The following is a 55154-nucleotide window of genomic DNA, read 5'->3' on the forward strand; positions in this document are numbered from 1 at the left end:
GTGCTGCGCGGCCTGCCGATCAGCTTTCCAAGCACCACCGGCACGCCAAAACCGATGCGCGGCGGAAAGCTCGCGGGCTAGTTTGTTTTGCGCAATTCCGGACGGAAGGCTACGGCGAAGACGCCGAGCCTAACCACTCACACTTTTCCTGGCATTGCTCTAAGGCAGCTTCTTCTGCAGGAAGACGCGGCGGCGGCCGACCGGGAAATCCGGGAGCTCCCCGAACGGCTCATAGCCCTGACGCCGATAGACCTTCTCGGCGGTCGGATTGAAGGTGTCGATCCAGGCGCCGTGGCAGCCGCGCGCGATAGCCTCCCGTTCGGCGGCGTCGAGCATGCCCGCGGCAAGGCTTTGGCCGCGCAGCTTTTCGGCGACCCACAGCCACTGCACATAAAGCCAGCCCCAGGCGGTGTAGCCGGAAATGCCTGCGACGATGGCGCCATGCTCATCGCGCACGAGAACGGCCAGCGGCTTTCGACCTGACGCGCCGACATCGGCGTCGTTGAAAGCGGCGAGATTCCCGCTCAGGAAAGCGAGGTCCTGCGGCAAGGGCTCGGCGGTGATCTCGAGGCTCGTCTTCATCGGCTGCGACTCCGGTTCGCAAGCCAGCCTTAGAGCAATTGCAAGGAAACTGCGAAACGGTTTTCCGTCCGTAAGCGAGGAGGGAGGCAGACCTGTTACCGAGGACCGACTGATCGCCATGCCGCGGCCGATGCCGCCACCAGCATCAATCCCGCGGCGATCAGTGCGCAGTTGGCGAAACCGAGGCTCGTGTAGAGCGGACCGAAACCCGCGGTGCCGACGGTGACGGCGAGATAGGTGACGGCGCTGTTCAGGCCCATGATGGTGCCGCGCCGCGACGGATCGAGGGCGGTAAGGCGCATGACCAGCACGTTCAGACCGAAATGGTTGGCAAGGCCCCAGACGGCAATCGTGGCCAAGAGCAGGCCGAAACTTCCACTCGCCAGCGCGATCGCGACATAGACAGCGGCGACCAGCAGATAGGCGAAGGGCATGACACGGCGCGCGCCGAGGCGATCGATGACGCCATCAAGCAAGACGGCTGCGCCGAAGCCGAGGCCGTAGGCGACTGCCGCCAGGCCGTTGGCGCTGACCGGCTCGCCAAGGGCTTCGTGGAGATGGTCGCCGAGATAGCCGTAGACGCCGTAGAAGGCGGTCATGAAGGCGCCGCAGCCAATGAGCAGCGGCAAGATGCCGGGAACCGTGAGCGCGCCGAGCGGCGACGGCGCCGGGCCGCTTTTCCTGGCATCGTGCAGCGAGCTCGTCGCCAGGCCGGCAACGGCCGCTCCTGCGAGAAGCGCAACGGCGGCGAAGACGGCGCGCCAGTGGATGAGATCGGCGATCACCGCCGACAGCGAGACGCCGGCGACCATGGAGAGCGTCCAGCCGGTCAGCACGACGCCGATGGTGCCGCTCTCGCGGCCGGGCGGCGCGATCACGGCCGAACTGGCATAGATCGCCGGCATGGCGATACCGGCGGCAATGCCGGCGACGAGCTGGGCCGTCACGAGCAACGCGACGGTCGGTGCGAGCGCGCTGGCGACCAGCGCCAAAGCCAGCAACAGCAACGCACCCTGCAGCATGCGGCGCGCGCCGATGCGGTCGATGTAGCGGGCAAGGAAGAGCGCGCTGGCCGAGGTGCCGAGGCCGAAGGCGGCAGCCGCCGTCATCACCGCCGGCACGCTGGCGCCGAAGGAAGCCGCGACGGCGGGCGCGATCGGTCCCAGAACCAGCGAATTGGAGCCGATGACGGCAATGCAGCCGGTCAGCAGATAGGCGGCGGCCGGGATCGGCGCGCGGGGCGCCTCAGTCATAATTACTGATTGATTGCCGTTCGACATATCATCATAATGGCCGAATTAAATTCCGCATCAATGGAGAATTTCCATATGGACGCAGAAACAGATGACATTCAGCGGAACAAGCAACCGGCCCGTGAGATCGACCCGATCGACCGAAAAATATTAGGCGTTCTCGTCGAGGACGCGACCATCAGCTATGCCGATCTGGGCGAGCGCGTCGGCCTGTCGCCGCCGGCGGCGCATGAGCGGGTCAAGCGGCTGAAGCGCAGCGGCGCCATCCGCGCCACATCAGCGATCATCGATCCGAGGGCGGTGAAGAAGCCGCTGCTCGCCTTCGTGCATATCGACACTAGGGGTTGGGGCAAGACGCCGGAGCTGATGGCGGTGTCGAAATATCCGGAGGTCGAGGAGATCCATACGGTCGCCGGCGACACCTGCATGCTGCTCAAGGTGCGCACCGAGGACACGCGGGCGCTCGAAGGCTTGCTGGCTCGTCTCTACGACACGCCCGGCGTCTCCTCGACGCGCAGCTATGTGGTGCTGTCGACCTATCTCGAGCGTCCGGTGCAGCCTGAGATCACGAGCGAATGGCCGGCGCCCAAGCACATGGCAAATCCTATGTATTAGGCCGTTGCCGGCTGATGGCGCCTCGAACGCGCCAGCAGATAGAAGGCCGCCACATGGGTGATCATCAGCAGCGGCACGTAGATGACCGGAATCGCGTAGGTCGCGCCCAACTGGCCGGCATGGCCGGGAAGGTCGAGCATGACGCCGTGATAGTAGTCGCCGACAAGGTCGACCACGCCCACGACATTGAAGGCGACGACGAGCGGCCAGAAGATCGCGGGCCGCCTCACGCCAAGCAGCGCCAGCATGGCAAGCAGGCCGGTGGCGAAGTCGCCATAGGCGGCGAAGCTCGCGAAGCCGGGAGCAAGATCAGGGCCGACCACGCCCGGGACGAGGAAGACGAGACCGAAGAAGCGGAAGCTGTGCAGCATTGCGATGGCGCGTTGCGCCTCGATCGGCTCCATCGACCTCAGTCTCGGCCAGATATAGGCGGCAAAGCAAAGCAGCCATGGCACGTAGCCAAGCCCAAGTTGGATGTTCAGGATCATCGTCGGTGACATCCGCGCCTCCTATCAATGTTAGTTTTCGCAATTCCGGACGGAAACCGCCGAACACTTTCCTGGAATTGCTCAGCTGACAGGAACGGCTTCGAACACCGCGGTCAGGATGCCCAGCCTGCCCTGCATGAGATTGCGTCCGAGATTGGTGGTGAGTTCCGCGAAACCCTGCCCCATGACGACACCGAGATTGAGCGGCGGCGGACCGGAGGTGCGGAGTTCGGCGAACCAGGCTTTTGCGATGGCCGTGTCGTCGCGGCGCACGACGGTGTCGAAGCCGGCCGCCTCGATCGCCTCGCAGGTCGCTTCGGCGGTCAACAGGAAGCTTTCGCCCGGCGTCTTCGCCCATGGCACCGGATAGAGTGGATCGCCACCATTCAGCACGACGTCGAAGGTGGCGAATTTTCCGCCCGGCTTCAGCACGCGCCTGATCTCGCGGTAGAGCAGCGGCCGGTCGGTGATGTTCATCGCCACATGCTGCAATAGCGCGGCGTCGAAGCGGCCGTCCTCGAAGGGCAGCGCCAGCGCGCTGCCGGTTTCGAACGACACCTTGCCGTCCTGTCCGGTTCGCGCGGTCAGATAGCGCGCGGCCTCGACGAAGGGTTCGCTGAGATCGACGCCCGTCACCTGGCAGCCATAGGTCTCCTCCAGGAAGCGGGCCGGCCCGCCGACGCCCGATCCGACGTCGAGCACCGACATGTCGGCGTTGATGGCGGCAAGATTGGCAAGCTCCGCGGTCCGGCCAGGCCGCGGGTATGGAACTGGTCGAGCGTCGCCAGTTGCCCGGGCTTCAGCCGTTGTTCCTCAGGCCCAAATACCGCCAGCGCGGTCTTCAATCGATCGGTGAGGCCGGTCGCGCGGTAGTGATCGCGCACGCGATCGAGTTCGTCGGTCATTGCACTTCCCTTCAGGCTTCCAAGTCACGCAAGAGATACGGCCGCTTTCGGCCAGCGACTATCCGCGATAATGTCGATGGGTCATGAAGCAGAACTTCACAGTCAGGCACGGCGCGCTCGACGGCGTCGAGGCCTTCCTGAGCGTCGCAAGGCATCGCAATTTCCGCAAGGCCGCGGCAGAGCTCGCCGTCACACCGTCGGCGATCAGCCAGGCGATACGCACGTTGGAGGCGCGCATAGGTGCTGCGCTCTTCATCCGCACGACGCGCAGCGTCGGCCTCACCGAAGCCGGTGAGCGCTTTCTCGCGCGCGCCCGGCCGGCCTTCGAGGAGTTGATCGCCGCGAGCGAGATCGCCCGCGGGATGGGCCAGCGGCCGGCGGGGCTGTTGCGCCTTTCAGTGCCGCCGGCCGTGGTGCCGGTGCTGCTGGAGCCGATGATCGCCTCCTTCTGCCAGGCCTATCCCGAGATCGAGCTGGAGATCGTCGCCAGTGGCGAGCTGGCCGATCTCGCCGCCGAAGGATTCGATGCCGGCATCCGCATGGGCGATCTGATCGCGCCCGACATGGTCGCTGTGCGGCTGACGCCGTCCTTCCCGATGGTGGTCGTCGGCAGTCCCGATTATCTACGCCGGCGCGCGGCACCCGAGCGCATCGAGGATCTGCGCGACCATGCCTGCCTGCGCCTGCGCCGCTCCAACGGTTCGGTCGCGCCCTGGTCCTTTGCCGACGGCAACAAGGCCATCGAAGCGATCGTCTCGGGGCCGCTGATCGCGCATGACTATCCATCGCTACTCGGCGCGGCGATCCAAGGTGTCGGATTGGCCCAGGTGCCGAGCCCGATCGCCGAAGCGCCGATCGCCGATGGGCGCATGCAGGCGCTGCTCGGCCGGTTCGCGGTGACCACGCCCGGCGTTTTCCTCTATTATCCGGAACGGCACCAGGTGCTGCCGAAGCTACGCGCTTTCATCGACCACATCAGGCAGCCGGGCGGCGCCGATGCTTCCGGCAAACAATCCCCGGGCGGCGGGTCTGGCGCATCGGCGTGACCGAAGAAACCTGAGTTCTATGCCCTGGCGTGCCAGGCAAGAAAATGGCGGACTTCCTCCCGCTTGTCGTCCGACAGACCCGAAAGCTGGCTCTCGTTCAGATATCCTTCCTGGATGAGAGCGCCGAAAACGACGATAAGCTGCGAATAGCGATAGTCAAACAGCTGGTCGATCTTTCGCCGCTGCTGCCGCAGATAATCTTCGATCTCCCACATGTCGGAAGGCGATGTCATGGCGCCGGTCTTGCTCTTGAGCTCGGCCATCGTCTTGCCGAGCGCCACCTCCAGCGCTGCATCGAAGGCGCGGCGTGCGATCTTCTTTTCGGATGACGACCACCGGGATTCATTGGAGTTCACGTGTCTCTCCCTCAAAGAGTGCTGCAGAGAACATTCCAGTTCGCTAGCACAAGACTACCTTCGAATGCTGCTGCAGCACGGAAAACCGAACGCTGGCGGACAGGGATATGAAGCGCGGCACCTCACTCTGCAGCGCGAGATGCAATCAGCGATCGGATACGTTCCGCATCCGCCTGCGTCACGGGATTGTAGACGATCATGCCGAGCTCGGGCCGGCCGTCAACCGCAAAGACCGAGAACTCCAGCTCGATCAGTCCAATGTCTGGATGCCGCAGGCGCTTCACGCCTTCGCCATATGCCGGAACGACGTCATTGTCGCGCCAGAGCGCGGCGAATTCCGGGCTGATCCGGCAAAGCTCTTCGACGAGCTGGGTGATTTCCGCGCCCGCTCCGGCCCTCGTGGCATCCGCCCTGAAAGACCCGACCACGAAGCGGGCGACACTCTGCCAGTCGTCCTGCTTGTCCCGCACGCGCGGGTTGCCGAACATCAGGCGCAGGATGTTGCGCTGCCCGCGCGGCAGCTTGGAATAGTCGGTGAGCATCGCCGCGGCGGCACGGTTCCAGGCCACCACATCCCATGTCGCGGTCTTGATGATCGCCGGGCTGGGGTCCAAGGCGTCGAGGACGCGCTGCAGGCGCGGCGTGACGCTGTCGACATTCCTGTAGCGGACTTCCGGCGGCCGGCCGAGACCCAGCATGAACAGATGCTCGCGTTCGGGCTCGGTCAGCATCAGGCCGGTCGCGATGCGGTTCAGCACATCGGCGGACGGCGCGCCGCCTCGCCCCTGCTCCAGCCAAGTGTACCAGGTCGGGCTGATGTTGGCGCGTTGCGCCACCTCTTCGCGGCGCAGCCCCTGGGTGCGCCGGCGCCCCGTGGCGAATCCGAAGGTGGCCGGATCGAGGCGCATGCGGCGATCGCGAAGAAAGGTGCCCAGCTTGTTGGTCGTCTCTTTGTTGGCGGTCCCATGGGGCATTGCCGTCCTGTTGATTATTATACCATGATAGAGTCACTACTTTAACAGAATGAGTTCTAGCGCAAATAAGGCCTCCGAACAACCACAGGAGACCTCCCATGCGTGTATTCCTTACCGGCGCGACCGGTTTCATCGGTTCCAGGATCGTGCCCGAACTTCTCGCCGCGGGCCATCAGGTGCTCGGCCTTACCCGCTCCGATGCAGGCGCGCGATCGCTCGTGGCTGCCGGCGCCGAGCCGCATCGCGGCGACCTCGAAGACCTCGACAGCCTGCGCGACGGTGCGGCGAAATCGGATGCGGTGATCCACACCGCCTTCGACCACGATTTCTCGAACTTCGTCGCCAATTGCGAGAAGGACAAGCGCGTCATCGAAGCACTGGGCGGCGCGCTCGCCGGCTCCGACCGGCTGCTTATCATCACGTCGGGCGTGGGCATGGGCTCCGCCGAGCACGGACAGCCGGCGAGAGAAGACATCTTCAACACCGAACACCGCAATCCGCGCATCCTGTCGGAACTCACCGGCGCGGCGATGGCCGAGAAGGGCGTCAAAGTCGCGGTGGTGCGGCTGCCGCAGGTGCATGACACGGTGAAGCAGGGCCTGATCACACCGCTGATCGGGCAGACGCGCGCCAAGGGCGTGTCGGCCTATCTAGGCGAGGGCCGCAACCGGTGGTCGGCGGCGCATGTGCTCGATGTCGCCAAGCTCTACCGTCTGGCGCTGGACAAGCAGGAAGCCGGCGTGCGCTACAACGCCGTCGCCGAGGAAGGCATCCCGGTGCGCGAGATCGCGGAAGTGATCGGCGCCGGCCTCGACGTGCCGGTGGTCTCGCTGTCGCAGGAAGAGGCAGCGGACCATTTCGGATGGCTTGCCATGTTCGCCGGCCTCGACATGCCGGCGTCGAGCGAATGGACGCGTCTGCATCTCGGCTGGCAGCCGACCGGACCCCGGCTGATCGCCGATCTTGAACGGATGGATTATTCGCAGGCGGCCGCGGCCTAGCCAGTCCGCCGGCGGTTCAGCGACCCGGCTGGACCGCCGTCTGCAACAGATCGGCAAGGCTGTCGGATTTTTCCACCTTGTCGGTGAGGTCGAGACCGGAGAGCAGGTCGACCAGATGGCTGTTCATCAGGGCGGCGGCGTCGGCGCTGTCGCCGGCCTCGATGGCGTCGACCAGCGCGTGATGGGCGTGCTTCTCGCAGGTCGCGTCGCGGCGCTTCCAGTAAAGCGCGATGATCAGCGAGGAGTGCGAGACGAGGTCGCGCACGAAGTTGGTGAACACCGAATGTGCCGCGATCTCGGCGATGCCGACATGAAAGCGCGCCGATAGCATGATGGCGTCGCTGTCGCGGCCGTCATGCAGAGCCTCATGCTCCTTTTCGAGATGGTGGCGCAATTGCACGATGTCCGACGGCACCGCGGCCCTGGCGGCAAGCGCCGCCACCTTCGGCTCGATCAGCGCCCTCGCCTCGAACACTTCCCGCGCCTCGATCTTCGATGGCTGCGCGACGAAAGCGCCGCGATTGGGCTCCAGCCGTGCAAGCCGGTCGTGCGCCAACGCCTGCAGGGCGGCGCGAACGACGGTGCGGCTCACCGAATAGATCGAGGCAAGCTCGTCTTCCGGTAGCTTCGTGCCCGGCGCGAGGCGATGGCTGACGATGGCGTCCCTCAGCCCATAATAGATCGGCGACCAGCGTGCCGCCGGCTTGTCTTCTCGATCGTCTTCCCTGAGTACCGTCAACATGCTCTTCAACGCGCAGGCGTAGCACGCCTGATTTGCCTCCATTGGTAGAGGTCGGTTCAATCTAATATGGCTTGCGCGGTGGTCAATCCCGGGCAGCCGGCCTTACACGACCTGTCTCAGTCGGCCGGCGACAGCGAGGCGAACATACCGGCAAACTGCTTGCCGCGCGGCGCCGCATAGCCGCCGATCTTCGATGTTTTCAGGCCGACCCTGAACAGGCTCTCGGCCAGCGTGACAGCGCAGACCACACCGTCGAGAACCGGGACGCCGTGCTCCTCGGACAGGCTGTGCGCAAGATCGGCCATGCCGGCACAACCGAGCACGATCGCCTCGGCCCTGTCCTCGCTGATGGCGCGCGCAATCTCCTGCGAGATCCGGTGTCTTGCATTCGATCCCGGACGTTCGAGCTCGAGCACGGCGACGTCCGACGAGCGCACCTTGGCGCAGCGAGAGGCGAGGCCGTATTTGGCCAGATTGTGCTCGATCGCCGGCACCGAGCGGGCAAGCGTCGTGACGACGCTGAATTTGCCAGCGACGAGGCTCGCCATATGGAACGCCGCCTCGCCGATGCCGATGACGGGAGCCTCGGTGGCGCAACGGGCGGCATCGAGGCCGGTGTCGTCGAAGCAGGCGATGACATAGGCATCAGCTGGCGCCTTGCCCATCTCGGCGATGATACCCGGAATGGCGAAGACCTCGTCGAAATAACCCTCGATGCTCGGCGGGCCGTCGGCCGGATTGACGGCGAAGATCTCTGTGGCATCGGACGCGACGCTTGCCGCCGCCCCGCCGATCTTGGCGGTCATCGACGCTGTCGTGTTGGGGTTGATGACGAGAATGCGCATTCCAATCAGCCTCAGATCTCGCCGCCGAGATAAAGACGCTTGACCCGGTCGTCGGTCAGCAGTTCGGCGGAATTGCCGCTCAGCGCGACACTGCCGGTGGTCAGCGCATAGGCGCGTTGCGAGATGCGCAGCGCCATGCGCGAATTCTGCTCGACCAGAAGCACGCTGACCTTCTCGTCGCGGTTGATGGCGACGATCGAGCGGGCGATGTCCTGGACAAGTTTTGGCGCAACGCCCAGCGACGGCTCGTCGAGCAGCAGCAGCTTCGGCTTCGCCATCAGCGCGCGGCCGATGACCAGCATCTGCTGCTCGCCGCCGCTCATCGTGCCGGCGGCCTGCGAGAAGCGCTCCTTGAGCCGGGGAAAGCGCCCCAGCACCATCTCCATCGAGGCGGCGATCTCGGATTTGCTGGTGCGCGTGAAGGCGCCCATCAGGAGATTGTCCCTGACCGACATGTAAGGAAAGACGCGGCGGCCTTCCGGCACCATGGCGATGCCCATCTTGACGATCTCGTCCGGGGCGGCGCCGTCGATGCGCTTGCCGCCATAATGGATCTCGCCGGACCTGATCTTGCGCAGGCCGGTGATGGCGCGAAGGATCGACGATTTGCCTGCACCGTTGGCGCCGATCAGCGCGACGGTCTCGCCTTCATTGACTTCCAGCGAGACGCCTTTCAGCGCGTAGACATGGTCGTAGTAGAGCTCGACATTGCCGAAGTTGAGGATCCGGTTCATAGGCCGATCGCCTCGTCTTCGCTGCCGAGATAGGCTTCGATCACCTTGTCGTTGGCCTGGATTTCCGACGGTGTTCCCTCGGCGATCTTCTGCCCGAAATTGAGCACGACGAGCCTGTCCGAAATCTTCATCACGGCCGGCATGTCGTGCTCGACCAGAAGGATGGTCAGGCCGCGCTCGCGCAGGCGCCGCACCATCTCCACCATGCGCATGGTCTCGTCATGGTTCATGCCGGCGAAGGGCTCGTCGAGCAGCAGGATGGAAGGATTGGTGGCGAGACCGATGGCGATGCCCAGCGCCCGCAAATGGCCATGCGGCAGATTGCGGGCGATCTCATGGGCGAGCGACGACAGGCCGAGCAGCGCCAGGATCTCGTCGGCGGATTGGCCGAAGGCCGCTTCGTCGGCTTTGGCCGTACCCGTACCGAGGAAGAAACCGAAAAGGCTCGCCTTCGAGCGCAGATGGTGCGCGATGATGACGTTGTCGCGCACGCTCATATTCTTGAAGATGGTGGTTTCCTGGAAGGTGCGCACCACGCCCCTGCGGGCCGCGATGTGCGGAGCGAGACCTGAGATGCGTTCGCCCTTCAGCCGCACCTCGCCCGTTGTCGGCCGCAGGAACGACGAGATCAGCTTGAACAAAGTCGACTTGCCGGCGCCGTTCGGCCCGATCACCGACAGGATCTCCTTCTCGCGCACCGAGAAGGAGACGTTGTTGACTGCGACGAGGCCGCCGAAGCGCTTGGTGATGCCGGAGACTTCGAGCATTTCGGCCATGGCTCAACCCTTCTTCCGGGTCGTTTCGGCAAGGCTGAGCAGGCCGTTGGGCAGCACCAGCATCAGGACGATCATCAGGCCGGAATAGATGAGCAGCTGGAACCGGCCGGTCTGGAACAGGAGGTCCCAGCCGAAATAGAGCACCAGCGTGCCGAGCATCGGACCGAAGACATAGCCGAGGCCGCCGAGGAAGCAGTTCAGCATGAAGTTGACGGAATCGGTGACGGTAAAGCTCGACGGGTAGATCGACTGCGAGATGGCGGCGAAGATGGCGCCGGAAACGCCGCCGAAGAAGGACGAGACGGCATAGGCGATGACGCGCAGATAGGCGATGTTGACGCCGATCGAGGAGGCGAGCTCCTCGTTCTGCTGCAGCGACTGGCACAGCTTGCCGATACGCGAGTTGACCAGCCGGTACATGATGGCGAAGCACACCACCATCAACGTGACGGCCAGCAGATAGAAGGCGAGCCGCGAATTCTGCAGCGTGGCGAAATCGGGGATCAGCGTGATGCCGAAGACCGACAGCGCGCCGGGCAGCGGGATGCTGACGATGCCCTTGGCGCCGTTGGTGATCGGAAGCGCCAGCGCGAGGAGCCGCGCCACCTCGGTCAGCACCAGCGTGACCATGGCGAAATAGACGCCGCGCAGGCGCAGGATCGGCAGGCCGATCAGCACGCTGGCGGCGGCGCAGAACAGGCCGGCGGCCGGCAGTGTCAGCCAGAACGACCAGCCATGGTTCATCACCAATATGGCCGAGACATAGCCGCCCGTCAGCGCATAGGCGCCCTGGCCGATGTTGATGCGGCCGATGTAGAAGGTGAGCCATACACCGGCGCTGGCGATGCTTAGCAGCGCCACCGAGGTCAGCGTGTAATAGAGGTCGAAGCGGCCGCTCAACGAGATCACGGCCGGCACGGCGATAAAGACGATCGCCAGGAAAGCGACGACCGCGGCGATCCTGGTGTTGCGATTGAGGGTCATGGCGCGATCAACCCCACGGCTTGCCCATCAGCCCGTTGGGGCGGACCGACAGGAACACCATCAGGGCGGCGAAGATGACGAGGTAGGTCACGTCGCCATATTCGCGCAGCACGGTGAGGCCGACCGACTCCATCATGCCGAGGATGAAGCCGCCGGCGATCGCGCCGCCGACGACGCCGGCGCCGCCGATCATCACCATCAGGAAAGCCTTGATCGAGATCGGCCCGCCGATGCCGGAATTGACGCCGGTGATGGTGACCAGCAGCCCACCGACGACACCCGCGAGCATGGCGCCCATGGCGAAGCCGATCATCGAATAGCGGTCGACGCGGACGCCCATCAGCTGGGCGGCGACGCGGTCCTGGGCGAGCGCGCGCATAGCGCGGCCGACGCGGCTGTACTGCATGTAAAGGACGAAGGCGGCGATGAAGACGATCGCCAGCGCGCCGACGACGATGCGGTCGTATGGCATGATGATGCCGGCGTCGTTGAAGACGCCCTTGACGATCTTGGGAACGCCGCGCTGCTTCTCGCCGAAGAGAAGCAGGATGACGGCATCGAAGAAGAAGGCGGTCGCGGCGGCGAGCAGCATGGTGCTTTCCTCGCGGTGGCTGCGCCGGATGACGGTGCGGAAGAGGAATTTCTCCATCAGCGCGCCGATGACAGCGAGCGTCAAGCCCGAGGCGAGCAGCGCCACCACGAATGGCAGGCCAAGCTGGCCGTAGACGGTGTAGGTGATGAACCCGCCCAGCACATACATCTGGCCGTGGGCGAAGTTGAGCACGTTCATCAGGGCGAAGATCAGGGTGAGGCCCAGCGCGATCAGCGCGTATTGGGCACCGAGATACAATCCGTTGGCGATGACCTGTTCCATGGATACCTTCGATCTTCCGCGGGGTCCGGCCTATCGACCGGACCCCGTGGCAAGCTTGAGGAGGTGACGCTCGAAGGTAAACTAGTCAACGGAGCCGACGAACAGGGTCTGGAATGCGCCGTCCTTGTATTCGTTGACAACCATCGGCACCGAGAGCTGGCGCTTCTGGCCGAAGGACGTCGCGCCGACATAGCTGAGCTTCGCGTCGCCCTTCAGGAAGGGATTGGGCGCCGAGAAGCTGTCCATGGTCTTCTTGAATTCCGCGACGTCGTTGATGGCCGCCGGATTGGCCTTCAGCGTGTCGAGGATGTATTCCAGCGCATAGACCTTGGTGTTGGACTCGTCGTTGTATTCGCCGAACATCTTGGTGTAGCGGGCAACGAATTCCTTCATCTCGTCCGAAGCGATCTCCGGCGTCGAGGCGCCGCCGACGGAGATGAAGCCGTTGGCATATTCGCCGGCGCCCTCTTCCAGGACCTTGGCGTCCTGCGCGGTTTCGGTCGAGATCAGGCCTTCATAGCCGAGCTCGCGGGCGGCGCGGATGAGCAGCGGCGCGTTGGCTGGCGCGACGCCAGACAGGACGAGCAGATCGGGCTTCAAGGCGACGATCGGCGTCAGCACCGGGGTGAAGTCGCGGGTGTCGTTCTGGTAAGTGTCGTTCTGGGCGACGACTTCCAGGCCGAGAGCCTTTGCCGCCTCCACACCGCTGTCGCGCTGGCTAAGCGGATCGGATTCGTTGGCCGCGACAAAGGCGATCTTCTTCACACCCTTGTTTTCCTTGAGATATTTATAGATCGCCGGACCAGACTGGTAGTTGGCGATCATGCCGAGCACGGCATTGGAAGCCGGCTTCTGGTAGAGCGCCTTGGGGAAGGCGTAGGGGAAATAGATGATGCCGTTGGCCTCGGCGACCGGGCGCACCGCGGCGGCGCCGTCATCGACATTCGGGCCGACGACATAGTGGATGCCTTCCTGCGCCATTTTCTCCATGCCGGCGATGGCGCGCTTGGGATCCTTCTGGTCGTCAAAGGTGACAATGTTGATGTTGTAGGTGTCGTTGCCGATCTTGACGCCGCCGGTCTCATTGAGCCAGGCGGCGCGCGTCTGCATCGAGCGCACGTTTGAGGTGCCCCAGGCGGCGGCCGGGCCGCTGGTGACGCCGACAAAGCCGATCTTTAGTTCCTTGTTTTCAGCCTGCGCATGCGAAATGCCGACAGCGGCAATGGCCAGGGCCGAGACGGCGCCGAGCGCCATGGATTTCAGAGTCGAGCGACGGTTGATCATATTGGCAGTTCCCCTTGGTTATCGCGCTTTGTGTTTTGCTCATAGGCTGCGCGGATGGCGTTAAGGGAAACCGGCTGCGGAAGATTGTCAACATCTTTCTTATGTTTTGTATACAATGCGTCGAGGGAATGTGTTCGAACGTCCCCGACGCCAGCAGCGACCAGCGGAAGCCCTTGCTGACGGCATCAGTCGTCCGCGAACGCAACGAAATGGTCGAAGGCTATCTATCGCAGGCCAAGGCGTGGCGGACGACGGCTACTTCCCGCAATGGTGGTCGTTGATCTTGTTTATCGCATTCGCGTCCGGTCCGACGCGGTCGTAGGAACAAGAGCCTGCCGCGGCGGTGAACAGCTGCTGGTCGTAATAGCGCGGACCGCCGAACAGCTGGTAGAGGATATCGTCACTGGCCGGAACGTAGCGCTCATGCTCGACCTGCGGCTGATGACGATGGTAGCGATGATGATGCCATTCGCCCGCGACCGCCGAGGCGGACATGCTGGCGGCCGTGGCCAGCACGAGAGCAGAGAGGGCGAGGTACTTCATCATCGACGGCAACCTTCCGGCAGTTGGATTCGCAGCATATCCAAAATCACCAGCGACGCAAAAGTTCCCGTATGGGGCATTTCTCGCGCCGTACAGCCAGCTGAAGAAAGATAACGGCAATCGCGACGGCGGATTTTCGACAATGGCCGGCTCCGATACCGGATATCCTGCATTCGTTCGGCCACCATTCCCGGAGGCCCAAGGAATAGCCCGATGACAGCCAGAGTGATCGTCCTCGACGCCAAGCCGCTCAGCACGGAAGATGTCGCCGAGATCGCGCGGCGCAATGCCCGGCTCGTGCTCGGCGAGGAAGCCATGCGCCGCATCCGCGCAAGCCGCGCCCTGATCGAGCATCTTACCCAGCTCGGCAAGCCGCTCTACGGCGTCACCACCGGGCTTGGCGCCTGTGTCGACACGCCGCTCGCCGAGGCGGACCTTATCGCCTTCCAGCACAGCGTGCCGCTCAGCCACTCGATGGGCGCCGGCCCGTCGCTGCCGACCGAGGCGGTGCGGGCGCTGATGGTGGCACGCATCTGTGGCATGGCGGCGGGCGGCACCGGCACTTCGGAAGGCGTGGTGCTCGGCCTGCTCGGCGCGCTCAACGCCGGCGTCCATCCCGTCATTCCGAGCTGGGGATCGGTGGGCGCCGCCGACCTTGCGCCTCTCGGCCATCTGGCGCGGGCGCTGCGCGGCGACGGCGAGACGGACTATCAAGGCAGGATCATGCCGTCGGCCGAGGCGCTGAAGCTCGCCGGGCTCGAACCGCTCGACCTGCGCGAGAAGGACGGCCACGCCATCATCGTCGCCAACAGCCTATCGACCGGAACGGCATGCCTGGCGCTCGAAGAGGTCGCGTGCCTGATCGACTGGTCGCTGGCGGCGGTGGCGCTGAACTACGAGGCGTTCCGCGCTTCGCTCAAGGCGATCGACGCGGACGCGCTGGCGGCGCGGCCGGCCTTCGGCCAAGTCGAGATCGGCGCGCGGCTGCGGGCTGAGCTTTCAGGCAGCGGGCTGTGGCAGGACAACGCCGCGCGGCGCCTGCAGGATCCGCTCAGCTTCCGCTGCGTGCCGCAGGTGTGGGGTGGCCTGCTCCATGCCTACGAGCAGGCGAAGCTGGCGACGGAGATCGAGCTTGGCCACTCCGGCGACAATCCGGTCATCCTGCCTGAGGCCGAACGGGTCGTCTCCAACGGCAATTTCGACCTGACCGCCTTCACGCTGACCTGGGAAAATCTCGGCCAGGCGCTGGCGCATTGCGCGGTCGGCACCGCCAACCGCTCGATGAAGCTGATGTCGCCGACGGTCGCGGAGCTGCCGCGCTTCCTGTCGGCCAGGGGCGGCAGCCGCCAGGGATACGCGGAACTGCAGAAACCGGTCGCGGCGCTCGAAGCCGAGATCCGTCACCTCGCCAATCCGATGTCGCTCAGCCCGCTCGCGATCTCGGACGGCGTCGAGGACCAGTCGTCGATGGCGCCGCGCGTGGTGGCCAAGACTGCAGGGATCATCGAGCGCCTGCGCTATCTGGTGGCGATGGAGCTGATCTTCGCCGCCACCGGCGTGGAGCTGCGCGGCGTGCTGGACTCGATGGGCGAAGGCCCGCGGCACAGCTATGAAGCCGTGCGGGCGCTCGTCGCCCCCCTCGACGACGACCGCGAGATGAGTGCCGACATGGCGCGGGTCGCGCGCATGGTGGCGGGACCACGCCTGTAGGGTGCTCGCGAGGGCCCGTTACGAGCGTCAGTGGTAGTAGAAGCCGCCGTCGACGTTGAGCGCCTGGCCGGAGCTGGAGGTTTTCAGCTCCATGGCGCGAGCAGTTCCGCCTACCCTCTAACGCGCTCGTCCTGATTTATCCTTTTGCCGCTTTGCGCATCGAACAGGTGAACCTTCGAAACCAGTACCTCCAATCCAACTTCCTGATCCGGCTTGAACGGCGGCTGATCCCGAACTTCGCTCACGAGCTCGATCCCGCTTGTCCTCAATGTCAGTTCCTGAGCCTCCCCGGTCGGCTCCACGACCTGGACGCTTGCCCGCGCATGATCGCCGCCGACGATGATGTGCTGGGGACGGATCCCGTAAATCACCTCTTGTGCGACGTGGAACTGCAACCCTTTGGGCAGAGGCAGGCGAAGGCCTGAACCGGCTTCGAACGCACCGTTGTCGACGCGACCTTCGATGAGATTCATTTCCGGCGAGCCGATAAAGCCCGCGACGAACAGATTGGCCGGCTTCTCGTAGAGTTCGGAGGGGGCGCCGATCTGCTCGATACGGCCTTTGTTCAGGACCACGATGCGGTCGGCCAGCGTCATCGCCTCGGTCTGGTCATGCGTGACATAGATGCTGGTGCGACCGAGCCGTTGGTGCAGCTTCTTGATCTCGGCACGCATCTTCACGCGCAGCTTGGCGTCGAGATTGCTGAGCGGCTCGTCGAACAGGAAGGCCGAGGGGGCGCGCACGATCGCGCGGCCCATGGCGACACGCTGGCGCTGGCCGCCGGACAGCTGACGCGGCATGCGGCCGAGCAGGTCCTGCAGACCGAGGATTTCGGCAGCCGCCTTCACCCTGGAGACGATCTCCTCCCTGGGAACCTTGGCCAGCCGAAGCGCGAAGCTCATATTGTCGGCCACGCTCATATGCGGATAGAGCGCGTAGCTCTGGAACACCATGGCTATGTCGCGCGACTTGGCCGGCATCTCGTCGACGACGCGCCCGCCGATGCGGATTTCGCCAGTTGTATGCTCTTCGAGCCCCGCGATGATGCGCAGCAGCGTTGACTTGCCGCAGCCCGATGGGCCGACCAGGACCACGAACTCGCCGCTGGCGATCTCGATGTTGACGTCGCGCAGGACTTCCACCGCGCCGAAGCTCTTGCCGAGCTGTTCTATCTCGATTGCGGACACCTATTCTTCTCCCGTACCGGCGCGGCTCATTTTCCCTGGGCCTGCCGCCATGCGCGGTATTCGGCTTCGCCCTCGGAGCTCAACGGGTAGTATTTCCTCAGGTCTCCTCCTTGCGCGAGCCGCGAGCGAGAAAACTCCTCCCACTCGATATGCGCGCCGGCGAGCTCGACCAATCTGGGGGCAAGAGCGACCGGCACGACGACCACGCCATCGTCGTCGGCGACGATGATGTCGCCGGGGATGACCAGCACGTTCGAGCACGCGATCGGAACGTTGACGGCGAAGGGAACGATGTTGGTCTGGGCATGGAAATTCGGCGTGACGCCCCTCACCCAGATGCCGATGTCGAGCGCCGCCGCCTGAGCGGAATCGCGAATGCAGCCGTCGATAACGACGCCAGCGCCGCCCCGCCCGGCGAAATAGGTCAGCATCATCTCGCCGAAGATGCCGCTGCCCAGATCGCCGCGGGCATCGACCACCACCATGTCGCCAGGCTGGGTGGGATAAAGCACGTGCCGATGCAGTTGCCGCTCCGGCTCCTCATACTCCGTCTCATTGTACAGATCCTCGCGCTTCGGCATGCATTGGAGCGTGAGGGCCGGTCCCGCCGCCATGCTGCCAAGCCGCAATGGACGCGGCCCACGGATCTGCGGATCGCGAATCCCCATCTTGTGATAGAGCTCGCTGGCCAGCGTCGCCGAACCGATCGCCGCCAGCGCGTCGACCAGGTCTCGTGGCGGCCGGGAAATATCCGATATCGCCGGTATCTGGTCAGCTTGCATTCCGTTCCTCCAATCTACGCTGAGGTGCCAGCCTCATCGATCGTCAGTCAGTTAAGTTCAACCGTCGTCGAAGCCGTTCAGCCGCGAACCGCACCGGTCGTAAGGCCTTTGACCAGCAACCCCTGGGCAAACCAGACGAACACCAAAGTCGGGATGACCATGAGCACGCCCGCGGCCGACATGGCGCCCCAGTCGATGCCGAACTGCGAGACGAAATTGGTGAGCCCGACCGGCAGCGTCTGCGCGGCCTTGCTCGAGGTCAGGGTCAAGGCGAGCAGAAGGTCGTTCCAGGTGAAGAGGAAGGTGATGACGGCGCTGGCGCCAATGCCGGGCGCAATCAGCGGCGCGACGATCTGGACCAGCGTGCGCACGGTGCCGGCGCCATCCGACTGGGCAGCCTCTTCGATCTCTTTCGGCACATCCTGGATGAAGCCCAGAAGCAGCCAGATGGCGACCGGCAGCTTGGCCGCGGTATGGCTGAGGATCAGCGCCCAGACGGTGTCGAGCAGGCCCAGGGCGGCGAACACGGCGAAGAGCGGGATGGCCAGCGCGATGACCGGGATCATGCGCATGATCAAAAGCAGCCCGAAGATCAGCATGGCGCCCGGCATCCTGAAGCGCGACAGCGCATAGGCGCAGGGGATGGCCAGCAAGTGGACAAGGATGACCGTCGCCACCGAGACGATGACGGTGTTCCAGACATAGCCCATCGTGTCGTACTGGGCGAAGACCGCGACGTACTGCGTCAGCGTCGCGGTCTCGGGGATGATGTGCACCGGAACCGAGAAGATGTCGGCCGAGCTGCGGATCGAGGTCAGGAACAGCCACACCAGCGGAAAGACGGTGAGCGCGACGGTCACGACCAGCGCCAAATACTGACCGGCGATCCCCGCCGTGAACCGGCGGCGCCGGCGCTTTGGCATGGAGCGTGCGCCGACGATGACGGCTTCGGTCATATCGCCCTCCGTTTCGCAATCAACCACGGCACCCCGTAAAGCAGGCCGAGCACGAACAGCGACATGCCCAGCGCGATGTATGAGACCGCCGCCGCGTGTCCGAAATCCACCGCCTGAAACGCCAGCAGGTAGGAATAGACCGTGAGCAGGTTGGTGGCGCCGCCCGGGCCGCCCTGCGTCATCAGCCAGACGACGTCGAAGGTGCGGAACGTGTCGATGATGCGCAGCATCAGCGCGATCATGATGACCGGGCGCATCAGCGGCAGCACGATATGCCAGAAGCGCTGCCATGGCGTGGCGCCGTCCACGGTGGCCGCCTCGAGCGGCTCCTGCGGCAGGGATTGCAGGCCGGCAAGGAACAGGAGCACCATCAGCGGCGTGTTCTGCCAGACATCTGCGACGATCACCGAGACCAGCGCCCAGGTCGGATCGTTGAGCCACGGAATGTCGGGCAGGTTGAACATGCGCAGCAGCGCGTCGACCAGCCCGTACTGGGTGTTGAACAGCCAGCGGAAGTTCAGGCCGACGACGGCGGGTGCGATCATCGGCGGGACCAGGAGCAAAGTGCGCGCAAGGCGCATGCCGCGCAATTTGCCGTTGACGAGCACGGCGATCGCCATGCCGGCCACCACTTCGATCGTGATGGAAACGACGCTGAAAATGGTCTGGTTTCGCAGCGCCTGGTTGAACTGCCGGCCGAAGAGCTCGTCGGTGTAGTTCCCCGTTCCGATGAACGGCGCCGAGCCGCTCAGATCCCAGCGGAAGAAGCTCATGATGAAGGAATATCCGAGCGGATAGATTAGGATGGCCAGCATGACGAGAAGCGCTGGGCTCGCCAGGAGGTAGCCTCTCTGCCAGGTGTAGGGCAGCGGCGAACGTCGCCGGCGCCCCGACACCTGGTGCTGCACGACAGTCGACATTCTCAGTCGTAAGCTCCGGCCCGACGCATGATCTCTTCCGCTTCCGTCGCCGCCTGGTTGAGGGAGTCGGCGGGCGAAGCCTGGTCGGACAGGGCTTGCTCGATGGCCGAGAACATCAAGGTACAGACCTTCGAAAATCCGGCGAGCTTGGGCCATTCCTTGCCGTTCGCGATCGTCGTCTCGAGCTGCTGCAGCCATGTGGCCTGCGGGCCCTTGGCCGCGGCGATCACTTCCTTGGCCAGGCTCTGGCTGCTCGGGAAATTGGTGAACTGGTCGAACTGCAGCCGCTGAGCGTCGGTACTGACCGTGTATTTGATGAACTCGACGGCGGGTTCCTTGCGTGCGGACTGGCCGTTCAGCGCCATGGCATGCGAGATGGCGCATGAGATCGCCGCTTTGTCTCGCACATAGGGCGCCGTCGACCATTTGCCGACGACGCGCGAGGTTTCCGGATTGGACAGGGTGGCGAAGGCGCCCGGCCAGTCAAAAGTGGCATAGACCGTGCCGGACGAGAATTCGGTCGAGTTCTCGTTCCATTGATAACCAACGGCGTCGGGCGGCACGATTTGGTGCTTCTGGATCAGGTCGCGATAGAAGGTGAGCGCCTTGATGCCGGCTTCGGAATTGAAGGCCGGCTTGTTGGCCTGGTCGACCCAGTCGCCGCCTGCCTGCCAGAGCAGGTCGCTGAAGGTGCGCTGGGCGGGGTCGCCCTGCCCCGGCACGACAAGGCCATAGTGGCCATTGCCTGTGAGTTTCAGGCCGACATCGATCAGTTCTTCCCAGGTTTCGGCCGGCTTCAGGCCTTTTTCCTGGTAGATATCGCTGCGGTAATACTGAACGCGCGCATCCATGTTGCGCGGAATCGCCGCCAGATTTCCGGTCTTGGGATCGCGCAGGTATTTGACCGCGACGGGATAGAAGTCCGCCAATTCGGAGTCGCTGAAATAGCTGTTCAGCGGCGCGAAATGGTTGAAGTAGGAATCGATCTGCGCCGTGTGGGTGCTGTAGACGTCGTACTGGCTCGATCGCGCCGCGCTCAACGTGACCACCTTCGCCGTCAAGGGCGTGAATTCCAGGAGGTCGTAGCGAACCTTGATGCCGGTCTTGGCGGTGAAGTCCTGAACGATCTTCTCCCAGTATTTGGGATAGAGCGGACCGCCCGTGATCAGCAATGCGGTGATCTCTTTGGCGTCTGCCCTGGCAACCCACGGCGCGGCAAGCGAGCCGGCTGTCACTGCCGCGCTCGCGGCAAGGAATTTACGTCTCGATAAGGTTCCGGACATCACAATCTCCTCCTGGTTTGACTGGTCGGTCCATCCAGGGACGGCCGACGACTTTCAGCCTCGGCAGCCAGCGGCGTGCTCCTCCCGCCGCGAGACTGCCTGGATTGGTTCCCGGACGCTTGCGAGCCTCCGGGCGATCGGGCACTTGCGCTCCAACACGCCTCGCTCGGTTGCGAAGGCGTATCGATCGTGATCTCGGACGGCGGCAACGGGGCACGGCGGCTGGACACCGCTCGATCCTCCCTTCCCGCAGGCCGTGTTATAGGCTAGTGAGCGTTTTTATGAGATAAGTTGACTGCATATCTAGCTATCAGCCTATAAGCTTATCAGACAAGTGGATGTTAGTGATGGATACGGTTGAGGTCAAGCTTCAAACTTTGCCCAAGCAGGTGGCTGGTGTGCTGGCGCGTCGCATCGCCGGCAGCGGTGTCGCGGGCGCCCAGGGGCCGTCGGAACAGCAGATCCTCCAGGAATTCGGGGTCTCGCGCGCTGTCGCGCGAGAGGCGCTGAAGATCCTGGCGTCGCTGGATATGATCGAGATCGCTCAAGGGCGGCGCGTGGTGCTGCGCCCGGCCGAAGAGTGGGACTATCTCAGCCCATTGCTCATCGACTGGCTGCCGCATGAACAGATGCGCGAGATCCTGGCCGAAGCGCATGCGACGCGGATCATCATCGAACCGGCCATCGCCGCCATCGCGGCCAAGCACATGACCAAGGAAAAGCTCGAGCGTCTTGGCACTTTGCTGGCGGCGATGTCGGCCAGCGAGGACAATCCGGACGCCTATCTGAAGCTCGACCTCGATTTCCACATGGAGATTTGCCGGGCGGCGCAGAACAGGATCCTCGACCGCTTCATGTATTCGTCCCGGTGGTGGCAGATGGCGAGCAGGCGCATCAGCAACCAGATGCCTCATGCGCTGCCCTCCGCAACCGAAATGCACCGGGCGATCTACGAGGCGCTCGTGGCGCGCGACGAAAAGCGGGCCGAGGAAGCGATGCGCCGGCATCTCAAGAAAACCACCGCGGTCGGCCTGCCTCGGTGAAGGAGCGGCGCAGCCAGCATTCGCGCTGGCCGCGCCGCAGCGTGCCGGGAGGACACGGCTTGAGCTAGGCTCTTTTCGCTTGTTGTTCCTGGCGCTGGCGCGCGCGGAAACCGAACATGTCGCCCTTGTCCTTGATTTCCGCCCAGATCGGCGCGGTGATCCTGTCGATGGCGGCGATGTCCGCGTCCGAAATCATCCAGCCGGCGCTTTCGACGTTTTCCTCCAGCTCCTTGACGGTGCGGGCGCCGACCAGCGGCGAGCTGACGCCCGGCCTGCTGGTGAGCCACTGTATCGCAAGCTGCGGTACCGTCTTGCCGTAGCGCGCCGCGATCGGCTTGAGGCGGTCGACGGCGTTCACCGCCCGCTCATAGGTGCCCGGCTGGAACAGCACCGTCGTGCGACGCTCATCGCCCTCGACGAATTTGGTGTCCAATGACAGCGTGCCGGTGAGCAGTCCTTGAGCCAGGCCGCTGTAAGGCATGACGCCGATATTGTGCTTGCGGCAGTAGGGCAGCGTCTCGGCCTCAACCTCGCGCCACAGCATGTTGTAGGGCGGCTGCAGCACGTCGATGACGCCATGCCGGCGGGCGCTGTCCATGTCGGCGATGCTGAAATTCGAGACGCCAACCGCCTTGATGCGCCCTGACGCGCGCAGCCGCTCCATCATCTCCATGGTCGGGCCGATCGGAAAATCAGAGTTCGGCCAGTGGATGAAATAGACGTCGACGTGGTCGGTCTGCATGCGCTTCAGCGAACCGTCGAGCGCCGCCTCTATCGCGGCTGGTTCGAGATGATTGGGCGCGACCTTGGTCGCGATCACGGCCTTGTCGCGGCGGCCGGCCAGCGCCTGACCGACGACCTCCTCGGCATGGCCGTGTCCATAGGCCTCGGCGGTGTCGATCAGCGTGATGCCGAGCTCGAGCGCGCGTCTGATCACCCGGATCGACTCCTCGTCGTCGGCCGCGCCCCAAAACGCGCCCGACATGCCCCAAGTCCCGAGGCCGATTTCCGATACCTTGACCGGCGACGATCCGAGCTGTCGCTGTTGCATCCTGTTCCTCCCGATTGGCGGCACGCATGAGCCATAGGTCAGGCGTTCAGCCAATTTATACGCTTATATACTCGTCTAACAAGTGTGTAATTTGGGATTAGGGAGGGCTTGATCGATAACTCCAGATTTCTCAAATAATTCAACAGGCGGTGACACCTTGTATGCCCGCCGCAACGCAAAATTGCTCGAAAGGGGTTTACGTCTCATTGATCAATCTTGTATGCTTATTAGACAAGTTGTGCGGTTGTAAGTGTCGCGCCATCAGGGGGAGAAGGATCCGATGAAGATCGTGGACATCAAGACGGCGGTCGTCGCCTATCATGGCAAGGCGACCCTGATCCGGATCGATACGGACGCTGGCATCTCCGGCTATGGCGAAGCCAACCCCGATGCGGGCGCGGCCGCGATCGTCGGACTGATCTCAGAGCTGAAATCGGAATTGATCGGCCAGGATCCGCGCAACGTCGAATATTGCTGGGACAAGATCCGCCGTGATCATGTGTTTTCCGGCGCGCAGGCCGGCATCTTTCTCATCGCCCTCACCGGGCTCGAAATGGCGCTGTGGGACGTGGCGGCAAAAGCCGCCGGCCAGCCGCTCTACCGCATGTTCGGCGGCAAGTTCCGCGACCGGATAAGGCTCTATGCCGATTGCGGCGACGGCGATGACGAATCGGGATCGCCGCAGGGATGTGCGGCCCGCGCGCGCCGCATGGTCGCGGAGGGCTTCACCGCCCTGAAGTTCGACATCGACAATCTGCACCATCCAACCAAATTCGACCGGATGAACCACACCATCAACGGCGCCGAGTTGCGCTCCATGGTCGAGCGCGTTACGGCGGTGCGCGAAGCGGTTGGTCCCGACATCGATCTCTGCATCGACCTGCATGCGCGCTATGATGTGCTCAGCGCCAGCCGCATCGCCGCCGAGATGGAACGCTTCAATCTTCTCTGGCTCGAAGAGCCGATCCCGGCGGAAAACGTCGAGGCCCTGAAGCAGATCCGCATGCGGACCAAGACGCCGATCTGTGTTGGTGAAAATCTCTATCTGCGATGGGGTTTTCGGGAGCTGTTCCAGAATTACGGCGCCGACGTCATCATGCCCGACGTGCCGAAATGCGGCGGCCTTGCCGAGAGCCGCAAGATCGCGAACCTCGCCGAGATGTATTATGTGCCCTTCGCGCCGCATCTGGTGTCGACGCCGCTGGGCACAATGGCGACATGTCATGTCTGCGCCAGCGTTCCGAACTTCCTGGTGCTGGAATGGCACGCGCTTGAGGAACGGGAAGCCTGGGACAGCTATGTCCGCTTGCCGAACGGCGCCAGGTCCATCGTCGAAGACGGCCACATCGCGGTGTCCGATGTGCCCGGCATCGGCGTCGAGCTCAACATGGACGGTGTTCACAAACACGCCGTTCCCGGCTTCGGCATATTTGAATAGCGGACGACCGGCGGGTTCGCCGCTGGATCAGATAAATTCGCTCGGAGGAAGCCATGGGCAAGCGGATCGTCTTCACCGGCGGCAGCGGCAAGATCGGCCGGCACGTCATACCTTACCTGCTCAAGCGCGGGCATCAGGTTCTCAACCTCGACCTGACACCGTTGGATGTGCCCGGCGTCGACACTGTCATCACCAACCTTGCGGATGCCGGCGAGGCCTACAATGCGCTGACGCTGCATTTCGGCTTCAGCGAGTATTTCGGCGGCAAGGGCCGCGCCCCCGTCGACGCTGTCGTCCATTTCGCGGCGCTCCCGCGGATATTCCTGCGGCCGGACAACGCCATGTTCGCCGCCAATGTGCAGTCGACCTACAATGTGATCGAGGCCGCCACCAAGCTCGGCATCCGCAAGATCGTCACGGCCTCAAGCGAAACGGTCTACGGCATCTGCTTTGCCGAAGGCGAACGCGATTTCCCATCGTTCCCGGTGGATGAGGATCACGACGCCGATCCGACCGACAGCTATGGTCTTTCCAAGCTGCTGGGCGAGAAGATCGCGCGGTCTTTCGCCTCCCGCACGGGAGCCGACATCTATGCGCTGCGGATCGGCGGCGTCGTCGAGCCAAAGGACTATGCCCGCTTTCCGGAATTCCTGGCCGATCCCTCGAAGCGGCGGCGGGACGCCTGGACCTATATGGACGCGCGCGATCTTGGGCAGATCGTCGACCTGTGCGTCGAGAAGGACGGCTTGGGCTTCCAGATATTCAACGCCGTCAACGACAACATCGTGTCCGAATTGCCGACGGCGGAGTTCCTCAGGAAGCATGCGCCCGACATACCGGTCACCCGCGCCATGGACACATTCGAGGGACCGATCTCAAACCGGAAGCTGCGCGACGTCCTTGGATTCCGCCAAGAGCATGACTGGCGGACCCAGTGAGCTGATCCTTACGGGTCAGCTCAACGCCTATCGCTCAAAGGCGAGCGGCGACAAAGCTCAGTCGAAGAAGCCGGCATCCTCTTCCTTGACATATTTTCTCGCCGCCTTGGCGTCGATATCGAGGCCGAGCCCAGGCGCTTCCAGCAAGTCCACCATGCTGTCCTTCACGATCTGTTTCGGCAGGCCGATCACGAGGTCCCCCCACCACGGATCGGAGGCGCTCGGATATTCGAAGGCGATGTAGTTCGCGGGCAAGGTGGCGCAGACATTGATCAGCGCGCCGAGGCCGAGCAGGCCGTTCGCGGTGCCGTGCGGCGCCATCAGGATCGAGTGCATGTAGGCGTGCTCGGCGACCCATTTGAGCTCGGCGATGCCGCCGATATCGGCCGGATCGGGACCGATGACCCGCACCGCCTGCGTCTCGATCAGCTCCTTGAAATTGTGGCGCAGATAGATCTGCTCGCCGGTATGGATCGGCGTCGAGGTGGAGGTCGTCAGCTCCCGATAGGCCTGCGGATTGACCCAGGGCACATAGTCGCCAGTGAGCATGTCCTCCAGCCACATCAGATTGTGCTTCTCGACCGCGCGCGCGAATTTGATCGCATCGGGCAACATCCAGCCCGGGCCGCAGTCGAGCGCCAGGCTGACCTTGTCGCCCAGCACCTCCTTCATCGCCGCCACACAGTCGAGCATGTGATTGAAACCGCGCTCGCTGATCACGCCCTGGTCCATGGCGCCGTGATAGCCGGCCTTCTTCTGCGTCACGCCGTAGTGAAAACCCTCCACGCTGTCCTTCATGTTGGAGTGGAACGAGATGCCCTGCTTGACCATGAAGAAGTTCTGCGGCTGCTCCATCATCCACTTGACGTCGGCGGCGTAATCCTCCGGCCGATCGCCCGTGCGCTTGCGGCGGATCGAGCCGTTGTAGACGCGCACCTTGTCACGCACCTTGCCGCCGAGCAGCTTGTAGACCGGCACCCCCGCGGCCTTGCCGGCGATGTCCCACAGCGCGTGCTCGATGGCGCTCACCGCCGCGCCATAGGGCTTGAACGAACCGCGCTGGCGGATCTTCAGCATCACCCGCTCGACATCGGTCGGGTCCTCGCCGACCAGCGCCTCGCGAAAATGCAGCACGAAGGGTTTCAGGTAGGTCTTTGTGTATTCGACTTCGGCCAGGCCATAGAGGCCCTCGTCGGTGACGACGCGGACGATGGGGTGCTTGCCGATAACGGCGCAGCGCAGGTCGGTGATCTTCATGGCGCAGTCCTATTTCACAGACGAAAAAGTTGTCGGCGTGAGCAACTGGCTGCTGATATTGGCAACGAGCTGCCCGTCGCGCTCAGACTCGTCCCGGGCCCTGTGCCATGCCGGATCGGTGACGAAAGCCGTCCATTTCGCCTCACGCTCGGCCAGCGATTCCCAGGCGAGGAAATAGGTGAGCCGATTGTTGTTTTCGCCGATCATCGTAGTGAAGAACCCAGCCTGGCGGATGCCGTGCCTCTCCCAGATGGCCAGCGTTTGCTCGGAAAAGCGTTTGAGCAAAGCCGGCAGCCTGCCCGGCAGGCAGTCATAGATACGCAGTTCGTAGATCATGGTTTCCGTTTCTCTCTCTTCGCCTCTCTCTTGGGAGAGGTCGACACGAATGGTCGGTCGGTTGGGGGAATGAGGGCAAAGGGGCTGGCTAACTCCAGGTCCGGTCCCAGCTATATTCATTGTCCCAATGCTCGGTCGATTGCCATATCCCCGTGACACCGGGCTGCAGATGCTGGCTGATCACCTCGTCGACCACATCGTCGATACCCAGCCCCGGCTTGTCGGGCACGGTGATGAAGCCATCCTTGACGAGCGGCTTGGGAAGTCCTGTGACGATGTCGTCCCACCATTCGACATCGGCGGAGTGGTATTCGAGCGCCATGAAGTTTTCGGTCGCGGTCGCGACATGCGCCGCGGCCATCGCGGCGATCGGGCTTTCGGCCATGTGGATCGCCATGGCAACGCCGTGGTCCTGCGCCATGTCGCCGATCTTCTTGGTCTCGAGGATGCCGCCGCTGGTGAGCAGGTCCGGATGGATAATGGAGAGACCGCCGTTCTTCAGCAGAGGCTCGAACCCCTCCTTGAGATAGATGTCCTCGCCGGTGCAGATCGGCACCGAGGTCGCCTGTTGCAGTTGCCGGTACTGCTCGGTGTACTGCCAGGGGATCACGTCCTCGAGCCAAGCCGGCACGTATTTCTCGATACGGCGCGACAGGCGGATGCCGTCCTGCAGCGAGATGTGGCCGACATGGTCGATGGCTAAGGGAATCTCGTAGCCGATGACCTCGCGGACCTCGTGGATATATTGCTCAAGCAGGTCTATGCCCTTTTCGGTGAAATGCAGACCCGTGAACGGATGCTGCACATTCTGCGCATCGTAGGCGAGATTGCGGGCCTTGCGCTCCTCGATCGTGCCGCCGCGGCCGCGCGGATTGGCGTGAAACCCTTCGAGCGCGCCGGCGGGCGCAGTCACGGCGCCCGGAATGTGGGCGATCTGCATCAGGCCGAGATCCATCTTGAGGAAAGTGAACCCGCGCTCCATGCGCGCCTTGAGGCGCTTGCCGGTCTCCGTGCCGCTCGGCTTCTCGGCGTCGGTATCGCAATAGACGCGCACCTGGTCGCGAAACCTGCCGCCCAGCATCTGGTAGATCGGCACGCCATAGGCCTTGCCGGCAAGATCCCAGAGCGCGATCTCGACCGCCGACACACCGCCGCCCTGCCGGCCATGGCCGCCGAACTGCTTGATGCGGCGGAACAGCCGGTCGACGTCGCAGGGGTTCTCGCCGAGCAGCCGGCTCTTCAGCATCAGCGCAAAGGTGGCGCTGGCGCCGTCGCGCACCTCGCCAAGCCCGACGATGCCCTGGTTGGTGTAGATCTTGAGCAGCGCCGAGGTGAACGGCGCGCCGACGATCTCGGCCACCCGCATGTCGGTGATGCGCAGGTCGGATGGCCTGGAATTCGTGTTGATACGATTGAGAGCCTCGTCGGCTCCATCCGTCTTTGGCATGATTTGTCCTCGTTCCGCTGGGAGTGGCCTCGCGCGCCGGGCCTGCTTTAAGCAGCGCTAGCCCAGTTCGATCTCGTGGGTCTGCAGGTAGTCGCGGTTCATCTCGACACCGAGGCCGGGCTTCGACGTCAGCTTGAGGTTGCCGTTCGAGACATCGAGCGGTCTGTCGATGAGGTGATCGTATTTGGAGAGGTCCCACTCCGAGGTTTCGAGCTTGTAGAAGTTGGGAACCGTCATCATCACCTGCGCTCCCGCGACCACGTTGATCGGTCCGGCGGCGTCATGCGGCGAGACCGGGACGTAATAGGCTTCGCACAAGGCAGAGATTTTCTTGAGCTCGGTGATGCCGCCGGTCCAGGTGACGTCGGGCATGATGTAGTCGGCGAGCTTGTTCTCGAGCACCGGCACGAAATCCCATTTCGTGTGGCCGCGCTCGCCCCAGGAGATGGGGGCGCTGACCTTGTCGCGCACCTGCTTGAGGGCGTTGAGGCTCTCGGGCGGACAGGGCTCCTCGAACCAGTCGATCTGGCCGGCCTCCTCGAGGCTCCGGCAAAGGCGGATGGCGGTAGGAACATCGAAGCGTCCATGCGCGTCGATGAGGATGTCGACATCAGGCCCCGCCGTCTCACGGATCAGCGCCGTCAGTTCGGCAGCTTCACGCTCGTCCTTGCGGGTCATGCCGCCGTCGAGATAGCCGTCCCGCCTTTCGCGGGCCACGCCATCGACGCTCGGACCCTGGTGCGGGAACGGATCGAATTTGAGCCCGGTGTGGCCGGACTCCACGATGTCGCGAATTTCGCGGACCACGGCTTCCTTGCTGGTGAATTTGGCCTGGTTGGGATGGGTGTAAAGCGCGATTTCATCGCGCACCGGTCCGCCCAGCAATTCGTAGATCGGCTTGCCGAGAACTTTGCCGCGGATGTCCCAAAGCGCGATGTCGATGGCGCTCACGCATTCGACGGCGGCGCCGCGGCTGCCCATATAGGTGAAGCTGCGGAAAATCTTGTGCCACAGATGCTCGATGCGCGCCGGGTCCTCGCCTGCCACGGCGGCGCCGATCTGGCGCAGGATCGTGCACAGCGCGCGGTTGGCGAGCTTCGTCGTGGTGGTGATCTCGCCCCAGCCGCTGACCCCTTCGTCCGTCGTCACTTCGACGAACAGGTACTCTCCCCAGTAGGAAGCGTCGGACTTGATCAGCCACGGCCGAATGCTCGTGATTTTCATCTGGACTATCCTCCCTGAAATGGCCAGGCTGACGATGTTGCGGATCCGCTACCCTGCCCGGGCGGCGCTGCGCGCGCGCATGTGTTCGAGGACATGCCGGCCGGAGCCCTCGACATGGCGAGCAATGAGTTCGGCCGCCTTGTCGGCCTCTCCCGCTTTCACGAGCGCGATGAGCTCGCGATGCTCGCGGATGATCGCGGCGCGCCGGGCAAGCGTGAAATTGAACCGCCGGCTGACCGCTCGCAGCACCTCGCGGTGCTTCCACCAGAGCTCGGCGGCGTGGCGGTTGTAGTGCCGCTGGTACATCACGGTATGGAACGCGGTATCCAGCTCGCTGTGCCTGAACGTGTCGGCGAAGTTGTTCTCTTCGATCAGGCCCTGGAGACGTTCGAGCTCGGCGATGTCCTCCTCAGTCGCCATTCCCACGAACCAGCGCGTCAGGGCGGGCTCGATGAGAACGCCGATCTCGTAGATATCGCGCACGAAATCCTGATCTATGGGCCGGACGCGCGCGCCCCGGTTGGGAACGAAGGTGACGAAGCCCTCGCCGCGCAACAATTGCAGCGCCTCGCGCACGGGATTGGTCGAGGTGCCGTGACGGCGGGCGAGATCGGTGACCACGAGCCGCTCGTTGGCGGCCAGCCGCCCCTCGATGATGTCTTCCCTTATCTGCTCGTAAAGCGAGGCGCCCTCGCTTGATGCCCCGAGAGCGTCAATCCCGTCGGGTGGTTCTGCTTTGAAATCGCTCGTTTCCGCCAAGGCCATCCCCCTAGTCCAATACACGATCCGACCGATATCACGCACATCTTCGACAAACAATGTACGATTTGTTGCGTTGACAGCTATTCTGCGATCTGAAAACGTATAAAGTGATCGAAGGGATACATTAGGGCGGAGAAATATCCCGGCGATCGAAACGAGCAAGGACCGCTTGCCTAGGCGCAGAGCGGCACAGGAGAACCTGGGAGGAGACCTATGAGGAGGATCACAGTCGGCGGTGCCGTTCTGCGCGGCGCTGTTTCCACTGCTTTGACGATATCGCTGATGTCCGCTTCGGCGCTAGCCGCGCCGCCGGTCGACCTGAGCAAGTGGTCGCCGGAATATGTGCGCTCGATTGCCGGCACGCAGGATTTTGACACGGCTGGCGATTGCGCCAAGGTCACCCCGCTCGATTACAAGGGGCGACTGACTTTCTGGTACCAGGGCGTGTTCGAGGGCGACCCCGATCTCCTGCGCCAGTACTACAAGGATTTCTTCGCGACCTTCCGCAAGACCTATCCGAACATCCAGCTCGAGGAACAGGCCCTCACCTATAACGACCTTCTCGACAAGTTCCGCACGGCGCTCCTTGGCAATGCCGCGCCGATGGCGGTCCGCCTGCAGATCCTAGGTGGCACCGAGTTCGCCTCGAAGGGCTATCTGCAGCCGCTGAAACCCGAGGACGTCGGCTACTCGACCGAGGATTTCTGGCCCGGCGCCATGAAGGCGGTGACCTGGGACGGCGTGACCTACGGCATTCCGACCAACAATGAGACGATGGCCTTCATCTGGAATGCCGACATCTTCAAGCGCGCGGGCCTCGATCCGAACAAGCCCCCGGCAACCTGGGACGATGTCGTCAAATATTCCAAGCAGATCCACGACAAGCTCGGCATTGCCGGCTACGGCCTCGTGGCGCGCAAGAACGCCGGCAACACGCCCTACCGCTTCATGCCGCAGCTATGGGCCTATGGCGGCGGCGTTTTCGACGAAGCCACTGCGAACCCGACCTACAAGGACATCGAGCTCAACAGCGCGCAGAGCAAGGCGGCGCTGCAGGCATCCTACGACATGTATGTGCGCGACAAATCGGTTCCGGTCTCGGCGCTCACCAACCAGCAGGCCGACAACCAGCCGCTGTTCCTCGCCGGCCAGCTCGGCATGATGATCTCGCATCCGTCCGACTACAACGTCATGCTCGACCTGCAGAAGAAGGCGACGGGCACCGACAAGGACAAGGCCCAGACCGTCATCGACAACATGCGCTACGGCCTCATTCCGACCGGTCCCGACGGCAAGCGCGCCGTCGTCTTCGGCGGCTCGAACATTCACATCCTGAAGCCCGAATATGTCGAGGGCGGCAAGGTGGACGAGCCGGCGGCAAAGGCCATCATCTGCATGTGGACGAGCCCCGAATGGTCGCTAAAGATGGCCTATGCCGGCTCGAACCCCGGCAACCTCAACGGCTTCAAGACCAAATGGATGAAGGAGCGTCTGGACAGCATCAAGTTCCTCGATGTCACGACGTCGATGCTGCCATACGGCATCCCGTTCCCGGCGCTGCCGCAGTCGCCCGAGATCATGAACATCATCGTCCCGGACATGCTGCAGAATGCCCTGACCGGAGCGATGACCGTCGACCAGGCGGCGGACGACGCGGCCAAGAAGGTGAAGGACCTGATGGGCGGCGGACTCTAGTCCAGGCCTGAGCTGCGATCCGACCGGCTGCGCGTCGAGCGCAGCCGGTTCGTTCCGATGAACAAGGGCACGCCAAAGTGACGATCGTGAGCGGCAAGGCCGAGGCTCGCCGAACATTGCAATCCGCCAGGTCCGATGTGCTTCGCAAGATGTGGGAGCATCGCGCCGACTATGCCTATGTGCTTCCGGCGATCGCCGTGATGCTCATCGTCATCGCCTATCCGATCTACTACACGATCGAATTGTCGTTCTTCAACACGCCGCCCGGCCTGCAGCTCCGCGACAAAATCTTCGTCGGTCTCAACAACTACACCGCCATCCTGACCAGCGGCGTGTTCTGGCAGGTCACCTTCAACACCCTGATCTGGACAGTCGCATCCACTTTCTTCTCCTTCGTCCTGGGGTTTGCCGCCGCGCTGGCGCTCCATCGCGACTTCATCGGCCGCGGCGTCCTGCGCGCCATCCTCATCATTCCCTGGGTCATCAGCGCCGTCGCCGCCTCATACATCTGGAAGTGGATCTACCATTCGGATTTCGGCATCATCGGCGCGGTGCTGGTCGAGCTCGGATGGGCCGAGCGGCCGCCGAATTTCATCGACAGCGTCTCAACGGTGCTGCCCTCGCTGATCGTCGTCAACATCTGGCGCGAGTTCCCTTTCGCCATGATCATGATGACGGCCGGCCTGCAGACCGTCCCCGAGCCGTTGCTGCGCGCCGCCAAGGTCGATGGCGCCAACGCATGGCAACGCTTCTGGCACGTCACCTTCCCGCATTTGCGCAATGTCTCGACGGTGACGATCCTGCTGCTCGCGGTCGCGAACTTCAACTCCTTCATCATCCCCTGGATCATGACCGGCGGTGGGCCATCCAATGCTTCGCATATCTGGATCACCCACATCTATGAGCTCGCCTTCGGCCGCCAGAGGTGGGGTGTGGCATCGGCCTATTCGGTGCTTCTGTTCATCATCCTGATGACGCTCGGCTACTTCTACGTCCGCGCGCTGAGCGGCAACGAGCGGAAGGATGGCGGCGCATGAGCACGGTTTCCGAGACAATCTCACGGGGCCGGTCCGCCCGCCGCGTGCGCATCGATGGATGGCGGTGGGGCGGACGCGCCTTCCTGGTGTTCATGCTGCTCTATACAGCGCTGCCGATGATCTGGATGCTGCTCACCTCGATCAAGTCCGGCTTCGCGGCGATGCAGTTTCCGCCGCAATGGTGGCCCGACCAGCCTACCCTTGACAGCTACCAGAAGCTGCTCGATCCGCAGAACAGCGTCGGCCAGGATTTCCTGCGCTTCTTCTGGAACAGTCTCATCGTCTCCACCGCCACGACCATCCTTTCGGTGATCGTGGCGGTCCCCGCTGCCTATGCGTTCTCGCGCTTCACCTTTCCGGGCCGGAACTTCCTGTTCTTCGCCGTCCTGCTGCGCAACATGTTCCCGGCGGTGATCTTCCTCGTGCCGCTCTTCATCCTGATGCGCGCGATCGGACTGGTGAACACGCACGGGTCGCTTGTCCTCACCTACCTCACCTTCGGCCTGCCGCTGGCGATCTGGCTGTTGAAGGGGTTTTACGACAACATCCCAGTGCAGCTCGAGCAGGCGGCGCGCATCGACGGCGCAACGCGGTTCCAGGCCTTCGTCCTGATCGTGATGCCGCTCTCGGCGCCGGGCATCATCGCCACAGCGATCTATTCCTTCATCGGCGCGTGGAACGAGTACATCTATGCCTACACTTTCCTCTCCAAGAACGAACAGCTGACGCTGCCGGTCGGCATCCAGCGCTTCTTCTCGGAGAACACGACGGACTTTCCTGGCCTGATGGCGGCCAGCTTCATGATGAGCGTGCCCGTCGTGGTGCTGTTCCTCCTCCTGCAACGATACTTCGTACGCGCCCTCACCGAGGGCGCGGTCAAGCACTAGGGAGCTGCCTGCATGGCCCATGTGGTCCTCAAAGATCTCGTCAAGACCTATGGCAGCTTCAAAGCCGTCAACGACGTTTCGCTGACGGTCAATGACGGCGAGTTCGTCGCGCTGGTCGGCCCGTCCGGCTGCGGCAAGACGACCACGCTCAATCTCGTCGCGGGCCTGATCTCGGTCACGTCGGGCGACATTGTCATCGGCGACCGGGTCGTCAACGATCTCGACCCCAAGGATCGTGACATCGCCATGGTGTTCCAGAACTACGCGCTCTATCCGCAGAAGTCGGTCTATATGAACCTCGCCTTCCCGCTGCAGATGCGCAAGCTGCCCAAGGACGAGATCGACAGGAAGGTCAGGGAAGCGGCGCGCGTGCTGGACATGACGCAGCTGCTCGAGCGCAAGCCGCGCGAGCTTTCGGGCGGGCAACAGCAGCGCGTGGCGCTCGGCCGCGCCCTCGTTCGCGATCCGGCGGTGTTCCTGATGGACGAGCCGCTCTCCAACCTCGACGCAAAGCTGCGCGTGCAGATGCGGTCCGAGATCAAGCGATTCCACCAGGATCTCAAGGCGACGATCATCTATGTGACGCACGACCAGCTCGAAGCCGTGACCATGGCGGACAGGATGGCGGTTATGAATGGCGGCTATCTGCAGCAATATGATTCACCGGCGCAGGTTTTCGCCCACCCCGCCAACATGTTCGTCGCAAGCTTTGTCGGCAGCCCGGCGATGAGCCTCATTCCGCTGGAGGCATCGACGGCAAACGGCGGCGCCGTCCTGACGAGCGCGGAAGGCTGGAGCCTCGCGCTCTCGCCGCGCAACGCCCAGAAGGTCGCGCGAGCAACCACCAGGAAGGTCGTGCTAGGCGCCAGGCATTCGACGATCAAGCTGCACAAGAGCGCCATTGCCGACGCCATTCCGGCCAAGGCCTATACGGTCGAGCCGACCGGAGACGTCACCTTCGTGCAGGCGTTCCTCTCCGGCGCCATCGTCAACATCAGCGTGTCCCCCAACGTCGCCATCGCACCTGACGAGCAGATCTGGCTCGAGTTCGACCAGGAGCGCATCCACCTGTTCGACAGCGAAACCGAGGTGGCGCTCGAAGCCAGTTGAGACAGCGAACGCATGGGGCATGAGGGGGAATGACGACGAAGATGAAGATCACCGCGATCAAGCCCTATCCGGTGTGGGTCGGGACCCGTAACCAGATGCTTGTCAAGGTCGAGACCGACCAGGGCATCTCCGGCTGGGGCGAGAGCGGCTTGAGCGGTCGCGAGAAGGCCGTGGCTGGCGCGGTCGAGCATTATCGCGAGTTTCTCATCGGCCGCGACGCCATGCAGATCGGCCGGATCTGGCAGGAGCTCTATCGCAGCCAGTATTTCGAAGGCGGGCGGGTTCTGCAGGCGGCGATCTCCGCCATCGACATCGCCCTTCACGACATCAAGGGCAAGGCGCTGGGGGTGCCGGTCTACGAGCTGCTCGGCGGCAAGCAGCGCGACCGCATCCCGACCTTCGCCTCGACCGGAGACGAGGCCGAGGGCGACGCCGCCATAGAACGGGCGCGCGAGTTGCGTGCCGAAGGATGGCAGGCGATCCGCTTCTTCCCAACCGGGCAGAGCAGCAAGGACATTTTCGAGCCGTGCGAGTCGATCGGTCCTACCGCCACCATGCTGAACAAGGCGCGCGAGGCGCTGGGCGACGAGATCGTGCTCGGCATCGACTATCATCATCGGCTGTCAGTGGCCGAGGCGGCGAGCTTCTGCAACAAGCTCGGCCGCGGTGTGCTCGATTTCCTCGAGGAGCCGATCCGCGACGAGGCGCCGGAGGCTTATGAGAGCCTGCGCAGGATGACCGACATCCCTTTCGCCATCGGCGAGGAGTTTGCCAGCAAGTGGCAGTTCCTGCCCTACATCGAGCGCGGCATCCACCAGTTCAACCGGCTCGATGTCTGCAATGTCGGCGGGCTCACCGAGGCGATGAAAGTCGCCGGCTGGAGCGAGGCGCATTATGTGGACTTGATGCCGCACAATCCGCTCGGACCGGTCTGCACCGCCGCAACCATCCATCTCGGCGCGGCGGTCCCCAACTTCGCCTGGCTTGAAACCAGGGTGCCCGAGAAGAAGCTGGGCTTCGACAATTCCGAGTTCTTTCCCGTGCAACCGCGGCTGGACGGCACCCATTACCCGGTCGGCGACCTGCCGGGGCTCGGGGTCGAGGTCAACGAGGCGGCGATCCAGGCGCAGAGTTTTCGCTTCTGGGAAGCGCCGCATCTCAAGCGCCGCGACGGTTCCGTCACCAACTGGTAGTTCCATCTCACCCGGAGTCCGACAATGACGCATACAACCGACATCACCCGGCCGCCCAAGGACCTGATCGAAGCGCTGAAGGAGATCGGCGCCGCGACTGTTGCCGGCACGCTCGGCCATATGGGCTTCCGCAGCCCGCACATGGTCGGCCCCGTGGCGCAGAACCACGGCAAGTCGGTCGTCGGGCCGGCGCTGACGCTGCAATTCCTGCCGCAGCGGCCGGACCTCTTCAACGAAGGCGAATATGCCGATCCGGAAACGCAGTTGCACCGGCATGTGCTTTACCACGCGCAGGAGGGCGACGTGGTCGTGGTGGACGCGCGCGGCGACATGAGGTCGGGCGTCTTCGGCGATATGATGTCGACCTATTTCAAGGGCCGGGGCGGCGCGGGCATCGTCATCGACGGATGCATGCGCGACCGGCCCAATGTGGAGAAGCTCGATCTGCCGCTATGGCTGCGCGGCTGGACGCCCAACTATCACGTGCAGACCAGCATCTATCCCAATGCCGTGAACGTGCCGATCGCCTGCGGCGGTGTCACGGTGATCCCCGGCGACATCATCGTCGCCGACGATGACGGGGCCGTGGTGGTTCCAGTCTCGATGGCGCCCATGGTGATCGAGGAGGCGCAGAAGCATCATGATTGGGAAGAGTTTTCCCGAGAGAAGCTCATGCAGGGCGCGCCCTTGCAGCGCTACTATCCGCTGCACGACGATGCTCGCGGAGAGTATGAGGCGTGGCGCAAAACGAGGCGTTAAAGCAATTCCAGGAAAAGTGTAAGCGGTTTTCCGCCCGGAATTGCGTAAAAACAAGGAGATAGAGGGGTTCGCCGTTTCCGTGAAACGGTGAAACGCTCTAGCGCAGCCAAGCCAACGAAGGAACGCAGCCATCGTGACTTGGACCGGTGCACTTCAAGCCAGTCTAGACGGAACGAGATAGCGCCGCTCGGCATAGCGAGGCGCGCAGTCGTTGCCTGCTGGTCGGCGGCGATCCAAGCCTAAAGGATCGCCGCCGGGCGAGTAGATCCGCGTTACTGCAGCTTCGCCTGGAGCGCGTTGACGTCATCCGTCGTCATCTCGCCGTCGGTCGTCACCTTGCCGTCGACGATTTTCCAGAGCCGGAACGGGCCGGTGATATCGCCAAATTTGTCGAAAGAGACTGGGCCGATCACGCCTTCGTAGCGGATCGGCTTTCCGTCCTTGATCAGGCCGAGTGCCTTGGCGAATTCCTCCTTGCCGGCATAGATCGGTGTGCCTGCCGGATCGACCGCCTTGTACATGGCGTCCTTGATCTTGGCCGGGTCGTCGGAGCCGGCGATGGCGATGGCAAGCCCGACGATGGCCCCTGCGTCATAGGAACGATCGGCGGCCGGGTTCGATGGCTCGATGCCTGAGAATTCCTTGTAGTTCTTGTTGAAATAGTCGGTCGACGCGGTCGGGCTGGTGCCGGAGGACGTACCGTAGGCATCCTTGAGATAATCGGCTCCGACGGATTCAATGAAGTCGGGACTGTTCATGCCGTCATTGAGCAGGAACTTCTGCACGCCGCCTTGCGAGATCCAGGTGCGGGCGACGGTGGCGCCGTCGACCGGCGTGCTGACGAGATAGAGTCCGTCCGGTTCGCCGGCCATCGCCGCCGTCACTTCCGAGGCATAACTCGACTGCTTCTCATTGTAGGGCGTGTCGGAGACGATGGTGCCGCCGAGCGCCTTATAGGCGCGCGAGAACTCGGCCACCATGTTGACGCCGAAGTCGTTGTTGACGTGGATGATCGACAGCTTCTTGAAGCCCTTGTCGATGGCGTATTTAGCAGCGGCCACGCCCTGCAGCGCATCCGAGGTGATGGTGCGGAAGAAAATGCCGTTGGTCTTGCCGTCGCGGCCGAGCGCGGTCAGCGTCGGCGAAGAGGACGCCGGCGACACCTGGACGATCTTGGCCGGCGCGGTGACCGAGGTGAGGATCGGGATCGACACCGAAGAGATGATGCCGCCGATGATCACTGGCACTTTCTTGACCTGGACGAGCTGGGTCGCGGCGTCGACCGCGACATTGCCCTGGCTCTGGCTGTCGCGCGTGTCGGTTGCGAGATCGCAGCCGCGCACGCCGCCCGCGGCATTGATGTCGCGGAAGGCCATCTCGACCGACTTGGCACCCGCCTGGCCGTATTCGCCGGCCGGACCGGTCAACTCCATGACGAGGCCGACGGTGATCTTGCAGTCGGCGGCATGCGCTGCGCCAGCCAGCGCCACGAGAGCGAGCGCGGTGGTGAATTTCAGGATCGTGTTTCTCATTGTTGTTCCCCTTGATTTACTCGACTTTGGTTTGATCTCTTGAGCCTGTTTCAACCTTCCGGCACCTGCAGCCAGGTCTCATGCAGATGCCGCCATTCGACGCCGTTGGGCGCCGATGAACTGGTGGTGAAGACGGCGCTCGACTGGCGGCGGCTGAGCCTGCCACCGCGCAGCTGCGCCTCGACATAGAGGACGACGATGGTGTCGTCGGTTTGCCAGCCGGGCCGAATGTCCTCGATCGAGATGGCAAAGCCGTCATCGCAGGTGGCGCGGCTTTGCCTGACATGGTCGACGACCCCATCGCGACCAAGCACCGCCCCGCTCGGCGCGATCATGGTCAAGCCTTCGCCCATGGCGGCTTCGAAGCGACCGAAGTCGACCGCATCGGCGCGCGCGGCGACGAACCAGTCGACGAAGAAGCGATGCAGATCGACGATCTCGGTGCTGGCGCGGGAAAACAGCGAGGCCTCCTGGCTCATGGCGCTCACACCCGGCCCGCATTCAGATTGTAGTGCATGATTGAGCCGTGGCGGCCATGGCGGTCACGCTCAAGCGTGTAGACGTCGCCTTCGAGACCGGGGCTTTGCGCGATTACGGCGCCGATCGCCGCCTTGTCGTCAGGGGTCAGTTGGACGTCCATGATTGCCGCATTGGCAAGCGCGTGCGACTGGTTGCGGGCGCCGACGATGACGGCCGCGACCTGCGGCTGTTCCAGCACCCAGGCGCTGGCGATGGTGGCGATGTCGACGCCGTGGCGATCGCCGACCGTCTTCAATACCTGCAGCAGTTGCTGGAACAGGTCCCAGCCGCCGAAATCGTCGATGATCAGCTTGTATTTGACCAGCGAGCGGTTTTCGAGCGGCGTCGCCGGCTCGGCAGCGCCAAGCCATCGATCGCTGAGGAAGCCGCCGGCAACCGAACCGTAGCATAGGAAATGCATGCCATGTTTCTTCGCCAGCGCGGCAAGGCCGCGGGCAGGACGCTGGTCGAGCACGGAATATTGCAGTTGCTGACTGACCACCGGAATGCCCGCCGCCAGGATTTCGGCTAGCCGCTGCGTGTCGAAATTGGTGGTGCCGAGATTGCGAACCTTACCCTCGCGGCGGAGCTCGTCGAGCCAACCCATCGCCTCGACATAACGAGGCTGCGCATAGTCCCACCAGTGGAATTGCACTAGGTCGATGCGCTCGGTCTTCAGCCTGCGCAGCGACTGGTCGATGATGCCCCTGATATAGTCGCGGCTGATGCCGGCTAGCCGCTCAAGATCAGGCACCAGCTTGGTGTGTACCTTCATCCTGGCGGCGGCATCCAGGCCGCGCTCGTTGCCAAGCCGCAGACGCGCGGCGCCGATCAGCTCCTCGACACCGGTGTAGATGTCGGCGCAGTCATAGGTGAAGATGCCGGCGTCGAACGTCGCGATCAAATCGCTCACCGCCTGTTCGCGGTCTATCGCGCCGTGGCCGCCGGCCAATTGCCAGCCGCCGCGAATGACGCGCGAGATGGCGTAGCCTTGGGCAAGTTCGAAAGTCTTGGCGGTCATTTGCGCTCGGTCTCCCCCGGCAGCGGCACCGCCGTCGTTTCGGCATGGCTGAACCGCCGCTTGGCCACCCTGACGATCCTGAGCCGGCTGGCGCAGTTGGGATCTGGACAGGCGATCTCGGCGTCGGACGTCATCCAGTCATTGGCGTGCGTCGGCCGTTGCTTGGCCGCCAGCAGCGGCAGCACGGCGGCAATGGAATAGATCGAAAAGCCCTGCCCCGCCGGCAGCGACAGCATCTCGCCCTTCAGTTCGAAATAGTCGCCCGCCTTGGCGCCGCAATAGATCGGCTTGCCCTCGGGGACGACCGCCTCGACGCGAAGATCAAAGAGCTCGAAACTGTCATCGCGCTCGGCCATTTTCAGATCTCCGCTCGCGTGAAGGCGACGTCGCAGGCGCCATTGCGGCGAATGACGCCGCAGGCGACAGCGAACCGTTCCCGCTGCTCCGGCAGCACCTGTGCGACGACGCTTCCAGCGAGCCACCCGATCGGAAACAAGAGCCGCGCGCCCTGCCCGTAGAACAGGCCGATGTCGAAGATCGCGTTCGGATTGCCGCCCCACATGCGCGGCGGCACATAGGAGAGCACGATGTCGCCGGGCTGGGGCGTCAGCGTCGCATTCTCGGCCGGCAACGGCTGGGCATAGGCCTGGCCCTCCAGATGCGGCTGCGGCACCGGACAGGAGATTTCAGGACCGGTCCACATCGCGTGGATGCCGGCGACCACGCGCGGCTCCTCCAGATAGCTCCAGAGAAAGGCGGCATTGCCCGGCGCCTTTTCCGGCAGCAGCAGTGCCGTCGCCGACAGGCCGGAACGCGGTTCGGTGATTTTTATGGCGGCCTTTGTCATCTCACTCCGTTCGAGCCTTGGACTGCAGCTTGTCGCGAAGGAAGGCAAAGGGCCGGCTGATGTCGGCCACCAATGCCTCGCGTGCGGCCTGTGCGTTCTGCGCCGCAAGCGCGGCAACGATGCTGCGATGGTAATGCGCGGTGTCCACCTCGCCGGCTTCGGAAAAGGCGTAGATGGCGACGCGGATGCATGGGCCGGATTGCAGCCAGAGGCTCTCTATCATCGGTATCAGCACGGCTGACCCGCAGGCACGGTAGATCTCGAAGTGAAAGCTCTGGTTCAGCGTAACCTCGCGATCGACATCCTTCTTTTGCTTGAGCGCCCGAACCTCGTCCCATTCGCGCAGCAGCGCCTCGACGGTCACAATTCCACGCGGCCCCATGCGCGTTGCGGCGAGCGAGATCGCCTCCCCTTCGATCAGGATGCGCGCGCGCAGCAGGTCGTCGATCCGCTCCAGCGTGATCGGCGGCACGCGCACCGAACGGTTGGGCAGCGCCTCGAGCGCTTTTTCCGTGATCAGCCGTCCGAGCGCCTCACGCACCGGCATGGTCGACGTGACCAGCGCGTCGGCAAGGCCGCGAATGGTCAGCACCTGACTTGGCTCGAACAGGCCGCCGATCAGAGCGCGGCGCAGCTCCGAATAGACGCGGTCCTGCACAGTCTCGCGGCCGACCGGCGCAAGCTGCGCGGCGAAAACGTCATTGGTCCGCTCCACGGCTGCCTTGTGCATGCGCTCCCGACTCCAGCCCTTTTTCTGGCGACCGTTTTTGGCGGACCTGCCTGTTTTCGGCTTGCGGAGAAAATTAAAGCTGATTAGCGTGATCAAAGCAAGTGTGATCACATATCAAAATCAGGAAGCGACAAACGCTTCCGGCCCGAGGGACTGATGGGAGACACAGTGAAACGGCATGGGGCTGAAACCCAGCAGCCGGTGCTGGCGGCAAAAAATGTCGTCAGGCGCTTCGGCGGGCTCGTTGCCGTGAACAATGTCTCGTTCGACGTCCGCCCTGGCGAGATTCTGGGCCTGATCGGCCCGAACGGCGCGGGAAAGACGACAATGTTCGACCTTCTGGCCGGCAGCATCCTGCCATCCAGCGGCGAGATCTATCTGGGCGGCGTACCCGTTTCCGGCGAGGCCGCGCACCGCCGCATCGGACGCGGTCTCGGGCGTACGTTCCAGATTCCACGGCCTCTCCCCAATTTGACGCTGATCGAGAACGTCATGCTTGCCGCGCAAGGGCAGACCGGCGAGCGGCTGCTTGCCAATTTCCTCACGCCGTGGCGGGTCGCCGCCGAAGAGAAAGCCGCCGCGAAGAAAGCCGCCGAGCTGCTGGAGCTCCTCTCGCTGACCCGTCTGGCGCACGAGCCGGCGCGAGTGCTTTCCGGTGGCCAGCGCAAGCTGCTCGAGCTCGCCCGTGTGATGATGGCCGACCCGGCGATCATCCTGCTCGACGAGCCGGCGGCCGGCGTCAACGCCACGCTGCTCGAGGTCATCATCGACCGCATCCGCGATATCAACGAGAGCGGCATCACCTTCCTCTTGATCGAGCACAATATCGACATGGTCACGCGGCTTTGCCACCGCGTGCTGGTGATGGCGAGCGGCGAGCTCTTGTGCGAGGGCACCGCCGACGAGGTGGCGCGGGACCCGCGCGTCATCGAGGCCTATCTCGGAGGCGCGGCATGAGCGAAACCGTGCTGGACGTCAGCGATCTCGAAGCCGGCTACGAGCCTGGCGTGTCGATCGTGCGCGGCGCCTCGATCACCGTCGACAAGGGCGAGATCGTCGTGGTCCTCGGGCCGAATGGCGCCGGCAAATCGAGCCTGATCAAGGCCATCGCCGGCCTTGTCCCGATCAGCCGGGGCAAGGTGCTGCTCGATGGCAAGGACATCACCGCGGCGCCGGCCCACACCATGGTCCGCCTCGGCCTTGCCTTCGTGCCGCAGACCGAAAACGTCTTTCCACGGATGTCGGTGGAGGACAATCTGAAGGTCGCCTGCGGCATCCTCGAACGGCGCCAGGCGCCTGCCCGCATCGAAGAAATGTACGCGGCCTTCCCCGACCTTCTGCGCCAGCGGCGGACCCCTGCCGGCAACCTCTCGGGCGGGCAGCGTCAGATGCTCGCGGTGGCGCGGGCGCTGATCGTCCATCCGAAGGTGCTGGTGCTCGACGAACCCTCGGCCGGACTGTCGCCGAAATTCGTGTCGATGGTGTTCGAGATGCTTTCGGACATCCGCAAGTCCGGCGTCACCATCCTGCTGGTCGAGCAGAACGCCAAGGCAGCGCTCGCCATCGGCGACCGCGCCTACGTGCTGGTCGAGGGCAAGGAGCGGCACCAGGGAGCCGCCTCGACGCTGTGGGACGATCCGGTCATCGCGGAGCTCTATCTCGGCCAGCGGCCGCTCCGTAAGGACAGCGCACGGCATACCGAGACGGGAGGCGCGGCATGAGCCTGCAATTCGTCGTCGACGGGCTGCTCACCGGCTCGATGATCGGACTTGGCGCCATCGGCGTGACGCTGACCTATTCCATCCTGCGCTTCTCGAACTTCGCCCATGGCGATTTCATGGCCTGGGGCACCTATGCCACCTTGGCCGTGGTCGGCGCCATTGCCGCCATGTTCGGTAAGGTGGCGCCGATCGCGCCCTTGTCCTTCGGCTGGCCGCTCATCGTCGCGCTGGTCGTCGGCGCGGTCTTTACGGCCCTGCTTGCGCTGCTGCTCGACAAGGTGCTGTTTTCGCGGCTGCGCAAGCAGGAGCAGGCGATCATCGCGGTGATGGGAAGTTTTGGTGCCTCGATGGCGCTCAGAAGCCTGCTCGAATTCATCTTCACCTCGCGCCCGACCTATTTCAGCCGTGCCATCCAGATCGCGATGCCGGTCGGGTTCGGCATCCGCATCACGCCCGATCAGATCGCGCTCCTGCTTCTGACCGCGGCGCTGGTGCTGGGCGTGCATCTTCTGACGACACGCACCCAGACTGGCCGCTCCATGCAGGCGATGAGTCAGAACCCGGCGCTTGCCCGCGTCGCCGGCATCGACGTCGCCAGCGTCGTGCGCGTCACCTGGGTCATCGGCGCATCACTGGCCTGCGTCGCCGGCGTGATGATCGGCGTGTTGGTTCAGATCCGTCCACTGATGGGTTTCGACATGCTGTTGCCGATGTTCGCCGCCGCCATACTGGGTGGCATCGGCAGCATTCCGGGCGCGGTGCTGGGTGGCCTGATCATCGGCCTTGCCGAGGCCGGCGCGGTACAGCTGATCGGTGCTGAATGGCGCGCCGCGGTCTCCTTCATCATCCTGATGGCAGTGCTGATCGTGCGCCCCATCGGGCTCTTCGGGGTGCGTGAAAGATGATCGATCTTGTCGGTTACGGCGCCTTCTTCCTGACGACGGCATTGATCTTCTCGCTGGTGACGCTGGGCCTCAACCTGCAGTGGGGGCTGACAGGTCTGTTCAATGTCGGCCTCGCCGGCTTCGTCGCAATCGGAGCCTACACTTCGGCGCTGCTCACCACGCCCGACGACCCCGCCCGGCTGGGCGGCTTCGGCCTGCCGATCCTCATCGGCTGGCTGGGGGCGATGTTTGTTGGCGGGATTGCCGCCGCGTTGACCGGTATCGCCACGCTGCGGCTCAGATCGGATTATCTGGCAATCACCACTTTCGGTGTTGCGGTCGTCGTGCAACTGGTCGCGCTCAACGCGCAGAAGCTGACGGGCGGCCCATTCGGCATCGGCTTCATCCCGCGACCCTTCGGCGGCCTCGCCGAAACGCCGCTGCTCTTCAACCTGTCGAACCTGGCCATCGTCTCGGCGGTGACGCTCGCCGCATATCTGGCACTCGAACATCTGACGCGCAGCCCGTGGGGCCGCGTCCTGAAAGCGCTGCGCGAAGATGAGCGCGCCGCGATCTCGCTGGGCAAGAGCGCGCGTTTCTATCGCATCCAGGCCTTTGCCGTCGGCGGCGCGATCATGGCGCTTGCCGGCGCGCTGCAGGCGCATTTCATCGGCTTCATCGCTCCCGACAATTACCTGTCGATCCTCACCTTCCAGGTCTGGGTGATGCTGATCGTCGGCGGCTCCGGGAGCAACGCCGGCGCCATTGCGGGCAGCGTACTGGTCTGGGCGATATGGGCTGGCTCGGGCGCGCTCACCAGCGTGCTTTTCGCGCCGGAACAGCAGGCGCGAGCCGCATCCCTGCAGATCGTCGCCATCGGCGTCATGCTGTGCGTTATCCTGCTGGTCAGGCCGAACGGTATATTCGGTGAGCGGCCCCGGCGGGCGCGTTTCGGCAAGCGGACGAAGGCCACGGCCAGCGAAAGCGGATCCTGAACGCAATGGCGCAGCAAGAAGCGCATTCCCTGTGGCACGCGGTCAGCCGCGACCACCGCCTCCGACCGGCGCTGGAACATAGCCTCGATGTCGACCTTGCCGTTGTCGGCGGCGGCTTTGCCGGCCTGTCGACCGCACTGCACGCGGCCAGCAAAGGCCTTTCGGTGGCTGTGCTCGAAGCAGAGATCATTGCCTGGGGCGCCACAGGCCGCAACGCGGGCTTCGTCGTGCCAAACTTCGCCAAGATGGATCCGGACGTCATAGTGGCGCATCTCGGCGCGGAACGCGGCGAGCGGCTGATCGGGGTCGCCGCGGGCAGCGCCGACCTCGTGTTCAACCTGATCGAGCGGCACAACATCGCCTGCGACGCCGTTCAGAACGGCTGGATTCAAGCGGCGCACTCATTGGCTGCTCTCGAAAAAATCCGATCCCGCGCCAGGCAATGGGCGGAGCGCGGCAGGCCGGCGGTGATGCTCGACAGCCAGCAGACCGAGGCGCTGACCGGCGCGCGAGGCTATGCCGGCGGCTGGATGGACCGCTCGGGCGGCGTGCTCAATCCGGTCGCATTCGCGCGCGGACTGGCCGATGCGGCCGAAAGGGCCGGCGCGCGGATTTTCGAGCACACACGTGTCACATCGATCGACCGTTCGTCCGACGGCTGGACAGTGACGACGCCATCGGGTTCGTTGCGTTCCGGCAAGGTGCTGATCGCCACCAACGCCTATGGCGGAGCGCTCAACCCGACACTGCAGCGCACCTATTTCCCGCTGAAGGTTTTCCAGATCGCGACGGCGCCGCTGCCATCGAAGACGCGCCAGCGCCTGCTGCCTGGAGGTCAGGGCTTCTCCGACACCAGACGCAATCTCATCACCTTCCGCTTCGATGCCCAGAACCGGCTGATCAGCGGCGGCATGCATGTGGTAAGCGCGGGCTCCGACAGGCGCGTACCGCGGACAATCTGGCGACGGTTGGCGAAGCGCTTGGAACTGCCCGACCTGCCGCCGCTTGAGCATAGCTGGTCGGGAATCGCCGCCGTCGAACCGGATTTCCTGCCGCATCTGATCGACCTCGGCCCAGGTCTGATGGCGGCCCGCGCCTGCAATGGACGCGGCATCGCCATGACCACGGCCATGGGCAAGGTGCTGGCCGACTGGGCGGCCGGGACAGAAGGGCACTACCTGCCGCTGCCATTCGCGCCGCCGGCGCCGATCCCCTTTCACGGCCTGCTGCGCTACGCGCCCAACATGCTGCTGCCTTGGAGCATGTTGCGGGACCGGCTTGATCGCCCCGGTTAGGACAGTTCCGGATCAGAAGACTCTGGATTGTGTTTCGCAGCCAAAATTCAACCATCCCTCATCTCGAATGATGAACCGCTGCCAGTTTCAAGGGGAAGCCAAGGGGTGCCCTGAGCCCTCACCGCCTCGATGATGGTTATGAGTATCCGGGCGCCGGCACCGCGCTCATTGTGCCGTAGCTCCACATTCCTTGACATCGGGTATTTATCCGAAATTATGCAGGAAAGGAGGATCGCAAGCATGACGGGAATCGCGCTGTCGGGCGTATCAAAGCACTTTGGCGCGGTCCAGGTGATCCGCGACGTGAGCCTGGACATTGAGCCAGGAGAGCTGGTCGTGTTTCTGGGTCCGTCCGGTTCTGGCAAGACGACGCTGCTGCGGATGATCGCCGGCCTCGAAAGCATTGACGAGGGCACGCTGACGATCGACGGGGTGCGCTCGGAAAACCTTGCGCCGGGCAGGCGCAACGTTGCGATGGTCTTCCAGAACTATGCCCTTTACCCGCATATGACGGTCGCGGAGAACATGGCCTTCGGGCTAAGGAACATTCGGGTCGCGCCGGATGTCATACGCCAACGAATCGCTGAGGCTGCGCGTATCTTGGAGATCGAAGCGCTGCTCAACCGGCGGCCGTCGCAGCTCTCCGGCGGGCAGCGCCAGCGCGCGGCCATCGGGCGGGCGATCGTCAAGGAGCCCAAGGCATTCCTGTTCGACGAGCCGCTCTCCAATCTAGACGCGGCGCTTCGAGCCCGTACACGGGTCGAGCTCGCCGAATTGCATCACCGTTTGAAGTCGACGATGATCTACGTCACTCACGACCAGGTGGAAGCGATGACGCTCGCCGACCGTATTGTGATTCTCAATGATTGCCGGATAGAACAGATGGGAAGACCCGACGAGGTTTATGCACGTCCGGCGTCGCGATTCGTTGCGACCTTCGTCGGGTCTCCGGCGATGAACATTCTGCCTGTTACGGTTTCGGGCTCAGGCGACAGGCTCAATGCGCGCTTGACCGATGGATCGCTCGTCGGACTTCCTGGCGCGCCGGTCAACATGGATTGGCACGAACTCGGAGTGCGGCCGGAATCGCTGACCGTCGTCTCCGAGGGCAATGAAACATCCGCCACGGCCACCGTTGTGGAGCGCCTTGGCGAGCGAACGCTCGTCTATGCGCGGCTTGCGGATGGGACGCAAGTTACGGCACAGGATCGCGCGCTTTCGAGTGTCAAACCGGGCGACGTCGTTCGGCTGAAGTTCGACACCGACGCCCTGCATCTCTTCGCCGCTGACGGATCGACCTGGCACGCGCGCTGACGGGGCCCGAACCCATCAGGCTGAATCCGGTTCTGCGCGGCGCGTTTTAACCCTTGATGCCTGCCGAGAGCGTTATTGCTTCGGTTACTCGGCGCTGGAAGAAAAGATAGGCCAGTGCCACCGGAAGGCCGGCCAGCACGGCTGCCGACAGCTGGCGCGCATAATAGACACCGAAGGCGTCATTGACCTGCGTGATGCCGACGGTAATCGTCATCATCTCGGTGCGGGTCACGGAGAGGAACGGCCACAAAAACGCATTCCACGTCCAGATGAAGCAGACGATCGACAGCGCCGTCGTTACCCCCCAGTTCATCGGCATGTAGATCTTGAAGAGGATTCCGAATTCAGACGCATTGTCCATGACCGCGGCCTCGCGGAAGTCCTTCGGGACCTGATCGAAGAACTGCTTGTACACGATGATAATGACGGGGTGGATAAGCTGCGGCAACATGATTCCGGCCCAGCTGTTAATCAGGCCAAGGTTGGCGACCAGCACGAAATGATTGATGATAAGCGCTGAAATTGGCACCATGAAGGAGGCAAGGATCAGCCACCATAGCGCGATCCGCCCCGGGAACCGCAACTGCGAGATCGCGTAGCCGCACAGCATCGAGGTGAAGATGGTGATGACCGTTACGCCGACCGCGACCGCTACCGAATTGATGTACCAGAGACCGATCTGTGTGGTGGTCAGGGCGTCAATGTAGTTCTCCAGCGTCGGCGTCTCGGGCCAGAGTTCGATGTACGGCCGAACGACCTCGTCGTCCGGCTTGAGCGATGAGATCACCCCCCAATAGAGCGGGAACGCCCATAGGATGGCCCAGACGACCGTCAGCGCCGTGATTGTCCCGCCCCAAAAGTTCCAGCGTTGCGCAGCCATTACGTTCATCGGCGCCGCCTTTCGGCGAACCGGAGCAGTTGAAATTGCAGGACCGAGACGACGACCACAAGCACGAAAAGGGTCACGGCGACAGCCGCCGCCCTGCCTCCCTGATTCTGCTGGAAGGCCTTCTGGAAGACGTAGTAGACGAGCACCATGTTGTCGTTCGGCCGGCCGCCGATCGAGAACAGATAGACCTGGTCGAAGATCTTGAGCTGCAGGATCAGTTGGATGGTGAACACCAGCGAGGTGATCGGCCATAGCAGTGGCCAGGTGATGCGACGAAACGTGGTCCATCGCGTCGAGTTGTCGAGCGCCGCGGCTTCGTAGATCTCCGCCGGTATTGACCGCAGTCCGGCGAGGAAGAGGAGGATCGAGAAGCCCGCGGTCCACCAGATCGTCACCCCAGCCACAGCCGGCAAGAACCAGACGCGCGACTTAAAGACCGGCACGCGCGGGATTGCCAGCCAGTCCAGCACATGCATCGCTATCCCGAACTGGAAGTTGAGCGTCCAGTCCCAGATCAGATAGACCACGGACACCGGCAGGATGTAGGGCAGGAAGAACAGCGCCAGCACGATGGCCTGGAAGCGGCCCTTGAGGCGTGACACGCCAAGCGCGATCAACAGGGCGATGAGTGTCCCGGGGATGACCGTCATCAGCACGAAGTAAGCGGTGTTCCAGAGCGCTCGCCGGAACATCGGGTCGTTGTCGAGCCGCAGGTAGTTTTCGAGACCAACCCACTGGCCCGCGCCGATCAGCGGCGCATCAGTGAAGGAGATCCGGAACATCTGAACCGTCGGATAGACGAACGCCAGCAGGTAGATCGCCAGGAAGGGACCGACCAGCACCAGCGCGACAAGACGTTCAGTGCGGGAGTTGCGAAGCATGGTTCTTCCTCAAACAGGCTGGGACCGTTCCGGGCAGGATGGTCCCAGCCTTTGAGCTTCTACATGCTGTTCAGCTCTTCCTTGATGGATTTCACCGCCTCGGCCGGGTCCATCTCTCCGTTGAGGGTCGGCACGAAATAATTGGACATGATGTCGAAGATCGGCCCGGCGACACCAGCCTTGGGCGACCTTGGATCGAAGATCATGTTGGCCGTCAGCGTCGAGTAGGTCGCGTTGGGCTCCATTGCCTTGTATTCGGCCGTCTCGGTGACCGGCTTATAGGCAGGGATGTGGCCTGCCGTAGCCCAGAACAGCGAGTGCTTGTCCATCCATGAGATCACCTCGAGCACCGCGGCACGCTTTTGCGGGCTGATCTCCTTGCCCTTGTTCTTCGGGATTGCGAACGAGTGGCTGTCCGCATAGGTGCATGGTTTGTCGAAGATCACCGGGATCTCGACGGCACCCCAGTCGAACAACTTGCCTTGCTTGGCGAGGTCGGTCATCGTGGGAACCTCCCAGACGCCGTTGATCATCATCGCGGCCTTGCCCGAGGTGAACAGGGCGACGGTTGCGGGATAGTCCGTATAGGTCGACTGCAGCCCGGCCTTCGTCCACCCTTGCAGAACCGCTAGCGCCTTCTCCAGCTTTTCGGGATTGTCCCCGGCGAGGAACTCGTTGCCCGTCAGAAGCTCGCCGCCTTGCTGGCAAACCAGCGAGTAAATGGTTCGGTACATGAAGTTGCCGTCAGCGGTGACACTACCCAACGGGAACTCGACGCCGGCATCCTTCAACTTCTGCAGTGTCGCGGTAAACTCCTCCTTGTTGCCCATGCCCATGGGACGGCCGTCGCCGCCAAGCACGCCTGCCTTCTTCAGGAGGTCGCGATTGTAGTAAAGAACGATTGGATGGGTATCGAGCGGCACTGCGTATTGCTTGCCGTCGACCGTCACGGCGTCCATCGTCGTCTGGGCGAAGTCCGACGCCGAGAGGCCCATCTTGCTCATGTCGTCGGCGGTGATTTCTTCGAGGATGTCCTGGCTGACCGCCAAGGGGATGCGGCTGGCATGATAGGTCATGACGTCTGGCGCCTCACCGACCGCGGCCGAGGTCTGCACCTTCGTGTAGAAGGGCGTTCCCCACTCCAGTGTCGTGGCGTCGATCTTGATCTTGCCGGCGTGGGCGGCGTTGAAGTCGGAGATCATCTGCTTCATGCGCACACCGTCACCGCCGCCGAGGAAATCCCACCATGCGACGGTTTCTTCGGCCTGGGCCGCGACGACCCAGAATCCTCCGGCCGCAACCACCGCAACGGCCATCATATTGCGAAAGTTCATCTCAGCTTCCTCCCGAGCACGGCGGTTAGATCCGCCTTGAACGTTTCGATGCTACACCAAACCAATCCGCCTGCAACGGATTTTACGGTATATATCTGATAGTCGGATATTAAATCAGAGTGTCACGCGCACCATCGAGTAGGAGTGCGGCGGCAAGTTCAGCGTCATTCCCTTGCTGCTGAGCGCTGCTCCGTTGCCTTTGGCCGGCGACACGTTGTCCGGCGCGTCCTTCGTGTTGCAGGCCTCGAGATCGTCATGACGGATGATCGTATGCTCGATGGACTTGGCGGCAAACCGCTCGAGGGCGATTTCGGCCTCTATCGTCTCGGACCCATGCCGGTTGATTGCGAAGAAGGTCAGCGTGCCGGCGTTCGAATCGTGCACGCCCGCAATGTCGAGCCACGGCACCTTGTCGGCCGCGGCCGCGTCATAGGTAGGCACCTCGACCGCGAGCTGCAGCGCGGTGCCGCGGCCGTGCCTGGAGGCCAGCATAAAAGGCCAGTAGATCGTCTGCCGCCAGGCGCTGCCGCCGGGATCGGTCATGATCGGCGCGATAACGTTCACCAACTGCGCTATGCAGGCGATGCGAACGACATCCGACCGGCGGATGAAGGTGTTGATGATGCAGCCGACCTGCAGCACGTCCTCGAAATTGTAGATGTCTTCCAGAAGCCTGGGCGCCTCCGGCCAGTCCCAGGCGCGCATGCGCTCGGCGTCCTGCTTGCGCTGATGGTACCACACGTTCCACTCGTCGAAGGAGATCTTCACGTCCCGCTTCGAGCGGGTCTTGGCCTTTACGTAGTCGATGATGCCGGAGACCGTGCCGATGTAGCGGTCGAGCTTGGCCGGGAGGGCGAGATATTCGGCCGTATTCTTCTCGTAGTTCTCGAAATACATGTGGAGGGAGATGTAGTCGACCTGCTCGTAGGTCGCTTCCAGCACGGTTGCTTCCCACTGCGGATAGGTCGGCATATTGGAATGCGACGAGCCGCAGACGACCAGTTCCACCGTCGGGTCGAGGCCACGCAGCGCCTTGGCGGTCTCGTTGGCGAGATGGCCGTATTCGCCCGCCGTCTTGTGGCCAACCTGCCAGGGGCCGTCCATTTCATTGCCGAGACACCAGAGGCGGCAGTTCCAGGGTTGCGCGCGGCCGTTCTTGGCCCTGAGGTCGGACCAGTAGCTGCCGCCCGGGTGGTTGACGTATTCAACGAAGGCCCGCGCCTCATCGAGGCCGCGGGAACCGAGATTGACCGCAAGCATCATCTCGGTGCCGGCCTTTTCAGCCCAGTCGGCGAATTCGTGGATTCCAACCAGGTTCGGCTCCGTGGTGCGCCAAGCGAGATCGAGCCGCCGCGGGCGGTTCTCCTTTGGGCCTATGCCGTCTTCCCAATTGTAGGCCGACACGAAGTTGCCACCCGGGTAGCGGCAGATCGGAGTGTCGAGCGCGCGCACCAGCTCGATCACGTCCTTGCGCATCCCCTGTGCGTCCGCTTGCGGATGTCCGGGCTCGTAGATGCCCGTGTAGACCGCCCGGCCAAGATGCTCGAGAAAGGAGCCGTAAAGACGTTTGTCGATATCCGCGACGGCATAGGCCGCATTCGCCGTGACTCTGGCCTTCATTGATCCCTCCCACCCCGGATTGTCAATCCGACTTCCCGGTTTATATCCGGGTCTCGGGACCAGTTAATGGCGGAGTTCGCTCGCCCGTCAAGGGCCTAATGCATGTCGCCCAGAAGTGTGCGCGGTTCTGGGACAACGACATGCATCAAAACAAAGACTTAAAGCGCGTCGCCTGAATCCGGTTCAGCGCGACACGCTTTAAGATGCCCTCAAGCCTTCAGCAGGCGCAGAACGATGTCTTTGCTGTAATTGCCGAAGCCGCTGCCGAAAATATTGATGCCGCCGGGGTGACGCGCATCTTCCTTCACGCCGATTCGTATCCGGATCGAGCGGTGCCGCCCGAGTTCCAGATCAGCCAGCGAGCATTTGGAAACCTTCTCATTGTTGCGATAGGTGCCATTGTTCGTGACGCGCCAGTGTGCGAGGTCACCATATTGCGATCCGGCCAGTTTCCACCAGCCGGGCGTATGCTTGCCGCGCTTGTCCCCATAGTCGGCTGGCGCCGTCCAGGTATCTATCTCGTGTCCGTTGATCGCTACCGTGATGTCTGATGGCCAATCCTTCGATGTGCCCGGCACCTCTGACGAAAGCTCCATCGCTAGTTCCAACCCGCCGACCTTGGCATTGGCAAGCGTCGCATTGTTGGGAAACTGGTATTCGACGAAGCCGCGCGTGAACCACAGCAGCCCTGCCCGCATACGGTCAGGATCAAGGAAGGTGTCGGGCACATCGAGAAGTCCGATGACGCCGTCCTTTGAACACAGGCCGCAGGGAGCGGAAACTTCGCATCTTGTATAGAGTCCAAGCGGCATCGCCACCTCTATGACCCCGAGATCCTGCGCTGGGGCGCGGTCCTTAAAGACGACAACCAGCTCAGAGAAGGTCGAATAGCAAACCTTCTGGCTTCCCTTGCGCGCCTTCTGTGATTTCGTCTCGATCAAACCGACATCGACAAGAACCTGGATGTTGGCGGAAATCGTCGATTGCGGAAGACCGAGTTCCTCGGCCACTTGATTGACGTTTTTCGGCCCCTTGCGGTGCAGCAGATCGAGAATCCGGACCCGGACCTCGCTCGCGAGGCTCTTCAGCAAGTCAAGCTGCTCAAGCGGATCGACAACCATGATTTCATTCGACATATGGCCCCGCACTCGTCACACGGGGTTATGTATCAGCAGATCAGATACAAATAAAGACGGTTGGCATTATGATTGACCCCCCTAGCTGGCATATCTTTCGTAGCGACTTCGTCATTCAGTAGTTGACCAGCACGGCCACAACGGGCGGCGCTTCAGCCGCTCCAGGACCGCCGGATCGCGAGAGAAGTCCTCATTCTTCAGGCGCAGTACGTGGGCGTGCCTGCTTCCAAGCTGCCGATGAAAATAGTGAAAGATGGCTGAGTTGCCTACCGAGCATCCAACGTGATCACGCCTTGCTACGCGGGCAACATTCGCCATCCCGCCATATTAGGCGGACTTAGGCCGGCTCCTACCCCAAAGGGGTGCCGGCCACAGCAACTTTCGTCATCGACCGGGTAGCTAACGAGCGACTGAAGTCGGGCATTTGGTGGCATTGGTCCTACCGGCCTCCAGAAACGAGCAGGATGAGCTTAAAAGCCCCTTCCATCCGATCGAACTGACATGCTGGTTTGAATTCCAATGCGATTTTACTTCGATGCGTATGAGGACAGCACCTTGGTCCGAGATGAGGACGGCTTGGATGTGGCCGACCTCGTCGCTGCCAAACTGCAAGCAGCCAAAGCAGTGGTTGATGCAGCGAAGGACTTGGTCCCGAAGATGCAGATTGGGACAGTAGCAATTCATGTCAGGGACACTGAGGGTCGTGTGGTATACACGGCTGAAGTCAACTTCAAAGCGCGCAGCTTTTTGAAGCTCGCATACGACGAGACTGCACCTGCCTACTTGCCTGTTGAAGGTCAGGATTGAGCCCGTGTAGGAAACGATTGACTGACATCGGCGTAGCATCCTCTCATGGCAGGCCGGATAGCATTGATCTCACACAAATGATCGGGAACTTTCTGCAAAACGCTACGATGGAGGATGGTGACATCGATTCCTGCTTGCAGACTGGCCTAAACACCAACATCCGATCAGCTTAGACACGTCTTCCCCTTTTGGCCGAGCCCTCGACCCCCGAGTCGCATTGACGAAGGGCAATTGACCGATAGCTTGAGGCGAACCGAAAGCCGCCACCGGTTTGAAGCTATTGTTCGGGTTGCAACTTGCTGCATCTTTCCAACAGTCGAGGCATTGTGGGGCCGACAACTATTGCGACAGCTGGTCCCTCACCACTCGCCGGCGCAGCCGTCGGTCGTCTACTTTTTGAAAACTCGCTATCGATACTGAACAGGACCGGTGCTTGGCACATCGCCAAAGACCTTTGCCAGGAGTTCGTGCCCGAACACGCGCAGGCTCGGTACTGGCGCCTTGGTTCGCGTGGCCCCGAAGGCCTGGCCCGCAAAATCGCGGCTCGCCTGATGATGCTGGAAATCAGTTGGCTCAAGGACAGCCGACACTTCTTGATCGGCGGCAAAACCG

Annotated in this window: 59 protein-coding genes (2 of these 59 cut by a window edge); 23 read left to right on the forward strand and 36 right to left on the reverse strand. The window is 63.1% G+C overall.

The window, feature by feature from the left end:
* Positions 1-81, forward strand: partial view of an anhydro-N-acetylmuramic acid kinase gene (locus tag CK230_RS20125; RefSeq protein WP_095818882.1) — the final stretch only. It extends 1035 nt beyond the left edge of the window; the window shows 81 of its 1116 coding nt (coding positions 1036-1116); the start codon falls outside the window, past its left edge; its stop codon occupies positions 79-81.
* A 78-nt stretch (positions 82-159) separates the two neighbouring features.
* Here CK230_RS20125 and CK230_RS20130 read toward each other — a convergent pair whose 3' ends face one another.
* Positions 160-582, reverse strand: a complete 423-nt coding sequence (locus CK230_RS20130; RefSeq protein WP_095818883.1) for a GNAT family N-acetyltransferase — start codon at positions 580-582, stop codon at positions 160-162.
* 95 nt (positions 583-677) lie between these two features.
* Positions 678-1862, reverse strand: coding sequence for an MFS transporter (locus CK230_RS20135; RefSeq protein ID WP_095818884.1), 1185 nt, complete (start codon positions 1860-1862; stop codon positions 678-680).
* Between the two features lie 48 nt (positions 1863-1910).
* Between CK230_RS20135 and CK230_RS20140 the strand changes: the two genes are divergently transcribed.
* Positions 1911-2450, forward strand: coding sequence for an Lrp/AsnC family transcriptional regulator (locus CK230_RS20140; protein ID WP_095818966.1), 540 nt, complete (start codon positions 1911-1913; stop codon positions 2448-2450).
* Here the strand turns inward: CK230_RS20140 and CK230_RS20145 are convergent.
* Both CK230_RS20145 and CK230_RS20150 read right to left on the reverse strand, forming a co-directional pair.
* A complete protein-coding gene (locus CK230_RS20145; RefSeq protein WP_095818885.1) occupies positions 2447-2950 on the reverse strand; it encodes a hypothetical protein in 504 nt (167 codons plus the stop codon). The two genes, CK230_RS20140 and CK230_RS20145, sit on opposite strands and share 4 nt — an antisense overlap.
* Positions 2951-3019: 69 nt before the next feature.
* Positions 3020-3646: a class I SAM-dependent methyltransferase gene (locus CK230_RS20150; RefSeq protein ID WP_245429983.1), complete on the reverse strand. Its 627-nt coding sequence runs from the start codon at positions 3644-3646 to the stop codon at positions 3020-3022.
* 56 nt (positions 3647-3702) lie between these two features.
* On the opposite strand from CK230_RS20150, the gene CK230_RS33650 reads away from it, so the two are divergent.
* The gene (locus CK230_RS33650) at positions 3703-3930 is read left to right on the forward strand and encodes a hypothetical protein (protein ID WP_245429984.1); all 228 of its coding nucleotides are present in this window, start codon (positions 3703-3705) and stop codon (positions 3928-3930) included.
* Positions 3927-4889, forward strand: a complete 963-nt coding sequence (locus tag CK230_RS20155; RefSeq protein WP_095818886.1) for a LysR family transcriptional regulator — start codon at positions 3927-3929, stop codon at positions 4887-4889. The genes CK230_RS33650 and CK230_RS20155 overlap by 4 nt, the downstream gene beginning before the upstream one ends.
* A 17-nt stretch (positions 4890-4906) precedes the next feature.
* On the opposite strand, the gene CK230_RS20160 is transcribed toward CK230_RS20155, so the two are convergent.
* Both CK230_RS20160 and CK230_RS20165 read right to left on the reverse strand, forming a co-directional pair.
* Positions 4907-5245 (reverse strand): hypothetical protein, encoded by a 339-nt coding sequence (locus CK230_RS20160; protein ID WP_095818887.1) that lies wholly within the window; start codon positions 5243-5245, stop codon positions 4907-4909.
* Between the two features lie 122 nt (positions 5246-5367).
* Positions 5368-6219, reverse strand: coding sequence for a helix-turn-helix transcriptional regulator (locus CK230_RS20165; RefSeq protein ID WP_095818888.1), 852 nt, complete (start codon positions 6217-6219; stop codon positions 5368-5370).
* A 98-nt stretch (positions 6220-6317) separates the two neighbouring features.
* On the opposite strand from CK230_RS20165, the gene CK230_RS20170 reads away from it, so the two are divergent.
* The gene (locus tag CK230_RS20170; protein WP_095818889.1) at positions 6318-7220 is read left to right on the forward strand and encodes an SDR family oxidoreductase; all 903 of its coding nucleotides are present in this window, start codon (positions 6318-6320) and stop codon (positions 7218-7220) included.
* Between the two features lie 16 nt (positions 7221-7236).
* On the opposite strand, the gene CK230_RS20175 is transcribed toward CK230_RS20170, so the two are convergent.
* The 8 genes from CK230_RS20175 to CK230_RS20210 form a co-directional block, all read right to left on the reverse strand.
* Positions 7237-7962 (reverse strand): GntR family transcriptional regulator, encoded by a 726-nt coding sequence (locus tag CK230_RS20175; protein ID WP_176480153.1) that lies wholly within the window; start codon positions 7960-7962, stop codon positions 7237-7239.
* Between the two features lie 116 nt (positions 7963-8078).
* Positions 8079-8807 carry an aspartate/glutamate racemase family protein gene (locus CK230_RS20180; protein WP_095818891.1) on the reverse strand — a complete coding sequence of 243 codons (729 nt, stop codon included), beginning with the start codon at positions 8805-8807 and terminating at the stop codon, positions 8079-8081.
* An 11-nt stretch (positions 8808-8818) separates the two neighbouring features.
* Positions 8819-9541, reverse strand: a complete 723-nt coding sequence (locus CK230_RS20185; RefSeq protein WP_095818892.1) for an ABC transporter ATP-binding protein — start codon at positions 9539-9541, stop codon at positions 8819-8821.
* Positions 9538-10317, reverse strand: a complete 780-nt coding sequence (locus CK230_RS20190; RefSeq protein ID WP_095818893.1) for an ABC transporter ATP-binding protein — start codon at positions 10315-10317, stop codon at positions 9538-9540. Before CK230_RS20190 ends, CK230_RS20185 begins: the two co-directional genes overlap by 4 nt.
* Positions 10318-10320: 3 nt before the next feature.
* Entirely contained in the window at positions 10321-11301 is a 981-nt protein-coding gene (locus CK230_RS20195; RefSeq protein ID WP_095818894.1) for a branched-chain amino acid ABC transporter permease, read from the reverse strand.
* Between the two features lie 7 nt (positions 11302-11308).
* Entirely contained in the window at positions 11309-12175 is an 867-nt protein-coding gene (locus tag CK230_RS20200; RefSeq protein WP_095818895.1) for a branched-chain amino acid ABC transporter permease, read from the reverse strand.
* An 81-nt stretch (positions 12176-12256) separates the two neighbouring features.
* On the reverse strand, positions 12257-13459 hold the full coding sequence (locus CK230_RS20205) for an ABC transporter substrate-binding protein (RefSeq protein WP_095818896.1): 1203 nt from the start codon (positions 13457-13459) through the stop codon (positions 12257-12259).
* Positions 13460-13714: 255 nt separating this feature from the next.
* On the reverse strand, positions 13715-14005 hold the full coding sequence (locus tag CK230_RS20210; protein ID WP_095818967.1) for a hypothetical protein: 291 nt from the start codon (positions 14003-14005) through the stop codon (positions 13715-13717).
* Positions 14006-14215: 210 nt separating this feature from the next.
* Here CK230_RS20210 and hutH point away from each other — a divergent pair, with 210 nt between their 5' ends.
* The gene (gene hutH / locus CK230_RS20215; protein WP_095818897.1) at positions 14216-15712 is read left to right on the forward strand and encodes a histidine ammonia-lyase; all 1497 of its coding nucleotides are present in this window, start codon (positions 14216-14218) and stop codon (positions 15710-15712) included.
* A 110-nt stretch (positions 15713-15822) separates the two neighbouring features.
* On the opposite strand, the gene ugpC is transcribed toward hutH, so the two are convergent.
* The 5 genes from ugpC to CK230_RS20240 form a co-directional block, all read right to left on the reverse strand.
* On the reverse strand, positions 15823-16899 hold the full coding sequence (gene ugpC / locus CK230_RS20220; protein WP_095818898.1) for a sn-glycerol-3-phosphate ABC transporter ATP-binding protein UgpC: 1077 nt from the start codon (positions 16897-16899) through the stop codon (positions 15823-15825).
* A gap of 26 nt (positions 16900-16925) precedes the next feature.
* Positions 16926-17681 (reverse strand): ribonuclease activity regulator RraA, encoded by a 756-nt coding sequence (locus tag CK230_RS20225; protein WP_095818899.1) that lies wholly within the window; start codon positions 17679-17681, stop codon positions 16926-16928.
* 77 nt (positions 17682-17758) lie between these two features.
* On the reverse strand, positions 17759-18637 hold the full coding sequence (locus CK230_RS20230; protein ID WP_095818900.1) for a carbohydrate ABC transporter permease: 879 nt from the start codon (positions 18635-18637) through the stop codon (positions 17759-17761).
* Positions 18634-19557 carry a sugar ABC transporter permease gene (locus CK230_RS20235; RefSeq protein WP_176480154.1) on the reverse strand — a complete coding sequence of 308 codons (924 nt, stop codon included), beginning with the start codon at positions 19555-19557 and terminating at the stop codon, positions 18634-18636. Before CK230_RS20235 ends, CK230_RS20230 begins: the two co-directional genes overlap by 4 nt.
* Positions 19558-19559: 2 nt before the next feature.
* The gene (locus tag CK230_RS20240) at positions 19560-20840 is read right to left on the reverse strand and encodes a sugar ABC transporter substrate-binding protein (protein ID WP_095818902.1); all 1281 of its coding nucleotides are present in this window, start codon (positions 20838-20840) and stop codon (positions 19560-19562) included.
* A gap of 347 nt (positions 20841-21187) precedes the next feature.
* Here CK230_RS20240 and CK230_RS20245 point away from each other — a divergent pair, with 347 nt between their 5' ends.
* Positions 21188-21883 (forward strand): FCD domain-containing protein, encoded by a 696-nt coding sequence (locus CK230_RS20245; protein WP_245429985.1) that lies wholly within the window; start codon positions 21188-21190, stop codon positions 21881-21883.
* A gap of 64 nt (positions 21884-21947) precedes the next feature.
* Here CK230_RS20245 and CK230_RS20250 read toward each other — a convergent pair whose 3' ends face one another.
* Positions 21948-22934, reverse strand: a complete 987-nt coding sequence (locus tag CK230_RS20250) for an aldo/keto reductase (protein WP_095818903.1) — start codon at positions 22932-22934, stop codon at positions 21948-21950.
* Positions 22935-23214: 280 nt separating this feature from the next.
* On the opposite strand from CK230_RS20250, the gene CK230_RS20255 reads away from it, so the two are divergent.
* Complete coding sequence (locus tag CK230_RS20255; protein ID WP_095818969.1) at positions 23215-24372, forward strand: mandelate racemase/muconate lactonizing enzyme family protein; 1158 nt, start codon at positions 23215-23217, stop codon at positions 24370-24372.
* A gap of 53 nt (positions 24373-24425) precedes the next feature.
* Positions 24426-25310, forward strand: coding sequence for an NAD(P)-dependent oxidoreductase (locus tag CK230_RS20260; RefSeq protein ID WP_095818904.1), 885 nt, complete (start codon positions 24426-24428; stop codon positions 25308-25310).
* 57 nt (positions 25311-25367) lie between these two features.
* Here CK230_RS20260 and CK230_RS20265 read toward each other — a convergent pair whose 3' ends face one another.
* The 5 genes from CK230_RS20265 to CK230_RS20285 form a co-directional block, all read right to left on the reverse strand.
* Positions 25368-26567, reverse strand: a complete 1200-nt coding sequence (locus CK230_RS20265) for a mandelate racemase/muconate lactonizing enzyme family protein (RefSeq protein WP_095818905.1) — start codon at positions 26565-26567, stop codon at positions 25368-25370.
* Positions 26568-26576: 9 nt separating this feature from the next.
* Complete coding sequence (locus CK230_RS20270) at positions 26577-26903, reverse strand: NIPSNAP family protein (protein WP_095818906.1); 327 nt, start codon at positions 26901-26903, stop codon at positions 26577-26579.
* 88 nt (positions 26904-26991) lie between these two features.
* Positions 26992-28350: a mandelate racemase/muconate lactonizing enzyme family protein gene (locus CK230_RS20275; RefSeq protein WP_095818907.1), complete on the reverse strand. Its 1359-nt coding sequence runs from the start codon at positions 28348-28350 to the stop codon at positions 26992-26994.
* Positions 28351-28407: 57 nt separating this feature from the next.
* On the reverse strand, positions 28408-29574 hold the full coding sequence (locus CK230_RS20280; protein WP_095818908.1) for a mandelate racemase/muconate lactonizing enzyme family protein: 1167 nt from the start codon (positions 29572-29574) through the stop codon (positions 28408-28410).
* 48 nt (positions 29575-29622) lie between these two features.
* Positions 29623-30333, reverse strand: coding sequence for a GntR family transcriptional regulator (locus CK230_RS20285; RefSeq protein WP_095818970.1), 711 nt, complete (start codon positions 30331-30333; stop codon positions 29623-29625).
* A gap of 216 nt (positions 30334-30549) precedes the next feature.
* Between CK230_RS20285 and CK230_RS20290 the strand changes: the two genes are divergently transcribed.
* From CK230_RS20290 to CK230_RS20315, 6 genes are all read left to right on the forward strand, one after another.
* Positions 30550-32031, forward strand: a complete 1482-nt coding sequence (locus CK230_RS20290) for a sugar ABC transporter substrate-binding protein (RefSeq protein ID WP_095818909.1) — start codon at positions 30550-30552, stop codon at positions 32029-32031.
* 77 nt (positions 32032-32108) lie between these two features.
* Positions 32109-33068 carry a sugar ABC transporter permease gene (locus CK230_RS20295; protein WP_095818910.1) on the forward strand — a complete coding sequence of 320 codons (960 nt, stop codon included), beginning with the start codon at positions 32109-32111 and terminating at the stop codon, positions 33066-33068.
* On the forward strand, positions 33065-33955 hold the full coding sequence (locus CK230_RS20300; RefSeq protein WP_095818911.1) for a carbohydrate ABC transporter permease: 891 nt from the start codon (positions 33065-33067) through the stop codon (positions 33953-33955). The genes CK230_RS20295 and CK230_RS20300 overlap by 4 nt, the downstream gene beginning before the upstream one ends.
* Positions 33956-33967: 12 nt before the next feature.
* Positions 33968-35065 carry an ABC transporter ATP-binding protein gene (locus CK230_RS20305; RefSeq protein WP_095818912.1) on the forward strand — a complete coding sequence of 366 codons (1098 nt, stop codon included), beginning with the start codon at positions 33968-33970 and terminating at the stop codon, positions 35063-35065.
* A 29-nt stretch (positions 35066-35094) separates the two neighbouring features.
* The gene (locus CK230_RS20310; protein WP_095818913.1) at positions 35095-36258 is read left to right on the forward strand and encodes a mandelate racemase/muconate lactonizing enzyme family protein; all 1164 of its coding nucleotides are present in this window, start codon (positions 35095-35097) and stop codon (positions 36256-36258) included.
* Between the two features lie 24 nt (positions 36259-36282).
* Positions 36283-37017 carry a ribonuclease activity regulator RraA gene (locus CK230_RS20315; protein WP_095818914.1) on the forward strand — a complete coding sequence of 245 codons (735 nt, stop codon included), beginning with the start codon at positions 36283-36285 and terminating at the stop codon, positions 37015-37017.
* 272 nt (positions 37018-37289) lie between these two features.
* Here the strand turns inward: CK230_RS20315 and CK230_RS20320 are convergent, their stop codons facing one another.
* Genes CK230_RS20320 through CK230_RS20345 form a run of 6 tightly spaced genes read right to left on the reverse strand, consistent with a single transcriptional unit; the run spans position 37290 to position 41666 of the window.
* Entirely contained in the window at positions 37290-38549 is a 1260-nt protein-coding gene (locus CK230_RS20320; protein WP_095818915.1) for an ABC transporter substrate-binding protein, read from the reverse strand.
* Between the two features lie 50 nt (positions 38550-38599).
* Positions 38600-39028: a hypothetical protein gene (locus CK230_RS20325; protein WP_095818916.1), complete on the reverse strand. Its 429-nt coding sequence runs from the start codon at positions 39026-39028 to the stop codon at positions 38600-38602.
* Positions 39029-39033: 5 nt separating this feature from the next.
* Entirely contained in the window at positions 39034-40089 is a 1056-nt protein-coding gene (locus CK230_RS20330) for an aldo/keto reductase (RefSeq protein ID WP_095818917.1), read from the reverse strand.
* The gene (locus CK230_RS20335) at positions 40086-40445 is read right to left on the reverse strand and encodes a TIGR04076 family protein (protein WP_095818918.1); all 360 of its coding nucleotides are present in this window, start codon (positions 40443-40445) and stop codon (positions 40086-40088) included. The genes CK230_RS20330 and CK230_RS20335 overlap by 4 nt, the downstream gene beginning before the upstream one ends.
* 2 nt (positions 40446-40447) lie before the next feature.
* Positions 40448-40936, reverse strand: a complete 489-nt coding sequence (locus CK230_RS20340) for a DUF3830 family protein (RefSeq protein WP_095818919.1) — start codon at positions 40934-40936, stop codon at positions 40448-40450.
* A gap of 1 nt (position 40937) precedes the next feature.
* Positions 40938-41666 (reverse strand): GntR family transcriptional regulator, encoded by a 729-nt coding sequence (locus CK230_RS20345; RefSeq protein ID WP_095818971.1) that lies wholly within the window; start codon positions 41664-41666, stop codon positions 40938-40940.
* Between the two features lie 156 nt (positions 41667-41822).
* Between CK230_RS20345 and CK230_RS20350 the strand changes: the two genes are divergently transcribed.
* From CK230_RS20350 to CK230_RS20380, 6 genes are all read left to right on the forward strand, one after another.
* A complete protein-coding gene (locus CK230_RS20350) occupies positions 41823-42623 on the forward strand; it encodes an ABC transporter ATP-binding protein (RefSeq protein WP_095818920.1) in 801 nt (266 codons plus the stop codon).
* Positions 42620-43387 carry an ABC transporter ATP-binding protein gene (locus CK230_RS20355; protein ID WP_095818921.1) on the forward strand — a complete coding sequence of 256 codons (768 nt, stop codon included), beginning with the start codon at positions 42620-42622 and terminating at the stop codon, positions 43385-43387. The genes CK230_RS20350 and CK230_RS20355 overlap by 4 nt, the downstream gene beginning before the upstream one ends.
* On the forward strand, positions 43384-44292 hold the full coding sequence (locus tag CK230_RS20360; RefSeq protein WP_095818922.1) for a branched-chain amino acid ABC transporter permease: 909 nt from the start codon (positions 43384-43386) through the stop codon (positions 44290-44292). The genes CK230_RS20355 and CK230_RS20360 overlap by 4 nt, the downstream gene beginning before the upstream one ends.
* A complete protein-coding gene (locus CK230_RS20365; protein WP_176480155.1) occupies positions 44289-45266 on the forward strand; it encodes a branched-chain amino acid ABC transporter permease in 978 nt (325 codons plus the stop codon). Before CK230_RS20360 ends, CK230_RS20365 begins: the two co-directional genes overlap by 4 nt.
* A 5-nt stretch (positions 45267-45271) precedes the next feature.
* Positions 45272-46561 (forward strand): FAD-dependent oxidoreductase, encoded by a 1290-nt coding sequence (locus CK230_RS20370; protein WP_176480156.1) that lies wholly within the window; start codon positions 45272-45274, stop codon positions 46559-46561.
* 240 nt (positions 46562-46801) lie between these two features.
* The gene (locus CK230_RS20380) at positions 46802-47875 is read left to right on the forward strand and encodes an ABC transporter ATP-binding protein (protein WP_095818925.1); all 1074 of its coding nucleotides are present in this window, start codon (positions 46802-46804) and stop codon (positions 47873-47875) included.
* Positions 47876-47921: 46 nt separating this feature from the next.
* Here CK230_RS20380 and CK230_RS20385 read toward each other — a convergent pair whose 3' ends face one another.
* The 5 genes from CK230_RS20385 to CK230_RS20405 all read right to left on the reverse strand — a co-directional run bounded on the left by CK230_RS20385 (position 47922) and on the right by CK230_RS20405 (position 53735).
* Entirely contained in the window at positions 47922-48764 is an 843-nt protein-coding gene (locus tag CK230_RS20385; RefSeq protein ID WP_095818926.1) for a carbohydrate ABC transporter permease, read from the reverse strand.
* Entirely contained in the window at positions 48761-49645 is an 885-nt protein-coding gene (locus CK230_RS20390; protein WP_095818927.1) for a sugar ABC transporter permease, read from the reverse strand. The genes CK230_RS20385 and CK230_RS20390 overlap by 4 nt, the downstream gene beginning before the upstream one ends.
* Positions 49646-49704: 59 nt before the next feature.
* Positions 49705-50979, reverse strand: coding sequence for an extracellular solute-binding protein (locus CK230_RS20395; protein ID WP_095818928.1), 1275 nt, complete (start codon positions 50977-50979; stop codon positions 49705-49707).
* A gap of 114 nt (positions 50980-51093) precedes the next feature.
* Positions 51094-52599, reverse strand: coding sequence for an alpha-N-arabinofuranosidase (locus CK230_RS20400; protein ID WP_095818929.1), 1506 nt, complete (start codon positions 52597-52599; stop codon positions 51094-51096).
* 209 nt (positions 52600-52808) lie between these two features.
* Positions 52809-53735 (reverse strand): transcriptional regulator, encoded by a 927-nt coding sequence (locus CK230_RS20405; RefSeq protein WP_095818930.1) that lies wholly within the window; start codon positions 53733-53735, stop codon positions 52809-52811.
* Between the two features lie 576 nt (positions 53736-54311).
* Between CK230_RS20405 and CK230_RS20410 the strand changes: the two genes are divergently transcribed.
* Positions 54312-54542: a hypothetical protein gene (locus tag CK230_RS20410; protein WP_141246062.1), complete on the forward strand. Its 231-nt coding sequence runs from the start codon at positions 54312-54314 to the stop codon at positions 54540-54542.
* Positions 54543-54838: 296 nt separating this feature from the next.
* Positions 54839-55154, forward strand: the 5' portion of a protein-coding gene (locus CK230_RS20415) for a glycosyltransferase (RefSeq protein ID WP_245429986.1). 842 nt of this gene lie beyond the right edge of the window; the window shows 316 of its 1158 coding nt (coding positions 1-316); it begins with the start codon at positions 54839-54841; its stop codon lies beyond the right edge, outside the window.

This window comes from Mesorhizobium sp. WSM3859 (assembly GCF_002295065.1).
In the GTDB taxonomy this organism is placed as follows: domain Bacteria; phylum Pseudomonadota; class Alphaproteobacteria; order Rhizobiales; family Rhizobiaceae; genus Mesorhizobium.

What these genes read in the sequence shown, in the direction of transcription:
- CK230_RS20130 (WP_095818883.1), bottom strand. Translation starts at nt 582, where the DNA reads ATGAAGACGAGCCTCGAGATCACCGCCGAGCCCTTGCCGCAGGACCTC.
- CK230_RS20135 (WP_095818884.1), bottom strand. Translation starts at nt 1,862, where the DNA reads ATGTCGAACGGCAATCAATCAGTAATTATGACTGAGGCGCCCCGCGCG.
- CK230_RS20140 (WP_095818966.1), top strand. Translation starts at nt 1,911, where the DNA reads ATGGACGCAGAAACAGATGACATTCAGCGGAACAAGCAACCGGCCCGT.
- CK230_RS20145 (WP_095818885.1), bottom strand. Translation starts at nt 2,950, where the DNA reads ATGTCACCGACGATGATCCTGAACATCCAACTTGGGCTTGGCTACGTG.
- CK230_RS20150 (WP_245429983.1), bottom strand. Translation starts at nt 3,646, where the DNA reads ATGTCGGTGCTCGACGTCGGATCGGGCGTCGGCGGGCCGGCCCGCTTC.
- CK230_RS33650 (WP_245429984.1), top strand. Translation starts at nt 3,703, where the DNA reads ATGGAACTGGTCGAGCGTCGCCAGTTGCCCGGGCTTCAGCCGTTGTTC.
- CK230_RS20155 (WP_095818886.1), top strand. Translation starts at nt 3,927, where the DNA reads ATGAAGCAGAACTTCACAGTCAGGCACGGCGCGCTCGACGGCGTCGAG.
- CK230_RS20165 (WP_095818888.1), bottom strand. Translation starts at nt 6,219, where the DNA reads ATGCCCCATGGGACCGCCAACAAAGAGACGACCAACAAGCTGGGCACC.
- CK230_RS20170 (WP_095818889.1), top strand. Translation starts at nt 6,318, where the DNA reads ATGCGTGTATTCCTTACCGGCGCGACCGGTTTCATCGGTTCCAGGATC.
- CK230_RS20175 (WP_176480153.1), bottom strand. Translation starts at nt 7,962, where the DNA reads ATGTTGACGGTACTCAGGGAAGACGATCGAGAAGACAAGCCGGCGGCA.
- CK230_RS20180 (WP_095818891.1), bottom strand. Translation starts at nt 8,807, where the DNA reads ATGCGCATTCTCGTCATCAACCCCAACACGACAGCGTCGATGACCGCC.
- CK230_RS20185 (WP_095818892.1), bottom strand. Translation starts at nt 9,541, where the DNA reads ATGAACCGGATCCTCAACTTCGGCAATGTCGAGCTCTACTACGACCAT.
- CK230_RS20190 (WP_095818893.1), bottom strand. Translation starts at nt 10,317, where the DNA reads ATGGCCGAAATGCTCGAAGTCTCCGGCATCACCAAGCGCTTCGGCGGC.
- CK230_RS20195 (WP_095818894.1), bottom strand. Translation starts at nt 11,301, where the DNA reads ATGACCCTCAATCGCAACACCAGGATCGCCGCGGTCGTCGCTTTCCTG.
- CK230_RS20200 (WP_095818895.1), bottom strand. Translation starts at nt 12,175, where the DNA reads ATGGAACAGGTCATCGCCAACGGATTGTATCTCGGTGCCCAATACGCG.
- CK230_RS20205 (WP_095818896.1), bottom strand. Translation starts at nt 13,459, where the DNA reads ATGATCAACCGTCGCTCGACTCTGAAATCCATGGCGCTCGGCGCCGTC.
- CK230_RS20210 (WP_095818967.1), bottom strand. Translation starts at nt 14,005, where the DNA reads ATGATGAAGTACCTCGCCCTCTCTGCTCTCGTGCTGGCCACGGCCGCC.
- hutH (WP_095818897.1), top strand. Translation starts at nt 14,216, where the DNA reads ATGACAGCCAGAGTGATCGTCCTCGACGCCAAGCCGCTCAGCACGGAA.
- CK230_RS20225 (WP_095818899.1), bottom strand. Translation starts at nt 17,681, where the DNA reads ATGCAAGCTGACCAGATACCGGCGATATCGGATATTTCCCGGCCGCCA.
- CK230_RS20230 (WP_095818900.1), bottom strand. Translation starts at nt 18,637, where the DNA reads ATGACCGAAGCCGTCATCGTCGGCGCACGCTCCATGCCAAAGCGCCGG.
- CK230_RS20235 (WP_176480154.1), bottom strand. Translation starts at nt 19,557, where the DNA reads ATGTCGACTGTCGTGCAGCACCAGGTGTCGGGGCGCCGGCGACGTTCG.
- CK230_RS20240 (WP_095818902.1), bottom strand. Translation starts at nt 20,840, where the DNA reads ATGTCCGGAACCTTATCGAGACGTAAATTCCTTGCCGCGAGCGCGGCA.
- CK230_RS20245 (WP_245429985.1), top strand. Translation starts at nt 21,188, where the DNA reads ATGGATACGGTTGAGGTCAAGCTTCAAACTTTGCCCAAGCAGGTGGCT.
- CK230_RS20250 (WP_095818903.1), bottom strand. Translation starts at nt 22,934, where the DNA reads ATGCAACAGCGACAGCTCGGATCGTCGCCGGTCAAGGTATCGGAAATC.
- CK230_RS20255 (WP_095818969.1), top strand. Translation starts at nt 23,215, where the DNA reads ATGAAGATCGTGGACATCAAGACGGCGGTCGTCGCCTATCATGGCAAG.
- CK230_RS20260 (WP_095818904.1), top strand. Translation starts at nt 24,426, where the DNA reads ATGGGCAAGCGGATCGTCTTCACCGGCGGCAGCGGCAAGATCGGCCGG.
- CK230_RS20265 (WP_095818905.1), bottom strand. Translation starts at nt 26,567, where the DNA reads ATGAAGATCACCGACCTGCGCTGCGCCGTTATCGGCAAGCACCCCATC.
- CK230_RS20270 (WP_095818906.1), bottom strand. Translation starts at nt 26,903, where the DNA reads ATGATCTACGAACTGCGTATCTATGACTGCCTGCCGGGCAGGCTGCCG.
- CK230_RS20275 (WP_095818907.1), bottom strand. Translation starts at nt 28,350, where the DNA reads ATGCCAAAGACGGATGGAGCCGACGAGGCTCTCAATCGTATCAACACG.
- CK230_RS20280 (WP_095818908.1), bottom strand. Translation starts at nt 29,574, where the DNA reads ATGAAAATCACGAGCATTCGGCCGTGGCTGATCAAGTCCGACGCTTCC.
- CK230_RS20290 (WP_095818909.1), top strand. Translation starts at nt 30,550, where the DNA reads ATGAGGAGGATCACAGTCGGCGGTGCCGTTCTGCGCGGCGCTGTTTCC.
- CK230_RS20300 (WP_095818911.1), top strand. Translation starts at nt 33,065, where the DNA reads ATGAGCACGGTTTCCGAGACAATCTCACGGGGCCGGTCCGCCCGCCGC.
- CK230_RS20305 (WP_095818912.1), top strand. Translation starts at nt 33,968, where the DNA reads ATGGCCCATGTGGTCCTCAAAGATCTCGTCAAGACCTATGGCAGCTTC.
- CK230_RS20310 (WP_095818913.1), top strand. Translation starts at nt 35,095, where the DNA reads ATGACGACGAAGATGAAGATCACCGCGATCAAGCCCTATCCGGTGTGG.
- CK230_RS20315 (WP_095818914.1), top strand. Translation starts at nt 36,283, where the DNA reads ATGACGCATACAACCGACATCACCCGGCCGCCCAAGGACCTGATCGAA.
- CK230_RS20320 (WP_095818915.1), bottom strand. Translation starts at nt 38,549, where the DNA reads ATGAGAAACACGATCCTGAAATTCACCACCGCGCTCGCTCTCGTGGCG.
- CK230_RS20325 (WP_095818916.1), bottom strand. Translation starts at nt 39,028, where the DNA reads ATGAGCCAGGAGGCCTCGCTGTTTTCCCGCGCCAGCACCGAGATCGTC.
- CK230_RS20330 (WP_095818917.1), bottom strand. Translation starts at nt 40,089, where the DNA reads ATGACCGCCAAGACTTTCGAACTTGCCCAAGGCTACGCCATCTCGCGC.
- CK230_RS20335 (WP_095818918.1), bottom strand. Translation starts at nt 40,445, where the DNA reads ATGGCCGAGCGCGATGACAGTTTCGAGCTCTTTGATCTTCGCGTCGAG.
- CK230_RS20340 (WP_095818919.1), bottom strand. Translation starts at nt 40,936, where the DNA reads ATGACAAAGGCCGCCATAAAAATCACCGAACCGCGTTCCGGCCTGTCG.
- CK230_RS20345 (WP_095818971.1), bottom strand. Translation starts at nt 41,666, where the DNA reads ATGCACAAGGCAGCCGTGGAGCGGACCAATGACGTTTTCGCCGCGCAG.
- CK230_RS20350 (WP_095818920.1), top strand. Translation starts at nt 41,823, where the DNA reads ATGGGAGACACAGTGAAACGGCATGGGGCTGAAACCCAGCAGCCGGTG.
- CK230_RS20355 (WP_095818921.1), top strand. Translation starts at nt 42,620, where the DNA reads ATGAGCGAAACCGTGCTGGACGTCAGCGATCTCGAAGCCGGCTACGAG.
- CK230_RS20360 (WP_095818922.1), top strand. Translation starts at nt 43,384, where the DNA reads ATGAGCCTGCAATTCGTCGTCGACGGGCTGCTCACCGGCTCGATGATC.
- CK230_RS20365 (WP_176480155.1), top strand. Translation starts at nt 44,289, where the DNA reads ATGATCGATCTTGTCGGTTACGGCGCCTTCTTCCTGACGACGGCATTG.
- CK230_RS20370 (WP_176480156.1), top strand. Translation starts at nt 45,272, where the DNA reads ATGGCGCAGCAAGAAGCGCATTCCCTGTGGCACGCGGTCAGCCGCGAC.
- CK230_RS20380 (WP_095818925.1), top strand. Translation starts at nt 46,802, where the DNA reads ATGACGGGAATCGCGCTGTCGGGCGTATCAAAGCACTTTGGCGCGGTC.
- CK230_RS20385 (WP_095818926.1), bottom strand. Translation starts at nt 48,764, where the DNA reads ATGAACGTAATGGCTGCGCAACGCTGGAACTTTTGGGGCGGGACAATC.
- CK230_RS20390 (WP_095818927.1), bottom strand. Translation starts at nt 49,645, where the DNA reads ATGCTTCGCAACTCCCGCACTGAACGTCTTGTCGCGCTGGTGCTGGTC.
- CK230_RS20395 (WP_095818928.1), bottom strand. Translation starts at nt 50,979, where the DNA reads ATGAACTTTCGCAATATGATGGCCGTTGCGGTGGTTGCGGCCGGAGGA.
- CK230_RS20400 (WP_095818929.1), bottom strand. Translation starts at nt 52,599, where the DNA reads ATGAAGGCCAGAGTCACGGCGAATGCGGCCTATGCCGTCGCGGATATC.
- CK230_RS20405 (WP_095818930.1), bottom strand. Translation starts at nt 53,735, where the DNA reads ATGTCGAATGAAATCATGGTTGTCGATCCGCTTGAGCAGCTTGACTTG.